This is a genomic window from Acidovorax sp. Root70 (assembly GCF_001428225.1).
Lineage (GTDB): Bacteria > Pseudomonadota > Gammaproteobacteria > Burkholderiales > Burkholderiaceae_C > Acidovorax.
In genome coordinates this window covers 1-56,268 of the sequence record NZ_LMHQ01000005.1, presented here as the reverse complement: position 1 = coordinate 56,268, position 56,268 = coordinate 1, and the positions used below count along the sequence as shown (strand labels likewise).

The window sequence follows — 56,268 nt, the reverse complement described above, 5'->3', positions numbered from 1 at the left end:
AATAGCCCTGCTATTGGCTTCGAAAAGACGCCTTGCGCCCCATCCCGATCCGCACTACCACCGCCCCGCGAGGGTTATGCAGGACATCCCTGGAGTGCTGTCGCTCAGCGGCGGAAGCGCCCGTCCGTGCCGATGATGGACAGGTCGGCAAAGTCCAGCCCGGTATGGTCCTCGGGGCTGAAGTTCACTTCCAGCCCGCCCAGGTCCAGCTTCTTGATGCTCTCCAGGGCGGTCTGGATCTTCTCGCGGCTGGGCTTGGGGCCGGCGCGCTTGAGGCCTTCGACTAGCACCTTGGCGGCGGCAAAGCCCTCGAGCATGGCAGGGCTGATTTCGGTCAGTCCCTTGGCCTTGGCCAGTTCCTGGGCTTCCTTGACCATCGGGTAGGTCACGGCCCGCTCGTTGGGGAACACCTGGGTCACGATCACGCCGCGTGCGTTGGCCCCCAGGCTCTTGATGAAGCCGCTGGACGCGTTGTTGGACAGCGTCACGATCTGCGCCGCCGAACCCGCCGTGCGCACGGCGGTAGTGGCATCCACCACCGCGGAGCCCGAGGCCACCATCAGCACCGCCTGCGCGTCGGCCTTGGCCACCTTGGCGGCGATGGGTGCGAAGTCGGGCTTGGCGCGGTCGAACTTTTCGGACACCACGGCGGTCAGCTTGGCGGCCGCCAGTCCCTTCTGCGCGCCCTGGATGCCGTCGGCACCAAAACTGTCGTCGGCATACACCAGCGCCACGCGGCTGATGCCCATCGAAGCCAGGTGGGTGATCGCCTTTTCCGCCTCGCGCTGGTAGGTGGCGCGCACGTTGAAGATGTATTTGCGCACCGGCTGGTGCAGCACCATGGCCCCGGTGGACGGCGCCACCAGCACCACGCCATGTTTGTCCAGCAGCGGGAGGATGGCCTCGGTGTGGGGTGTGCCCCGGTTGAGGAACAGTGCGGAGACGTTCTTGTCTTCGATCAGCGTGCGGGCGTTTTCCGCCGCCAGCTTGGGGTCGAACTTGTCATCCAGGGAGATCAGTTCGATCTTCTGGCCATTGACACCGCCCTTGGCATTGATGGAGTCGATGTACAGCAGCGCACCGTCGGTGGTCTCCTTCACCCCGGCCGCCACCTGGCCGCTGAATCCTGCTGTCTGGCCGACCAGAATCTGTGCGTGGCTGGCCGCACTGGCCGCAAGCGCCAGGACCATGCCCGCCGCCCGCAGTTGCCATTGTTTTGTCATGGCGGTCTCCTCTTGTTGTCTATGGAGGCCGCAGTCTAAACCGATGTGGCGGGCCCGAACCTCCGCTTTTTGCCAGCCGCTGCCCCATTCCCCTTGCTTTGTCTACGGTCAAAAGCACCGCAGCGCGCCCCGGGGGTAATTGGCGTGCGCAGGAGCAAACGCCGGTGTCTCCCTAGAATGTTTCGCCTCACACCCGAAAGACCGCCTCCATGACCCAGGGACAGATCCGCATCCGTGGCGCACGCCAGCACAACCTCAAGAACCTGGACCTGGACATCCGCACCGGCGAACTGACGGTGGTCACGGGGCCGAGCGGCTCGGGCAAATCCAGCCTGGTGTTTGACACGCTGTACGCCGAGGGTCAGCGCCGGTATGTGGAGACCTTCAGCGCCTACGCGCGCCAGTTCCTGGACCGCATGGACAAACCCGCCGTGGAAAAGGTCGAAGGCGTGCCCCCGGCCATTGCCATCGACCAGACCAACCCCGTGCGCTCCAGCCGCTCCACCGTGGGCACGATGACGGAGCTGAACGACCACCTCAAGCTGCTGTTCGCGCGTGCGGGCCAGCTCTTTGACAAGCAGACCGCGCAGCCTGTGCGCCACGACTCGCCCGAGACCATCTACGCGGAGCTGCAGCGTCGCAGTGCCGAGGCAGGCGACCCGCGCATCGTGCTGACATTCCCCGTGGAACTGCCTGGGGGCACCTCCGCCGAACAGGTCGAGCAGTGGCTGTCTGCCAGCGGCTTCACCAAGGTGCAGGCCGAGCGCGAGGTGGCCACTCCCACCGGCCCGCGCAAAGTGCTGGACGTGGTGGCCGACCGCTTCCGCCTGGGCAATGCCGAGAAGGCGCGGGTGATCGAGGCGATTGAGGTGGCCCTTAAGCGCGGCACGGGGCGCTTGAATGTGTACCGCCTGGTGGACGAGGGCGAGCCGGAACTGTGGCGCTTTTCGACAGGCCTGCACTGCCCCGACAGCGACCTGCGCTACAGCGACCCCATCCCCTCGATGTTCTCGTTCAATTCGGCCGTGGGCGCGTGCGACAGCTGCCGGGGCTTTGGCCGCGTGATCGGGGTGGACTACGGCCTGGTCATTCCCAACGACAAGCTCACGCTGCGCGCGGGCGCGATCAAGACCATCCAGACCCCTGCGTGGAAAGAGGCGCAGGACGATCTCATGCGCCATGCCGAAACGGCCGGCATCCCGCGCGACACCCCCTGGTACAAGCTGACCGAGGAACAGAAGAAGTGGGTCATCGGCGGCGCGCCCGGCTACAAGGACGGGCAGTGGAGCAAGCAGTGGTACGGCATCAAGCGCTTCTTCGAATACCTCGAAAGCAAGGCTTACAAGATGCACATCCGCGTGCTGCTGTCCAAGTACCGCAGCTACACGCCGTGCCCCACCTGCGCGGGTGCGCGCCTCAAAACCGAAAGCCTGCTCTGGCGCATCGGCCGCAAGGAAGACGCCGATGCGGTGCTGGAGCCCGGCAAACGTTTCATGCCCGAGGGCGTGCAATGGTCGCGTGAGCAACTGGAGGCCTTGCCCGGCCTGTGTCTGCACGACCTGATGCTGCTGCCCATTGACCGGCTGCGCCGTTTTTTTGACCGCATGCAATTGCCGGTGGGTGACGACGCCAAGGGCGGCGATGCCCAGGCACTGAAGCTGCTGCACGAAGAAATCACCACGCGCCTCAAATACCTGTGCGACGTGGGCATTGGCTACCTCACGCTCGACCGGCAAAGTCGCACGCTCAGTGGCGGCGAGGTGCAGCGCATCAATCTCACCACGGCCCTGGGCACCAGCCTGGTCAACACGCTGTTCGTGCTGGACGAGCCCAGCATCGGCCTGCACCCGCGCGACATGCACCGCATCACCGAGGCCATGCTGCGCCTGCGCGATGCGGGCAACACCCTGGTGGTGGTGGAGCACGACCCGGCCGTCATGCTCGCGGCCGACCGCATGATCGACATGGGCCCCGGGCCCGGTCGCCTGGGCGGACAGATTGTTTTTGATGGCACGACGGCCGACCTGCGCCAGGCCGACACGCTCACCGGCGCCTATCTGGGCGGCCGCAAGCATGTGGGCTTTGGCTTCAAGCGCATGGTCACCGAATCGACCCCGCGCCTCATCCTGGAGGGCGCGCGTGAGCACAACCTGCAGGATGTGACGGTCGAGTTTCCGCTGCAGCGCCTGGTCACGGTGACGGGGGTGAGCGGCTCAGGCAAGTCGAGTCTGATCCAGGACGTGTTGGCCCCGGCGCTGCTGCGCCACTTCGGCAAGGCCACCGACAGCCCTGGCGCGCACGACCGCATGCTGGGCGCCGACCATTTGTCAGACGTGGTGTTTGTGGACCAGTCTCCCATCGGCAAAACGGCCCGTTCCAACCCCGTGAGCTACGTGGGCGCGTGGGACAGCATCCGCGAACTGTTTGCCGTGGCGCCGCTGTCCAAGCAGCGCAGCTACACCGCTGCCAAGTTCAGCTTCAACAGCGGCGACGGGCGCTGCCCGACCTGCGGCGGCTCGGGCTTTGAGCATGTGGAGATGCAGTTCCTGAGCGACGTGTACCTGCGCTGCCCCGACTGCGACGGCAAGCGGTACCGGCCCGAGATCCTGGAGATCACCATCGAACGCGGCGGCAAGACGCTGAACGTGGCCGACGTGCTGGCGCTCACCGTGGCCGAGGCGGCCGCCGTGTTTGCCAACGACCGCGACGTGATCCGCGCGCTGCAGCCCATCGTGGATGTGGGGCTCGAATATGTGGCGCTGGGCCAGCCTGTGCCGACCTTGTCCGGCGGTGAGGCGCAGCGCCTCAAGCTGGCAGGCTTCCTGGCCGAAGCGGCGAAGACAGCTGCCAAATCCCGCCAGGCCGTGGCGCGCAAAGGCACGCTGTTCCTGTTCGACGAGCCCACCACGGGCCTGCACTTTGACGACATCGCCAAGCTCATGCGCGCGCTGCGCAAGCTCATCGATGCGGGGCACTCGCTCATCGTCATCGAGCACAACCTGGACGTGATCCGCGCCAGCGACTGGCTCATCGACCTGGGGCCGGAAGGCGGCTACGCCGGTGGTCTCATCGTGGCCGAGGGCACGCCCGAAGATGTGCGGGCCCACGCCACCTCGCACACCGGGCAGGCACTGCGCGACTACGAACTGGCGCTGGGCGTGGGCGGCCACTCGGTGCACGAAAAGGCTGCCGCGCTACGAAAATCAGAGCGCCTTGCGCATATGGATCTAGCGCCTGCGGCCAAAAACGCCATTGAAATCGTCAACGCCAAGGAGCACAACCTCAAGAACCTGAGCGTGGACATTCCGCGCGGCAAGTTCAATGTGGTGACGGGTGTGAGCGGCTCAGGCAAGTCCACGCTGGCGTTTGACATCCTGTTCAACGAAGGCCAGCGGCGCTACCTCGAATCGCTCAACGCCTATGCGCGTTCCATCGTGCAGCCCGCTGGCCGGCCCGAGGTGGATGCGGTCTACGGCATCCCGCCCACCGTGGCCATCGAGCAGCGACTGTCGCGCGGCGGGCGCAAGTCCACCGTGGGCACGACCACCGAGGTGTGGCACTTTTTGCGCCTGCTGTACGTCAAGCTCGGCACGCAGCACTGCACCAAAGACGGCGCCGCCGTGCAGCCGCAAACGCCCGAGAGCATTGCCGCGCAGCTGCTCACGCAGTTCCGTGGTCAGCACATCGGCTTGCTCGCGCCGCTGGTGATGAACCGCAAGGGCGTCTACACCGAGCTGGCCGACTGGGCCCGCCCGCGTGGCTACACGCACCTGCGCGTGGACGGCAACTTTTTGCCCACCACCAATTTCCCGCGCATCGACCGTTTCAAGGAACACACCATCGAGCTGCCCGTGGCCAGCCTCGATGTGTCGCCGGAGCACGAGGCGGCGCTGCGCATCGCGCTGGCCGATGCGCTCACGCACGGCAAGGGCGTGGTGCATGTTCTCTCAGGCATCGCAGGCCTGCGCGAGGCCATGGAGGGCGGCCAGCCCACGGCGGGCATTGGTACGCTGCAGGCGTTCTCCACCAAGCGCGCCTGCCCCGTGTGCGCGACGAGCTATGCCGAGCTGGACCCGCGCCTTTTTTCATACAACAGCAAACACGGCTGGTGCCCCGACTGCGTGGGCACGGGCGTCAAGCTCACCAAAGACCAGCGCAAGGTGTTTGACGACTCGGTGCAGGACGACAAGGAAAAAGGCCGCGAGCAGACCTTTGCCGAGCCCGAGGTGGAAGACCTGGTCGACACGGCCTGCCCCACCTGCAGCGGCACGCGCCTGAACGCCACGGCCCGCGCTGTGCGGTTTGCAGGCGTGGGTATCACCGACATCGCTGCGCTGTCCGTCTCCGACGTGCGCCGCTGGGTGGAGACCTTGCGCGTGGAAGGCGGCATGACAGCCCGCGAGGCCGACATCGCCCGCGACCTGGTGCCCGAGATCCAGAGCCGCCTTGAATTCCTGGAAGAAGTGGGCTTGGGCTACCTCACGCTCGACCGGGGCGCGCCCACGCTCAGCGGGGGCGAGGCGCAGCGCATTCGCCTGGCCGCGCAGCTGGGCAGCAACCTGCAGGGCGTGTGCTACGTGCTGGACGAGCCCACCATCGGGCTACACGCGCGCGACAACCAGATTTTGCTCAACGCCCTGCACAAGCTCGGCGACAAGGGCAACACGCTGGTGGTGGTGGAGCACGACGAAGACACTATCCGCCGCGCCGACCACATCATCGACATTGGCCCGAGCGCCGGTAAGCGCGGTGGCCGCCTGGTGGCGCAAGGCTCGGTGAACGACCTCACGGCCGCAGAAGATTCACAAACCGGCCGCTACCTGCTGCATGCGATGAAGCACCCGCTGCAACTGCGCCGCAGCATGGTGGCGGGCGAGGTGAGTGCCGAAGCCACGGCGGCCTTTGCCCAGGCCGAGGCGGCAGCGCCCACCGGCCGCCAAAGCGCCGCCGTGAAGAAGCGCGCCGCCCAGGCCGCAGCGCTGGCGGCCGATGCACTCACCGAGGCCAAGGAGCGCGCAGCCATGCGCTGGCTGACGGTGCATGGCGCGCAATTGCACAACCTGCAGAACGTGACCGCCACCGTACCACTGCACCGCCTCGTAGCGGTGACGGGCGTGAGCGGCTCGGGCAAGTCCACGCTGGCGCGCGATGTGCTGCTGGCCAATGTCCAGGCCTGGGTGCAGCAGCGCAGCACCAAGGCTGGGCGCGATGCGATGGACGCGGGCAAGGCGCCGCCCTTGGTCGGTTGCACGGGCCTGTCGGGCTTTGAGAGCATCGATCGCGTGCTCGAAGTGGACCAGACGCCCATTGGCAAAACACCGCGCAGCTGCCCCGCCACCTACATCGGCTTTTGGGACACCATCCGCAAGCTGTTTGCCGAGACGCTGGAAGCCAAGGCGCGTGGCTACGCGGCCGGGCGCTTTTCCTTCAACACCGGCGAAGGCCGCTGCCCCAGCTGCGAAGGCGCGGGCGTGCGCACCATCGAGATGAGCTTTTTGCCCGATGTGAAGGTGCCCTGCGAAACCTGCCACGGCGCGCGCTTCAACCCCGAAACGCTGGCCGTGACCTGGCGCGGCAAGAGCATTGGCGATGTGCTGCAGATGGAGGTGGACGAGGCGGTGGACCTTTTCGCCACCATGCCTAGCATCGCGCACCCGTTGCAGCTCTTGAAGGACGTGGGCCTGGGCTACCTCACGCTGGGCCAGCCCTCGCCCACGCTCAGCGGCGGCGAGGCGCAGCGCATCAAGCTGGTGACCGAGCTGACCAAGGTGCGTGACGAGGTCGGCCGCCGGGGGCAGAAGGCGCCGCACACGCTGTATGTGCTGGACGAGCCCACCGTGGGCCTGCACATGGCCGATGTGGACAAGCTCATCCGCGTGCTGCACCGCCTGGTCGATGGAGGTCACAGCGTGATCGTGATCGAGCACGACCTGGATGTGATTGCCGAGGCCGACTGGATCCTGGACCTGGGGCCGGAGGGCGGCAACGCCGGTGGCCGCATCGTGGCAGCCGCTACGCCCGAAGAGGTGGTGGCGGCTGGCACGCACACGGGCAAGGCGCTCGCGCCGGTGCTCGCCCGCTGAGGCGTGCGGGCGTTGTGATGAGGGGGCTGAGGGCAGGGTACTGGGCCCAGCCTGGTGGATGGCGCACAGCCCTGTCGGCCCCTGTCCTACACAGTGCGCTGAACATCGCGCACGCGCTGCATGGAATGGGCTTCCTACGATGGGCTGCAGGGGATCGGCTCCCCACCTTTCATCCACATATTCAAGGACGCCCTTCACCATGAACGCTTTCAAATTCCTCAAGACCTGCACGGCCCTCGCGGCCACCTCCGTGCTACTGGTGGCCTGCGGTGGCGGCAATGACGACGACCCATCGCCCAGCAACGAGCCCGGCGTGCTCACGGTGAGCAATGCGACCGTGGACGGCCTCAACGGCGTGTACGGCAACGGCGCGCTCAACCTCACCGATGTGGACAAGAAGAACCCTGTCGGTTCGGTGCCCGAGTTGTGCACCTTCCGCTTTGACGGCGCCAACAAGGTGGGCTCGTCTGCCACGGCCTTCGGCGATATCCGCTATCGTCCCGACGCCACCAGCCTGCACCAGGTGTTCCTGACGTTCGATGGCAAGGAATACGGCAGTGGCGAACCTGCCGACACGGCCGTGGTGCGCGAGAGCGACCAGGTACGCTTCACCGGCAAGACGCTCACCGCCTCGGATGGTTCCGGCGCCACGCTGCGTGTGAGCGGCATTGTGCCCATGCGTCCGAACCGTCCTTCGGGCTGCTGACGCCAGGGTTCAGACCCTTTCACTGCTTGTCTCCCTCCCTGGCCCCTGGGGCCAGTTCAGCCCCTGCTGCGAGTGCGGCGGGGGCTTTTTTATGGTGCACGGGCTGGGTGCACGCCTGCCGCGCGATCTCGGCGTGCAGAGGCTCGCTGGCGGCACAATCCACCGGTGCAAGTGCGGCGCTGTGGCCGCGTCGCACTCCCCACCCGCCGCCCATGCCCGCACAACCCCCTGTCCCACCCACCGTGGTGTGGCTCCACCCCGAAGCGCCCGCCAAGCCGGTAGAAGGTGCGCCTTGCAATGGCTGTGGTCTGTGCTGCCTGGCCGAGCCTTGCCCGTTGGGTGTACTGGTCTCGCGCCGCCGCCGGGGCGCATGCGCGGCCCTGCGCTGGGACAATGCGGACCAGCGCTATTGGTGCGGCATGGTGGCCGACCCAGCCGGGGTGACGGGCATCACCCACCCCTGGGCGGTGCGTGCGATGTCGGCACTGGCGCGGCGCTGGATTGCGTCGGGCATTGGCTGCGATGCCCGGCTGGACGCGCAGGCGATGCCGCCTGACGGTCGGTAGGAATGTATTGCTATCAATTAAGTAGCTTTCTTGGTATATCCGACTGGCGCTACCGGTCGATTTGACTGAAATTCTCATGTCCCCACGCTGCGCCGTGCCAGATGCACGCCCGCCAGCATGCAGCGCACCGATCCGCCCGCCTGTTCGATGGTGGGCACCGCCAGCGGCAGCAGGCGCGCGCTGTGCTCGATGGTGGCCCGCTGCGCCGGTGTGAGGCTGGCCGCTGCCCGTGCAGACAATGCCAGCACCCGGCCCTGGGTACCCTGCAGCTCCAGCGCGTTGCCGGCAAATTCTCCAATCTGGTGGGGGCTCAGCTCGATGAGCTCCCGCCCCGTTTCGCGCAGCCGCGCGCACACGGCGTTGCGCCGCGCCGGGTCGGTGATCAGGTGAAAACCGCCCAGCGCAAAGTCAGTGCCCACACACAGCATCACATTGGTGTGATAGCACGGGTGGCCCTGGGCATCGGCCGTGGCAAAGGCCATGGGCTCGTAGTTGAAGTGTGTGCAAAAGCGCTCCAGGGCCACGGGGTTGGCACGGTTGGATTGCGCGGTGTAGGCAATGCGACCGATGTGGTCGAGCACCATCGCCCCGGTGCCTTCCAAGAACATGCCGTCCGCCTCCAGGCCCGAGTAGTCGATCACGTCCTGCACGCGGTATTCGGCCTTGAGCAGCTCGATCACATCGCTGCGCCGCTCGCGCCGGCGGTTCGGTGCATACATCGGGTAGATGGCCACATGCCCGCCCGCATGGGTGGAGAACCAGTTGTTGGGAAACACCGCGTCGGGCGTGTCCCGCTCACCGGGGTCGTCGAACAGGTGCACGCGCACACCCGCGTCCTCAAGGCGCTCTGCCGCGGCCGTGACCTCGGCAAATGCGCGGCGTGAGGTTTCGCTCATAGCGTGCTGCGCGGTGCGCACCTGAAAGGCGTTGTCGGCGGCGGTTTCGGGGTTGAGGTGAAAGCGGTGCGGGCGCACCATCACTACGGCGCTGGGGGCTTGGACTGAGGCATGCATGGCGGAGCGGGGTGTGAAAGAGGAGGGGCGGCCTAGAATTTTCTTGGCAGCCCTCGCTATCCTCTAGCCTCAGAACTGGTCAAAATGACGCAGAAATTGCCTTTCTGCCAGTTCTGAAACTCACTATGACCAAGCTCGACGACACCGACCGCGAAATCATCAGCATCCTGCGTGCCGACGCCCGCACCCCGGTCGCCACGCTGGCGCAAAAGCTGCGCGTGTCACGCGGCACAGTGCAAAACCGCCTGCACAAGATGGAGGAGAGCGGCGTCATCACCGGCTACACCGTGCGCCTGCGGCCCGACTCCGAGCCCCAGCGCATCCGCGCCTGGATGAGCATTGCCGTGGAGGGCAACGCCGCCCCCGCCGTGATCCGCGCGCTGCGCGGCGAGCCCACGGTGGGCACGCTGCACACCACCAACGGCCGCTGGGACATCGTTGCCGAGGTGCGCGCCGAGAGCCTGGAGGCGTTTGACGCAGCCCTGGGCCGCATCCGCCTCACGCCCGGCATTGCCAACACCGAAACCAGCATCCTGCTGTCCACCTACAAGGCGTGACGCGGCGCCGGCGATGCACTGGCTCAAGGGCTGCGTGCTGGCGCCTTGGTGACGTTGGCTAGGGGGTTTCCGCATACCCTCCCCGCGCGGCCTGCAGTCCAATAGCGAGTCCGTGTTTTCGCTTTTTCAGGAGCCCCGCCATGCAACGTCGCCAGATCATCCAATGGGGAGCCGCCAGCCTGGTCGCCCCCGCATTCCTGGCACAGGCCCAGAGCTTTCCCAACAAGCCCATCAAGCTGGTCATCGCCTTCCCGGCCGGTGGCCCCACCGACATCACCATGCGGTCGCTGGCCGACAACGCCAGCAAGATCCTGGGCCAGCCCGTGATCGTGGAAAACAAGCCCGGTGCAGGCGGCACATTGCCCGCACAGCAGCTGCAAACTTCTCCAGCCGATGGCTACACGGTGGCGCAGATTCCGCTGGGCGTGTTCCGCCTGCCATACACCACCAAGATCAACTGGGACCCGGTCAAGGACATCAGCTACGTGCTCAACGTCACCGGCTACGCGTTTGGCCTGGTGGTGCCCGCCGACTCGCCGCTCAAGACCTGGACACACTTCGTGGCCTGGGCTAAGGCCAACCCGGGCAAGCTGAGCTACGGCTCCACCGGCACCATGACCAGCCCGCACCTGACCATGGAACTCATCGCGCAGCAGCTGGGCATCGAGCTGCTGCATGTGCCCTACAAGGGCAGCGCGGATCTGATGCAGTCCATCCTGGGCGGCAACATCATGGCGGCGGCCGACTCCACCGGCTTTGCGCCGCAGGTCGAGGCCGGCAAGCTGCGCGTGCTCAACACCTGGGGCGCCGAGCGCCTGGCCAAGTTCCCCGATGCGCCCACGCTCAAGGAGCTGGGCCTGAATCTGGTGCAGAACTCGCCCTTTGGCATCGGCGCGCCCAAGGGCACGCCCGATGCGGTGGTCAAGCGCCTGCATGACGCCTTCAAGCAAGCCATGGAGCAGGACAGCTACAAGACGGCCCTCGCCCGCTACGACATGGTGCCCATGTACATGAGCACCTCGGCGTACAAGAAGTTTGCGCAGGACACGTTCACGCGCGAGAAGGCGCTGGTCGAGAAACTGGGCTTGGCCAAACCCACCTGAGGCTACGCTCTTTGGAGGGGGCAATGCGTTCCGTGTGATGATCCGCAGCATTGAACGGAACTCACACACGATATGGCATCCCCCTCCGACAGCATCAGCATGGCCCTGTTCTGCGACTTTGAAAACGTCGCCCTGGGCGTGCGCGATGCGCAGTACGAAAAGTTCGACATCAAGCCCATCCTAGAGCGCCTGCTGCTCAAGGGCTCCATCGTGGTCAAGAAGGCCTATTGCGACTGGGAGCGTTACAAGGGCTTCAAGGCCACGATGCACGAGGCGAACTTCGAGCTGATCGAAATCCCGCACGTGCGGCAGTCGGGCAAAAATTCTGCCGACATCCGCCTGGTGGTGGACGCGCTGGACCTCTGCTACACCAAGTCGCACGTCAACACCTTTGTCATCATCAGCGGCGACTCGGACTTCTCACCGCTCGTGTCCAAGCTGCGCGAGAACAACAAGCAGGTGATCGGCGTGGGCGTGAAGCAGTCCACATCCGACCTGCTGATCGCCAACTGCGACGAGTTCATTTTTTATGACGACCTAGTACGCGAAAACCAGCGCGCCCAGGCCCGCCGCCAGAGCCCTGGCAGCAACCCGCCACCCGCGCCCCGCCGCAGCCCCGAAGAAGAACGCAGCCGCAAGGAAAGCCAGGATGCGCGCCGCACCCAGGGCGTGGAGCTGGCCGCTGAGACCTTTGAGGCCCTGCTGCTGGAGCGCGGTGACACGGGCAAGATCTGGGCCTCGGTGCTCAAGGAGGCCATCAAGCGCCGCAAGCCCGATTTCAGCGAAGGACGTTATGGCTTCCGCACCTTTGGCAACCTGCTGGAAGAAGCGCAGGCGCGTGGGCTGCTGGAGTTTGGGCGCGATGAAAAATCGGGAGCGTATGTGTACCGCAGCCATGGTGGGCCGAGCGCTCCAGCCGCGCCCGTACGGCCTGAAGGCACCGGTGAGCGCACCAATGACCGCACCAGCCAGGGCGGGGCGACACGGCACGATTTCCATGCGGTGGCAACGGCGCCTGACCTGCGTTCTGAGGGGGACGAAGGGCACGGCGCCTCGGGCCGCAGCCGAGGGCGTCGCGGGGAAGGTACGGACCGCGCAGACCGCGTAGACACTCGCCCCACGCAGCGCAATGAACACTTTGAGGCCGAGCAGGTCGAGGCTCCCGCTGAGCGCCCGGCCAGCCGCTATTTCAGCCAGCCTGTGGCTCCTGAGGCGGTGCTGCCAGAGCCGGTGATTGACACCACCCCCCTGCAAGAGCTGCGCGCCGAAGTGGAAGAAGGTGAGGACACGCCGGAAGGCGGAGCATCCACCGAGGCCGATGGCCCGGAAGCCTCCACCCCTCGCCGCAGCCGTGCGCGCAGTGGAGATGGCGCAAAGCCCGGCGCCAGCCCCCGCAAGGCAGCCGCGCCCCGTGCACGCGGCACGCGTGCTGGAGGGGATGCGGTAAGTGCCGAGTCCTCTAGTGCTACGCCGGAGGCCTCTGACGCCGAGGCAGAAGGTGCCTCGGCCGCCAAGGCGCCCGCTGCCCGTCCACGCAGCCGGGCCCGCAAGCCGGCTACCAAACCCGCTGAGTAAGCGTTAGCGGGCTGCGGCGGTGGCCGCGCGCCGCAACGCCAGCCTTTCGCGCACCTCTTCGTAGCGCGGCGGCGTGCAACCCGCCCGCTCCACACAGTGGCTGGCGCTGGCCAGCGCGTGGTGCAGCACGGCGCGCAGCCGGGCTTCCGTGATGGGCGCCGTGATGCCCCCCGCGCGCAGGGCCAGCGCTTCTTCTCCCCGTTCGGGTCCGGCCAACAAGGCGGTGATCAGCCCCGCCAGAAAACAATCGCCCGCCCCCACGGTGTCCACTACCGTGATTGGCGCCTCTTCGCGCGCATGCACGGCCAGCCCATTACGTTGCAGCAGCCAGGCGCCTTCTGGCCCCAGGGTCAGGGCCAGCCATTGCGCCTGTGTTTGCTGCTGCAAATAGTGGGCGCGTTCCAGCGCGGTGGCGCCCGGCACGGCCAGCGCGTCCAGGTCGTCGTCGCTCACCTTGATGAGGTGGGCGTGTTGCAGGGCGGCCATCACGTTGGCGCGGTAGGCCTCAGCATCGTCCACGGCCGACAGGCGCAGGTTGGCGTCCACCACCACCATGCGGCCCGCTGCGCGCTGTGCTGCCAGCCAGGGCTGGTAGATGGCAGCGTCTTGCGCCACCAACGCCAGGCAGCCCGTGGCCACCACCTGCAGGTCGGGTACCGCAGCGCAAGCAGCCGTCAGTGCCGCGGCCGTCACCTGGCGGTCGGCCACGCCATCGCGGTAGAAGCTGTAGCTGGCCTTGCCCTCGGCATCCAGCGCGGCCAGGGCCAGCGCACTGGGCGCACGCACTGGCGTAGGCGCTGCCAGGGCCACACCCGCTTCGTGCAGACCACGCGCCAATTGCCGCCCCAGCATGTCGCCCGATAGCGGGTTGAGGTACTGCGTGCCCACGCCCTGCAGGCCCAGCGCGCGGGTGAGGTTGTAGACCGCGCCGCCCGCGCAGGGCTTCAGGCGGCCATCGGGCTCTTCGATCAGGTCAAACAAAGCCTCCCCCGCCGTGGCCACCCGCAGCGGCGATGCGGTGGGTGCGCTAGAGGTGGGGGTAAAACCGGCGGGCTGGATAGGGAAAACCATAAGTAAATCCACTTGATTTATTAACTTGTCGGCCACTATAGTTCGATCCCATCCACCCGACAAGAGTGGTTCACCTGCCAGCCGCGCAGCACGGGGCCGACAGGAATCTGCCATCCCAAAACCCGGAGACAACGCCATGCAACGCACCCCCGCCTTCGCGCTTTCTGCCCTTGCCCTCACCGGCGCCCTGGCCTGTGGCCTGGCCCAGGCACAGACGTCCGAGCCCGTCATCGGCCTCATCACCAAGACCGAGACCAACCCTTTCTTCGTGAAGATGAAAGAGGGCGCCACGGCCGAGGCCAAGAAGCTGGGCGCCAAGCTGGTGTCGGCGGCAGGCAAGACCGATGGCGACAACGCGGGCCAGGTCACGGCCATGGAGAACCTGATCGCCGCAGGCGCCAAGACCATCCTCATCACCCCCAGCGACGCCAAGGCCATCGTGCCCGCCATCAAGAAGGCGCAGGCACGCGGCGTGATGGTGATTGCGCTCGACAGCCCCACCGAGCCCATGGATGCGACGGACGCGCTGTTTGCTACCGACAACTACAAGGCGGGCGAGCTGATCGGCCAGTACGCCAAGGCCGCTGCTGCGGGCAAGAAGCCGGTGATCGCCACGCTGGACCTGTTCCCCGGCCACCCCGTGGGTGCGCAGCGGCACAACGGCTTCTTGAAGGGCTTCGGCCTGCAGGCCAACGATGCCAAGAGCAACGAACTCTCGCGTCCCGCCGAGGTGGTGTGTATGGCCGACAGCTTTGGTGACCGCGCCAAGGGCCAGACCGGCATGGAAAACTGCCTGCAGAAGAACCCCGACATCAACATCGTCTACACCATCAACGAGCCCGCCGCCGCCGGTGCCTACAACGCGCTCAAGGCAGCAGGCAAGGAGAAGAACGTGCTCATCGTCTCGGTGGACGGCGGCTGCGCAGGCATTGCCGACGTGGGCAAGGGCGTGATCGCCGCCACCAGCCAGCAGTACCCGCTGCGCATGGCGGCCATGGGCGTGGCGGCTGGTGTGGAATACGCCAAGACCGGCAAGAAGGTCAGCGGCTACACCGACACCGGCGTGACGCTGATCGCTGCCAAGCCCATGGCGGGCGTGGACAGCAAGGATGTGAAGACCGGTACCGACCTGTGCTGGGGCGCCAAGTAAGAGCCGTTCGAAAAACTCTTCTGGCATCGTTGCTGCGTCTTGTCGTACTGCCGTACTGCTTGCGACGCAGCGCCTAGCCAGAACTGCTTCGCTGAGTTTTGCGATCGGCTCCCAACCGACAACTGCTTTTTCTGAGCGCCACCTTTGTCCACCCGCACGGAGCCGCCATGTCCTCGTCCGCTTCCAAACTACCGCCGCTGGCCACGCTGGGGCCGTTCATCGCGCTGATCCTGGCGTGCGCCTTTTTTGCCACGCAGAGCGAGCGTTTTCTGTCGGCGCAGAACTTCGCGCTCATCCTGCAGCAGGTCATGGTGGTGGCGGTCATCGCCATTGGCCAGACGCTGGTGATCCTCACGGCCGGCATTGATCTGTCGTGTGGCATGGTGATGGCGCTGGGCGGCATCGTCATGACCAAGATGGCGGCGGACTATGGCCTCTCGGCCCCGGTGGCGATTGCCTGCGGCATGGCGGTGACCATGCTGTTCGGCCTGATCAATGGCCTCTTGGTCACCAAGATCAAGCTGCCGCCTTTCATCGTGACCCTGGGCACGCTCAACATCGCGTTTGCCGCCACGCAGCTGTACTCGGGCGCGCAGACCATCACCGACATCCCTGCGGGCATGACCGCACTGGGCAACACCTTCCAGCTGGGCCAGACCGCCATCGTCTGGGGCGCGGTGCTCATGCTGGTGCTTTACCTCGTCACCTGGTTTGCGCTGCGCGAGACCGCACCGGGCCGCCACGTGTACGCCGTGGGCAACAGCCCCGAGGCAACGCGCCTCACCGGCATTGCCACCGACAAGGTGCTGCTGGGCGTGTATGTGCTGGCGGGTATGTTCTACGGCATTGCGTCGCTGCTGTCGGTGGCGCGCACCGGCGCGGGCGATCCGAACGCGGGCCAGACCGAAAACCTCGACGCCATCAGCGCCGTGGTGCTGGGCGGCACCAGCCTGTTTGGCGGGCGCGGCGTCATCCTGGGCACGCTGGTGGGGGCGCTCATCGTGGGTGTGTTCCGCAATGGGCTCACGCTGATGGGCGTGTCGTCGGTGTACCAGATCCTGGTGACCGGCATCCTCGTGATCCTGGCCGTGGCCACCGACCAACTCTCGCGCAAAGGAGTGCGTTGATCATGAGCACCTCCCCACACACAACGACCCAGGCAACGAATGCACCGCTGGTGATGCAGGCCAAGGGCCTGGTCAAGCGCTACGGGCAAGTCACCGCGCTCGACGGTGCCGACTTTGAACTGCGCGCTGGCGAGATCTTGGCGGTGATCGGCGACAACGGCGCGGGCAAATCGAGCCTGATCAAGGCGCTGTCAGGCGCCACGGTGCCCGACGAAGGCGAGATCCTGCTCGACGGCCAGCGCATCCAGTTCAAAAGCCCCATTGACGCACGCAAGGCCGGTATCGAAACCGTGTACCAGGACCTGGCCGTGGCCCCAGCCATGACGATTGCCGAAAACCTGTTCCTCGGACGCGAGCTGCGCCGCCCGGGACTTTTGGGCAGCGCGCTGCGCATGCTCGACAAGAAGAAGATGCTCGAAGAAAGCGTGGCCCGCATGGCCGAGCTGAAGGTGGGCATCCGCTCCATGACGCAGGCGGTGGAGACTCTATCGGGCGGCCAGCGCCAGTGCGTGGCCGTGGCGCGTGCGGCGGCGTTTGCACGGCATGTCGTCATCATGGACGAGCCCACCGCCGCCCTGGGCGTGAAGGAGGGCAACATGGTGCTGGAGCTGATCCGCCGCGTGCGCGACAAGGGCCTGCCCGTGATCCTCATCAGCCACAACATGCCCCATGTGTTCGAGATTGCCGACCGCATCCATATCGCCCGCCTGGGCAAGCGTGCGGCCGTGGTCAACCCCAAAAAGATCAGCATGAGCGACACCGTGGCCGTGATGACCGGGGCCAAGGCGGCCTCCGAGCTGCCCGCTGAATGCCTCGCTTGAAGACGACACGCTGCCATGCTGAAGAATATTGATCCCCTGCTGACCCCCGACCTGCTCAAGGTGCTGGCCGAGATGGGCCACGACGACGCCATCGTGCTGGTCGACGCCAACTTCACGGCCATGAGCCTGGGCGCAGGCAAGCCGGTGCTGCGCCTGCCTGGCATTGGCATGGCGCGCGCCGTGCAGGCCGTGGCCAGCGTGTTGCCCCTGGCGCAGGATGTGCCGCACCCCGTGGCTTACATGCAGGTGGGTGGCACGGAAGTGCCGTACCGCTCAGCCCTGCAGCGCGAAACCATGGACGTGTTGGCGCGCGAGGGCGTGGCCAGCACGCAGGCCGAGGGCGTGGAGCGTTTTGCGTTCTACGAGCGCGTCAAAAAAGCCTATGCCATCGTCGTCACCGGCGAGCTGCAGCCCTGGGGCAACTTCCTGCTGCGCAAGGGCGTCATCGGCGACACTCTGAACGCCTGACCGTTTCATCACCATGCTGGACACCGACGCTTCTCCCTCTGCTGTTGACAACGCTGCCGCCAGCCCCGCGCTGCTGCGCCAGCGCGGCTCCAACCACGTGGGGCTGCGCCAGTTCAATGAGCGTGTGGTGCTGCAGGCGCTGCGCACCCACGGCAGCCTGGCCAAGGCCGAGATGGCGCGCGTCACGGGCCTGACGGCCCAGACCATCGGCCTGATCACCGCGCGGCTCGATGAAGACCAGCTGCTGCGCCGCGAAGCCCCCGTGCGTGGGCGCGTGGGCCAGCCCTCGGTGCCCATTGGCCTGAACCCCGACGGCGCGTTTGCCATCGGCATCAAGATCGGCCGCCGCAGCGCCGACTGGCTGCTGGTGGACTTCACCGGCCATGTGCGCGAGCGCATCGTGCTCGACTACGCCTTCCCCGACATCGATGTGCTGCTGCCCGCGATCCGCACGCACCTCAACCAGCTGCTCGACGGCCTGGGCCTGCTGCGCTCGCGCGTGGTGGGCGTGGGTGTGGCCGCGCCATTCCAGCTGGGCGGCTGGCACCGCATGCTGGGGCTGACCGAGGCGCAGTCCGAAGCCTGGAACAACATTGACCTGGCCGAGCAAGTGCAGCAGATGACGGACCTGCCCGTGAGCTTTGCCAAGGACACCTCCGCCGCCTGCGTGGCCGAGCTGCTGCAGGGGCGCGGGCGCGACATCCCCAGCTTTCTGTACCTGTTCATGGACACCTTTGTGGGCGGTGGGCTGGTCATCAACTCGCACCTGCACCGGGGCCTGCACGGCAATGCGGGTGCGGTGGCCTCGCTGCCGCTGTCACCGGCCCAGCCGGGCCAGGCCCCCGCGCAGCTCATTAGCCAGGCATCTCTGTGGGAGCTGGAGCAGCGCTTTCGCGAGCATGGCCTGGACCCCATGGCCGCCTACGACAAGCGCGTGCTGCAGGCCCCGTGGCTGGAACACAGCCGGGGCTGGATCGCGCGCGCAGCGGCAGGCTTGGCGCATTGCATCGTCTCGGCCACCGCGTTTTTGGATCTGGACGCCGTGGTGGTTGATGGCGCCGCAGCCCCCGAACTGCTGCAGGCCTTGTGCGAAGGCGCGCGACACGCGCTGGCTGACTACAACTGGGAAGGCCTGCACCAGCCACCCCGGCTGGAGCTGGGCACCATGGGCTCGGACGCACGGGCTCTGGGTGGGGCGTTGCTACCGCTGCACGCGTGTTTTGCGCCGGATACGGACATCTTCCTCAAGGCCTGATGGTTTGCTATTGAAATAATAGCTATTGCGGCATGTTTCACAAGCGCATGCGAGCGTTTTCAATCAAAACGACTTCCTGGCAGCCGCGCGCACAGTGATCCGTCGTGGGGCGGCTGGCTTCATCGCGTCAATCAGCCAGGGGCGGTGGCGATCCCACCCTGCCGCTTGATTTGCTCGTCGTTAGCGTCCCGCCAGAATCGCCCGCGCCACTTCCGCAAACCCCGCGCCCCGCTCGCTTTGGGTTACATAACGCGGCAGGTGTGTGAGCTGCGGCACAAACCGCGCAATGTTGGCCACGCCCACGCTGTGGGTGAAGTGCTGGAACATCGCCTGGTCATTGCCCGAGTCGCCCACAAACACCCAGCGGTCCAGCTCCTGCGCCAGATCGCGACCCAGCAGCTCGCGCACGATCCAATTGGCGCCCTGCCATTTGTTGAAGTCCCCAAAGCAGCCGTGGATGTGGATGCTGCTTACCGTGGTCTGCATGCCTTCGCGCTGTAGCAGGGCCAGCACCCGCTGCACGGTCTCGGGCGCGTGCCGGTCGAACTCGGCATAGTCAAAGGCCAGGTCTGTTTCACGCCCGGCGCTGTCGCGGCTGAGAGCGACGCCTGGAACTTCGGCCGCCACCTGGGCAGCGATCTCGCGCATGCGAGCCTGATTGGAACTGCGCGTGGCGGCGTCCTGCTGGTAGCGCTTCACCAGCGTTGGTTGAGAGGCGGAGCCGCGGGTAAATGCCACAGCCCCGTTCTCCGCCACCATGGCGTCCACCGGCCAGGTTGAACCGGCAGGCCCGGCCATGAACGGTTCGCACCAGCCTATCGGCCGCCCGGTGATGGGGATAACCACCAGGCCCGCAGCCTTCAGGTCTGCCAGCGCCTGGAGTGCGTCGGACGTGATGGCGCCTTCGGTGGTGAGGGTGTCGTCGATGTCGGTGAGGATGCCTTGGAGCGGTGCCCGCGCCAAGGCGGGCCATTGGGTCAGCGGCTGCATGAAAGAGAACGAAGGTGTAGGGCGATCCAGTGCAAGGGCTTGGGCCGGAATCATTTCCTGGCGTATTCGGTAATGGCCTGGTAGAAGCGGTCGGACCCGTCCTTCGGGTTGTCGGGCCTCAGCTCCATGCGGTTCACGCCATGTTCGGCTCCGCCCTTGAAGCGATCGGGTATCACTGAGAAGTAATAGGGGCTGATGAAGCGGGCGCCCGCGTCATAGTGGGACTGCATGGCCGCCAGGTGCACGCCGTTCCCTTTCCATTGTTGCGGGTTGAATTCGGGCACGCCGTAATCGGTGACCTTGTTGCGTGTCATGAAATCGCGCAACCACGCGCTGTCGGTGGCGCCGCCGTACATGTTCAAGCCCTGTTTCCACGGCGCACTGCCGTTCAGTGTCTGTCCCGCGGCAAACAGCTGGGGGTTCCAGGAAGAGTTGACGTTGGGCACAATCTGATGGGAATAAAGCTTGTCTGCAGGCAGCCCGGCCTTGAGCGCCCACTGGTGGAAATCGCTCAGGAAGTCGTACACCTGCGATTCGCGGTAGCTGTTCCAGTCGCGCGCCACCGGGTTGTAGTACACATCCTGCAGGGGCTTGGGCAGGTCAAGCCACGAGCGCACGCCAGTAAGGGCTTTGGCATTCTTGAGGGACGGCAGTTCTGCCGTCCTGGTCGATACCACCCGCCCTTGGTCGCGGGGCACCACCACGAATTCCACCTCGGCTAGTTGGTAACGGCTGGTGCCGGATGTGGCGACGACCTGGGCACGGTGTCGGCCTGGAAGCAGGCCGCTGTAGTCGAAGTCATGGCGAAAGCCGGTATTCGGGCTGGCGATGGCGGTTTCGGCGCGGTACACGTCCAGCCGGTTCAGGCCGTAGGGAACAGGGCCGATAAGCCGGCCGTCGACGTACAGGTCCAGTTGTTGAATGGCCTTGTTGGGGTCCCAAAGCCAACCGGCAATAGGTAGCGTGCCGTCCGCGAATGCATCGTAATGCTCACCAAAGGAGGTGAGTTTTTCCTTGCGGATATTCTTTGAAGGCGCTTGGATGGCATCAAAGGACGCGTACGACAGCCCCGTCTGGGCGTTGAACCGTTCGATGGTCTGGTATCTGGCGCGCAGCCATTGGCGAAAGCCCGCCACCGAAGCGGGGCTGTAGTCCGTGACTTGGATGTCCTGGTAGGTACCCATGCCGCTCTCGAAATCAGGGAACATGTGGTGCAGTTCGCCCGCCAGGGTGTAGGCCACAACGCGGCTCTGTACTGCCTTGGGCAGTTTTCTGATGCGCTGCGCCACGTAGTGCAGGGCATCACGCCGGTATTTGTTGACGGGGATGGTCACATCCGTCGACAAGGTGTAGGGCATGATTCGGTAGCCGAAATAGTTCAGCTCGAGTGGTTTGCCGTCGCGCAACTGCATGAGGTTGCGGGGATCGCGCCGCAGTTCTTCGGTGATGGGGCCGATGGAGTCGAAGTGGTCGGCCGAGAAGTAGATGACCACCGGGCGCTGCACCTTGCTGATGACGCCCAGAAATTCATCCACACGCGCCGGATCAATGGCCCATCCCTTGGGGGTGGAACGGTACAGCCCCAGCAGTTGGAGTGTGGCGGTGTAACCCACCTGCACCGCGCCCTGGGGCCCGCCAGGCTCTAGCTTGTCCAGCAGCCGGGAAATGGCGGGAGCGCCGTCGAGCTTGCGTTCCCGGCAATAGGCGTAGGCTTCGTCGATGGAGCGCAGCTGAGGCTGCGCGACGGCTTCGTCGCAGAGAAACATGCCCTCGACGGTCGGTGCAATGACGAAGGGCGGGCGGGAGCCCTGCGCACTCGCGTTGAGGGCCATGGCAGCCATCAGCGCCAGACTGGCGCATCTCACGTTCTTGAACAGGAAGAGATGCATGAACGGCGCGTGGCGCAGGGATGATGGGAGGGGATTGTGCAACCCGTCGTCGCATGATCGACGCCGGTACGGCGGGGTTGTCAACGGGGGGGCGTGGAGACGTCTTCCAGCGACAGGCTCAATGGATCGGTCGGTAAGTTGCTCACGTCGTAGTGCAAAAAAGCAATCAGGCACTGTATGCCGATAAAAACGGGCAGTGCGGCAAGCATGACGGTGCCGCTGGTTGCTGGATGGCTGGTGCTGGCGCTGGCAATCCAATGCCATGCGCCAAAAGCAGAACCCGCCAGCACAAGCAGCGTTCCAAAGATGCTGTAAAGCGTGCCGACGTTGAAGTCCCGCACCAAGTAGCTATAGACATATCGTCGCCACAGCCGTGACGCATGTTTGCGCAAGAATTCGGGGAGAACCTTGCCAACCTGAAGATGAGACTGCTCGTCGGCATACACCGCGTCCATGGGCACGTCCTTGACCACGGCACGCACCGTGTTCAGGCGAAACAGCATGTCTGTTTCGAAGAAATAGCGCTGTTCCAGCTTGTCCAGTGGCAGCTCCGACAGCACGCAGGTGCGCGCGGCTGTGTATCCGTTGGTCGGATCCATGATGTTCCAGTAGCCGCAGCTGAGCTTGGTCAGAAAGGACAGCACCGCATTGCCGAACAGCCGCACCGGCGGCATACCTTGTATCGATTCTGGCCGGAAGAAACGGTTGCCCTTGGTGTAGTCGGCCTCTCCTCGCAGCAGTGGGCGCACGAAATGCGGCAGAAGCGCAGGGTTCATCTGGCCATCGCCGTCGATCTTCACCACGATGTCCATGCCATCAGCAATGGCTGCCTTGTAGGCGGTGACGATGGCTCCACCCACACCGCGGTTTTGCGGGTTGTAGAGCACACGTACCCGTGGATCGCGGTTGTGCTCTTCGATGAAGCGGCCGCTACCATCGGGGCAGGCGTCGTCCACAGCGTAGATGGCTTCCACCTCCGGGCCGATGGCGTTGATCACATCCAGTACGTGCTGGGTGACCTTGTAGCAGGGGATGGCGACCGCGATCTGTCCCGCCTGGGGTGTTATGAGCGGCATCATGCAGATTTCGCTGCGAGCGCCACGCCCAAGAGAATCAGTGCGCCGCCTGCCAGGGTCTGCAACGTGACGGCCTCACCTAACCACAAGCGCGCAAGCAGTGGCACGACTATAAAGGCCAGACCCATGAAAGGATAGGCCAGCGATAGCGGTGCAATGCGTAAGACCCAGACCCAGCCGAACGTTGTTAATGCATATAGAGCTAGGGCAACTAAGAGCCAGACATTCGACGCCCAGTCATACCAGCTAGGCGAAGCGGGGAGGCTCAAGGCGGCTTTTTTAAACAGCAATTGCCCCAACGATATACCGAGGACACAGGTGAGGGTCGCAAAAATAGTAGTGAGCTGCATTGTTGGGCAGCAAGCCAGCACGCTGCTGCCTTGCGCTAAGAGTCAGTATTTGAGCCTATCCCGAGAAACGCTGGAATCAGCACAAGCGGCATTGTAAAAAAAGGTAGCAAGTACCGATATTCCCCTGCAATCGAGAACAGCGTGATGGCGCCAAGCTGGATACCCATGGGGACGCCAACGAGCAATAGGGCGCGTTCACGCCGACGCCAGCCTGCAACCAGTGCCCACAGGGTCAGCGCTATGCCCACGAAAGGCGTCCACAAAAGCCACCTCCATTCGTAAGAGCACTCATATGCACGAAAAAGCCAAGTCTCGGCAGTCCCCCAGTCGTGCAGCCTGAAAAGGGACTTAGCTTTGAGTTGCGCCAGTACATGCACTGCATAGCTATGCGCAGGGAGGCCGCCTTGCGCAAAGGCCGACGTCAACATCACATTCAGCCGACTGCCCGCAAACCTTGGAATGTTGTGCCAAATGTTGTAGGTCAGGAACTGCCGGACCAGTGCCTTGCGGTCCTCCTTGGGCAGGCCCATCACGCGTGGACCCTGTGGGTTGAAAACGAGCGGGTCCCAATAGTCGGGGTCGTAGTACCGCACTACTTGGTCATAAATCCCTCGCCGTTGCAGCAGTTGTACCGTATCGGGGAGCACGCGGGGCTTGCTCGTCCAAAGATTCATGGGACGGGGTTGAAGGAAATTGGCTGTCTCGAAGATGGCCAATGGAAAGAGCACCCCGTGGCTGGGGATGTCGCGGCGCGTTTGGGTAGCCACAATGTTCAGGCCGATGGATGTCAGTAGGATGACTGCAATCCACACTCGGCTGCGTCGGTCGACCCACAGCAGTGCAATCGCTACCGGGGCCAAGAAGATGATGCCGTTGGGCCTTGCGAACGCGGCAAACGGCAGGGTGGCCGCGGTGACCAGCAGTCCTGCCGTGCTCATTCGGCCTGTCTTCACGGCCAGCCACAACTCGAACAGCAAGCCGGCGACTGCTATGGCGTAGTATCCGTCCGGGTACAGGGTGCCTGCGAAATACACCATATGCGGAGTGGCACAGACGAGTAACAGAAGCGCTACACAGCTCTTGCGTAAGCCCTGCTGCCAGTACCAAGCCAGAATCCGTGAAAACACAAGCACCGCCAGTCCCATCAGGATGGCAATCGGTACCTCAACCCGGCGCGTGCCTTCATAGCAAAGCCTTACAAACCAATACCACAGTGCTGGTTTGCCGGAATGCTGGTTCGCTGGATGTTCGATCTCGAGCAGGACAGCAAGGCTGTCTTCGCCGAGCACTCCAGGCCAGAATGCCAGTAGCCAGCTGCCATATATTAACGCCAGCATGCTGGCGAACGAGACGAATGGTCGCCAAGGGAAGGGCAATTGCGAGCCCCAGGTTGTGTTATCGCCGCTCATTGGCTCAATTGGCATTGCCGAGCGCCAACCCCGCATGCTCCCGCAGCGGATGGAAATGGATCTTGGGAAACCGCTCCTGCGCCAGCCGCACGTCATACGGTGACGTGCACAGATACGCCAGCGTGTCCGCCGCATCGTGCGCCAGGCGCAGCGGGTAGGCGTCGGTGAAGGCGCGCAGGTCGGCAGCGTTGTCCGCAGTGATCCAGCGCGCGCCGGTGTACTGGCAGCCTTCCAGGCGCACGTCGGCGTCGTACTCGGCCTTCAGGCGGTGCTGTACCACTTCAAACTGCAGCTGGCCCACGGCGCCCAGCAGCATATTGCCGCCGGCATCGGGCTTGAAGACCTGGATCGCGCCTTCCTCGCCCAGCTGGGCCAGGCCCTGCTGGAGCTGCTTGGTGCGCAGCGGGTTCTTGAGAACCACGGTCATGAACATTTCGGGCGCGAAGAAGGGCAGGCCGGTGAACTGCAGGCTGGCGCCGTCGGTGATGGTGTCGCCCAGCTGCACACCGCCGTGGGTGGTAAAGCCGATGATGTCGCCCGCGTAGGCTTCTTCGACCGCCTCGCGGCGCTGGGACATGAAGGTGACGACCGAGGTGGGGCGCAGCTCCTTGGCGGTGCGTTGCACCTTGAGTTTCATCCCCGGCATGTACTTGCCCGAAGCCACGCGCACGAAGGCGATGCGGTCGCGGTGGTTGGCGTCCATGTTGGCCTGCACCTTGAACACCACGCCGGAGAAACCTTCGTCCTCGGGCTGGATGGTCTTGACCACGGGCTGCTTGTTCACTTCCAGCGTGCTCACGCGCGGGCCGGGCGGCGGGGCCATGTCCACCAGGGCGTCCAGCACTTCCATCACCCCGAAGTTGTTCACGCCGGAGCCGAAAAACACGGGGGTTAGCTTGCCAGCCAGGAAGGCCTCGTGGTCCCAGGCGGGGGAGGCGCCGGTGGCCAGCTCCATGCTGTCCATGGCTGCGTCGAACTCGGCGCCGAAGCGCGCGCGCAGTGTGTCTACGTCAGACAGCGGGATGGCCTCGAAGTCCTGCGGGCGGCGCTCGCTGCCGGACTCGAACACCGTCATGGTCTTGGTGCGCAGGTTGATGATGCCGCCGAAGCTCTTGCCCTGGCCCACGGGCCAGGTCATGGGGCAGCAGGGCATGCCCAGCTCGCGCTCGACCTCGTCCATGATGTCCAGCGGGTCGCGCACTTCGCGGTCCATCTTGTTGACGAAGGTGATGATGGGTGTATCGCGCTGGCGGCAGACCTCGATCAGGCGGCGCGTCTGCGCTTCCACGCCATTGGCCGCGTCGATCACCATCAGGGCGGAATCGACGGCGGTGAGCACGCGGTAGGTGTCTTCCGAGAAGTCCTTGTGGCCGGGTGTGTCGAGCAGGTTGATCACGTGGTCACGGTACAGCATCTGCATGACCGAACTGGCGACCGAGATGCCGCGCTGCTTTTCGATTTCCATCCAGTCGGACGTGGCATGGCGGCTGGCCTTGCGGCCCTTGACGGCGCCGGCGATCTGGATGGCGCCCGAGAACAGCAGCAGCTTTTCCGTCAGCGTCGTTTTACCGGCGTCGGGGTGGGAAATGATGGCAAAGGTGCGGCGGCGCCGGGTTTCTGGGGCGTAGGACACAGGGGTTCCTGAATGGGATGGGGCGGGGCAGCGTGCCCTGCACAAGAATCTTCGGGCCGGGGCCTGCGGGAGGCCGCTAGATCGGCAGTCGCGGGATTTTACTGTTCCGTATAAGGTCGGGGATAGATTCCCCCGGTGGCGTAGCGTCGGGCGAGCACTTGCTTTTATAATCCACCGATCCGAGGAGCGTTGCAGCGTCCCCAGCAAAGGCGGGGCGTGAGGCTCGGAGTCATCTAGCAACGACGCTCATCCACTTCGCGTGCGATGAGTCGTATCGACCATCCCCTGCGCGCAGTGGCTTTTCAAACATGCTTTGGAGCACACCATCATGAACGCACGCGTCAACGCCCCGGTCAACACCGACTGCATCATTGCCGACATCGGCCTGGCCGAATGGGGCCGCAAGGAAATCCGCATCGCCGAGACCGAAATGCCCGGTCTCATGGCCATCCGCGAAGAATTCGCGCCCAAACAGTCGCTCAAGGGTGCGCGCATCACCGGTTCGCTGCACATGACGATCCAGACCGCCGTGCTGATCGAGACCCTGCAGGCGCTGGGTGCCGACGTGCGGTGGGCATCGTGCAACATCTTCTCCACTCAGGATCACGCCGCGGCCGCGATTGCTGCTGCTGGCACGCCCGTGTTCGCCATCAAGGGCGAGACACTGGCCGAATACTGGGACTACACGCACCGCATCTTTGACTTTGGCCCCGCAGGCACTGAAGGCGAAGGCCCCAACCTGATCCTGGACGACGGCGGTGACGCCACGCTGCTGATGCACCTGGGCAAGCGCGCCGAGAAGGACGCCTCGCTGATCGCCAACCCCACCAGCGAAGAAGAAACCTGCCTGTTCGCCTCCATCAAGGCCAAGCTGGCGGTGGACCCGACGTGGTACAGCCGCAAGATCGCGCAGATCATCGGCGTGACCGAAGAAACCACCACCGGCGTGCACCGCCTGAAGGAAATGTCGGCCAAGGGTTCGCTGATGTTCCGTGCGATCAACGTGAACGACTCGGTGACCAAGTCCAAGTTCGACAACCTATACGGCTGCCGTGAGTCGCTGGTGGACGGCATCAAGCGCGCCACCGACGTGATGATCGCTGGCAAGGTGGCTGTGGTCGCTGGCTACGGCGACGTGGGCAAGGGCAGCGCCCAGGCCCTGCGCGCCCTGAGCGCCCAGGTGTGGGTGACCGAGATCGACCCCATCAACGCCCTGCAGGCCGCAATGGAAGGCTACAAGGTCGTGACCATGGAATATGCCGCCGACAAGGCCGACATCTTTGTGACCACCACCGGTAACAAGGACGTGATCCGCCACGAGCACATGCTGGCCATGAAGGACCAGGCCATCGTCTGCAACATCGGCCACTTCGACAACGAAATCCAGGTCGCTACGTTGGAGCAGTACCAGTGGGAAGAGATCAAGCCCCAGGTGGACCACGTGATCTTCCCGGACGGCAAGCGCATCATCCTGCTGGCCAAGGGCCGCCTGGTGAACCTGGGCTGTGGCACGGGCCACCCCAGCTTCGTGATGTCGTCCAGCTTTGCCAATCAGACCATTGCCCAGATCGAACTGTTCACCCACAGCGACTACTACGAAAACGGCAAGGTCTATGTGCTGCCCAAGCACCTCGACGAAAAGGTGGCGCGCCTGCACCTCAAGAAGGTGGGCGCCATGCTGACCGAACTGACCGACGAGCAAGCCGCCTACATCGGCGTGCCCAAGCAAGGCCCTTACAAGCCTGACACCTACCGCTACTGATCCCGGTGCTGCGCGCCCTGGCGATGGGGCGCGCGCAGGGTGGTCTGGCGCCGTGATGCTGAGCAATGTCTGATTGCTCATAAATTGATAGCTGTTGGCGCTTGATTCAATAGCGCTACCAGCCGATTTGACTCAAAAAGGATGGGCGCGATGCGCGCAGATGTGTTTTTGGTGGAACGTGGCCACGCTGCCACGCGCTCGCAGGCGCAGCGCCTGATTGCCTCGGGGGTGCAGTGGCGCCTGTCGCCGCTGGCGACGTGGCAGAAGGTGGTGAAGAACGGCGACGACATCCCGTCGGTGGCCGAGGTGCAGCTGCTGGACGATGCAGAAGCCAAGTACATCTCGCGCGGCGGGCTCAAGCTCGAAGGCGCGCTCAAGGCACTGGGTCTGCCGGTGGCCGGCCTGCGTTGCCTGGATGTGGGGCAGAGCACGGGCGGCTTTACCGACTGCCTGCTGCAGCAGGGCGCCGCCCAGGTGATTGGCGTGGATGTAGGCCACGCCCAGTTGCACGACCGGCTGCGCAACGACCTGCGCGTGGTGTGTGTGGAGGGCGTGAACGCCCGCTCGCTCACGGCCGACGCCTTGGTGCAGGCCTGTGAGTTGGCCCTGTCCGAAGTCATCGTGCCCGAAGAAGACAACGAGACCCAGCCCGAGGCGCCCTACAGCTGGATGCGCAACGGCGGCCTGGTGGACGAGGCGTACGACGACAGCGACGATGCCAAGGACCAGGACATTGAGGCCTTCAAGACCGAGCGCGCGCAGCGCGCCCAGGGCACGCTGCCCGTGGAACGCCGCCGCCGGCCCGAGTGCGCCGACGTGGACATCACGCCCAGCTTTGCGCTGGTGACGGGCGATCTGTCGTTCATCTCGCTCACCCTGGTGCTGCCTGCGCTGGTGCCTTTGCTGGCGCCCCAGGGTGACCTGGTCATGCTGGTCAAGCCCCAGTTCGAGCTGCAGCCGGGGCAGGTGGGCAAGGGCGGCATCGTGCGCGACGAGTCCTTGTATGCGGTGGTGGAGCAGCGCATCCGCGACTGCTGCGCCACGCTGGGCCTGGAGGTGCAGGCGTGGATCGACAGCCCGATCCAGGGTGGCGACGGCAACCGGGAATTTTTTGTACACGCAAGGAGAGCCGCATGAATGCAGCCCACACGCAAGGCACCGGGTTCCCGGTGAGTTTCGAGTTTTTCCCGCCCAAGACGCCCGAAGGGGTCGACAAGCTGCGCGTGGCGCGCCAGCAGCTGTATGCACTGCATCCGGACTTCTGTTCGGTGACCTATGGCGCAGGGGGCTCCACGCAAGAAGGCACGTTCGGCACGGTGCGTGAGATCCTGTCCGAAGGCGTGGGCGCTGCATCGCATTTTTCGTGCATCGGGGCCACGCGCCAGTCGGTGCACGAGCAGTTGGCCACCCTCAAGGCCATGGGCGTCAAGCGCCTGGTGGCACTGCGCGGCGACCTGCCCAGCGGCTACGGTGTGGGCGGGGAGTTCCAGTACGCCAGCGACCTGGTAGCCTTCATCCGGGCCGAAACGGGCCGGGACTTCCACATCGAGGTGGCGGCCTACCCTGAGGTGCATCCTCAGGCCAAGTCGCCCGAGGCGGACCTGCAGGCCTACGTGACCAAGGTGCGGGCGGGGGCGGACTCTGCAATCACCCAGTATTTTTACAACAGCGACGCGTATTTTCGCTTTGTGGAGGACGCGCATCGCCTGGGCGCTGACGTGCCGGTGGTGCCGGGCATCATGCCCATTTCCAGCTCCACGCAGCTGATGCGGTTCTCGGACGCCTGCGGCGCCGAGATCCCGCGCTGGATCCGCCTGCGGCTGCAGTCGTTTGGGGACGACACCGCCAGCATCAAGGCGTTTGGCCTGGATGTGGTGACCGACCTGTGCGACCAGCTGCGCAGTGCTGGGGTGCCCGCGCTGCACTTCTACACGATGAACCAAAGCGCCGCGACGCTGGAGATCTGTCGCCGGCTGGGGATCTGATGGCAGGGGGCGCCCGGCCTCCCGCCGCCCTGCGCGTGCTGGCCCGGGGGCTGTTTGTGCGCACGGCGCTCGGCCTGTGGCTGTTGTGCAGCGCCCTCGCGGCTGCGCACGCCCAAGGGCTGCAGGCAGAGCCGGACGCGCTGGCCCCCAACCTGCTGTCCGTGCCGGGGGAGGCGATGCTGATCGATCCTCCCGCCAAACCGGAGCCCAGCACTCCTGGCGGGTCGCCGCTCAGCCTGGAGGCGGATGAGGTGGGGCTGGCCTCGTGGTACGGGGCGCAGTTCCACCGGCGGCGTACCGCCAGTGGAGAGTTGTTTGACATGCGTGCGCTCACAGCCGCGCACCCCACGCTGCCCTTTGGCTCACGCGTATGCGTGCGCAGTCAGGCCACGGGGCGCACGGTGATCGTGCGCATCAACGACCGCGGGCCGCACACCCGCAACCGGGTGATCGACCTGAGCCGGGGCGCTGCGGAGGCATTGGGCATGGTCGGCTTGGGGCTCAAGCCGGTGGAGCTGTTTGCCCTTCAGGACGACGACAAGGATTGCCCGGCGCCTTGACGCCCGGCAGAAGGAGGGTCTACAGGGCCGCTCAGCCGCCCGATTCGAGCGTGTGGGTCGCGTGTTTGTCCTGCGCCAGCAGCTCGGCCATCTGGGGCAGGGCGTCTTTGAGTGCAGCCTTCAGCGTGTAGGGCGGGTTGATCAGGAACATGCCGCTGGCCGGCAGGCCGGGGCGCTTGGTATCGCCCGTGACGGTTTCCGTGATCTTGCTCGACTTGACGGTGAGCGTGGCGTGCAGCCAGCTCTTGCCCGCCTTGGTGGCCAGCGTCTTCAGGCGGCGGGGCAGGTCGTGGGCTTCGGGGCGCGGAATGATGGGGTACCAGAACGCATAGGTGCCGGTGGCAAAGCGCTTGAGCGAGTCGGCCGCCATGTCGAGCACCTTGGCGTAGTCGCTCTTGATTTCATAGCTGGGATCGCACAGCACCAGGGCACGTCGGGCAGGTGGGGGCAAAAATTTCTTGATGCCCTCAAAACCGTCTTCGTGCAGCACAGCGACCTGGCGGCCAGCCTCTAGCTGGGCCACGTTGCCGGCCAGCGCGCGCAGGTCGGTGGGGTGCAACTCGAACAGCTTGAGCTTGTCGTGGTCGCGCAGCAGGCGCTGGGTGATGAAGGGCGAGCCGGGGTACACGCGCAGCGCCTTGCCCTGGTTGAAGTCGCCCACCATGTCCACGTAGGCCTGCAGGGCTGGGGTGAGGGCAGGCGTGGTTGGAGCAAACAGCCGGGCCACGCCGTCGGCGGCTTCGCCGCTGGTGCTGGCATAGTCCCCGTCCAGCCGGTACAGCCCCGCGCCTGCATGGGTGTCCAGCACGGTCAGCGCCGCGTCTTTCTCGGTAAGGTGTTGCAAGGCGGCAATCAGGACGGTGTGCTTGAGCACATCGGCATGGTTGCCTGCGTGGAAGGCGTGGCGATAACTGAACATGGCCCAATGGTAACGACTGTGTTGTGCAAAGGGTCGGCGCCCCTGTCCCGGCGCGGCACAATCGGGGGGTGCACGCGGTGGCGGGGGACGTGATGTTTTTGGCAGACAGGCGGCCCTTTGTTAGCCATTTGTTGCCATATCCGGGGCGGCCATGCTTCATGATCGCGCCTGCACTGTGCCCGCTTTCCGCCGTCGCCCTTCTTGATTATTTGCTTTTGACATTGCCAGCCCGCCCCGTCTCCTGCCCATGACCGCAAGCTCCAGCACAGCCCCCGCCAGTGGTGTCAGCCATGTCGATGCGCTGCCGCCCGGCACCCGCCTGGCGGAGTTCGAGATCCTCGCGTTGCTGGGGGTGGGCGGTTTTGGCATGGTCTACAAGGCGTTTGACCACTCCCTGCACCGGGCGGTGGCCATCAAGGAATACATGCCCTCGGCACTGGCCGGGCGGGCCGAGGGGCAATCGCTGTGGGTGCGGTCCTCGTCCGACCAGCAGACCTTCCAGGCTGGTTTGGTGTCGTTTGTGGGTGAGGCCCGCCTGCTGGCGCAGTTTGACCATCCGTCGCTGGTCAAGGTTTTCCGCTTCTGGGAGGCCAACAACACGGCCTATATGGTCATGCCGCTCTATTCGGGCATGACGTTCAAGCAGGCGCGTGCCCAGATGCGCACACCCCCGCCAGAGATCTGGCTGCGCAAGCTGCTGTGGTCGGTGCTGGACGCGCTGCGCGTGCTGCACGACGGCAACACGCTGCACCGCGACATCTCGCCCGACAACATCTTCCTGCAGGACAACGGCCCGCCGGTGCTGCTGGACCTGGGTGCCGCCCGGCACGCCATCAACGACCAGGACCGCAAGCACACGGCCGTGCTCAAGGTGAACTACGCCCCCATCGAGCAGTATTCCGATGGCGACGAGGAACTGCGCCAGGGGCCTTGGAGCGACCTGTATTCGCTGGCGGCCGTCATGCACGGCTGCCTTGCCAACGACACGCCCCTGCCTGCCACGCTGCGTTCCATCCGCGACCGCATGGTGTCGTTCTCCCGCATTGCCAAAACCGTCAAGCGGCAGTTTGGCGTGGAATATTCGGCACCTTTTGTGGCGGCGATTGCCCAGTCGCTGGCCCTGCGGCCCGAGGACCGGCCGCAGAGCATCGATGCCTTTCTCCAGACCATGGAGATGACCTCGGCACCCGAAGACGTGCAGCATTTCGACTTCCGCGCGGAATTGGGCGATATCTGGGTGGAGCCTGCCGACCAGCCCGGACCCGGCGTGCCCACACCCACCGTGGACGTGACTTCGTCCCCGAAGATCGGGGGCGAGGTGCCGGCCAGGCATGCGGATGTGGCTGCGGCGGTTGCGCCATCGGATGCCAGTCGCCCCGGCGACGACTTTGGCGCGGACACGGTCATGCTTGCCGGCCCGGATACGGTGGCGGCCGATGGCGGAGACACGGTGTTCATCGATGCCGGCGACACCGTGGCGGCCGACGACGATTCGCGTTTTGAAGACCTGCCGCACCACCGGTCCCCGGGTGTGGGCGGGCCGCGCGCTGCCGACAGACGGTCTGAGCCTTTGGCGCGTGACGCAGTGCGCGGCAGTGGCAAGGCTGCTCCATCGTCACGGCGGTCGTCCTTGGTGGCGGGCATTGTGGTGGCGGCGCTGGTCGCCGTAGTGGCCGGAGCGGGCTGGCGCTGGAGCCAAGGCCGCCAGCCGCCCCGCGACGACATCATCACCGAGATGGCGGAGCGGCCTGCAGCCGCTGCCCCCGCTGATACGCCGCTGACGGAGGCCTCTGCACCTGTCGTCGGCGGGAGCGATGTGCAAGCCGCGGCCCAGCTGAGCGCGGTTGCCACCGCCAGCACAGCCTCTGCCGCCTTGCCTGCCCCCGCCTTTGTAGCGGCCTCTGCACCCAAGGTGACGCCGCGAGCCGCCAAGCGCACCGGTGCGGAGCCTGCGCCCGCGCCCATCGTGGTGCATGAAGAGCCCGTGCCTGCGCCGCCGCCTGTGGTGGCCGAGCCCAAGCCCCGCCCTGCGCCGCCGCCCCGGCAACCCTCCCCGCAAGAGGTCTGCGCCGACGCCAACTTCCTGGCCCGCCCGATGTGTATCCACCAGGAATGCCAGAAGCCGTCACAGGCCAATCAAACCGTCTGCGTGGAAAACCGCCGCCGCTACGAGGCCGAGGAGCAGCGCCGCCGCCAGACGCCGAATTAACGGGGGTGTTGCGCGCCATCCGGCGCCGAAGCCCGCGTCTTTTCGGCACAGGCTGCGTTCCCAATTGGCCCGATACCTGCAGGTGTCGCTGGGCTTGGCGGCTTGCAGTAGCCAAAAATCCCACGGATTTCAACCAGCCGTCGGCACGGAACACTGCCCCAGCCGCACCGGGCACCCGAGGGCAGTCGCAGGGGGCTCTTGCGTGAAAGTATGGCTCGTTCGTATAATGGAAGGCTTCGCAGCGCTTATGTGGTCCCGCGGCGAAGACTTCTTGCCACCTAAGAGGCTTCCTTCAGAGAAGCACCGACCGTGGAAAAGGACCCGCCAAACCCTCTTTTGAAGAGAAAACTCATGACAACTACTTTCAGCGCAAAGCCCGCTGAGGTCGTGCACGAGTGGTTTGTGGTTGACGCGACCAACAAGGTCCTCGGACGAGTAGCCAGCGAAGTTGCTCTCCGTTTGCGCGGCAAACACAAGGCCATTTACACGCCTCACGTCGATACCGGTGACTTCATCGTCGTTATCAACGCAGCCCAACTCAAGGTCACCGGCACCAAGTCCCTGGACAAGGTGTACTACCGTCACTCGGGTTATCCCGGCGGTATCACGGCCACGAACTTCCGCGACATGCAAGCCAAGCACCCCGGCCGCGCGCTGGAAAAGGCTGTTAAGGGCATGCTGCCCAAGGGCCCCCTTGGCTACGCGATGATCAAGAAACTCAAGGTGTACGGTGGTGCTGAGCATCCCCACACCGCCCAGCAGCCCAAAGTGCTGGAAATCTAAGGAGCCTTGAGATGATTGGTGAATGGAACAATGGCACCGGCCGTCGCAAGTCCAGCGTCGCCCGCGTGTTTCTGAAAAAAGGCTCTGGCAAGATCACGGTGAACGGCAAGGACATCCAGTCCTACTTCGGCCGCGAAACCTCGATCATGATTGCCAAGCAACCCCTGGCGTTGACCAACCATGTCGAAACCTTCGACATCCAGATCAACGTGCACGGTGGTGGTGAATCCGGCCAAGCTGGCGCTGCCCGCCACGGCATCACCCGCGCCCTGATCGATTACGACGCATCCCTCAAGCCCGTCCTGAGCCAAGCCGGCTTCGTGACCCGCGATGCGCGTGAAGTCGAACGTAAGAAGGTCGGTCTGCACTCCGCACGCCGCGCCAAGCAGTTCTCCAAGCGTTAAGCTATGGCCCTGCCGGATGCTGCCCTGGGCAGCATCCCCTGCAAGGCACTCCCAGTGGGTGCTTTACAGAGAAAAACCGCCTTCGGGCGGTTTTTTCGTTTATGGTGCGCTCTTTTCTTTGGGGAGAGGCCTTCCATGGCCCGCCTGTCGAGCCTATGCGCTTTCGCCTGCTTCGCCGTCGGTTGACCATCAGCGCCCCCCGGGTGGCCATCCGCAGCGCCTTGCCGTGGCCCTTTCGGTGGCTGGCCCTGGCCGTGGTGACGGGTTTTTGCGCCGCCGTGGCGTTGTGGGCCTTTGAGTTTGGCAAGTCGATTGCGGGGCTCGATACTGTCTCGCGCGACGAAGTGGTACAGATGAAGGCGGAGATCAGCCGCCTGCGCGAAGAAGGCCAGGAGCGCCAGACCGTTGCCTTGACCGCCGAGAGCCTGCTGGCGACGGAGCGCGCGGCCAAGGAGAGCCTGATGGCCCAGGTGCGCCAGCTCGAAACCGACAACCGCACGCTCCGAGAGGACCTGGGCTTCTTTGAAAAGCTGATCCCTGCGGCCAAGACCGATGGGCTGGCCATTCGCGCGCTGCAGGCCGAGGTGCTGGGCGGGATGCAACTGCGCTGGCAGGTGCTGGTGATCCAGGCGGCCCGCAATGCGCCGGAATTCAACGGGCGACTGGAGCTGGTGCTGGCGGGCACGCTGGATGGCAAGCCTTGGTCGCAGACCCAGCCGCCCCAAGGGCAACCGTTGCAGGTCAGGCAGTACCGCCGCATCGAGGGCGTGCTCGATCTGCCCCCCCAGGCCGTGGTAAAAACCGTGACCGCCCGCGTGCTGGAGGGCACCACCGTTCGCACCAGCCAGACCATGGCCATCGAATAGCGTGGCGGTGGTGATAACGCCTCCGCAAGGCCCTGACGCACTCGCCAAGGCAGCCTGCGCCGCCCATCGCCACTGCACGATCTGGCGACCCTTCAATCCGCAAGTGGGCCTGAAGGCCTGCTTGCTCTTCCAGGAGTCCTCCCCATGTTTTCGCGTAAAAAGCAGCCGCCCATCAAAAGCCTGGTGGCGCAGGGCACCAAGATCGAGGGCCATGTGCATTTTGCCGAGGGCATGCGCATTGACGGTGATGTGGTCGGCGATATCCGGGCTGTGGCGGACCAGCCCAGCATCCTGGTGATCTCCGAAACCGCGCGGGTCGAGGGGGCGGTGCACGCCGACCATGTGATCATCAACGGCCAGGTGCTGGGCCCCGTGCATGCGCGCGAACTGCTCGAGTTGCAGCCCAAGGCGCAGATCACGGGCAATGTGCACTACAAGGCCCTGGAGATGCACCAGGGCGCCGTGATCGCCGGGCAATTGATTCCCATGGCCGTGCTGATCGAGGAAAAGCCCCCACTGAAGTTAGCGTCAAACAGCCAGTGACCTGAATTCCCGAGAGCTTTGCAGTAGTATTCCCTGCAAACCCTGAACCCGGAGTACCCCATGAGCGCAGTTGCCGAAAACATCCAGTCCGAAATGCCCGCCCCCATCCTGTTCACTGACAGTGCGGCGGCCAAGGTGGCGGACCTGATTGCCGAAGAGGGCAACCCCGACCTGAAGCTGCGGGTGTTTGTGCAGGGTGGCGGTTGCTCTGGCTTCCAGTATGGCTTCACCTTTGATGAAATCACCAACGAAGACGACACCACCATGACCAAGAACGGTGTGTCGCTGCTCATCGATGCCATGAGCTACCAGTACCTGGTCGGCGCCGAGATCGACTACAAGGAAGACCTCCAAGGCGCTCAGTTCGTCATCAAGAACCCGAACGCCAGCACCACCTGCGGTTGCGGATCGAGCTTCTCGGCTTGAGGGGCGCCGTGCCAGGCAAAGACCTGCACCCTGAATGAAACAACCGCCTTCGGGCGGTTTTTTCATGCCAATGGTTCTGTTGTTTCCCCTTGAAAGCCTTGCAACCCATGCACCAGGAACCCTCTCAGAAAGTGCTGCTGTGGCTGGTGGCCGTCGGCTTCTTCATGCAGACGCTGGATGCCACCATCGTCAACACCGCGTTGCCTGCCATGGCGCTGAGCCTGGGCGAAAGCCCGCTGCGCATGCAGTCGGTGGTGGTCGCGTATTCGCTGGCCATGGCGATGCTCATCCCGGCGTCGGGCTGGGTGGCTGACCGGTTTGGCGCGCGCCGGGTGTACTTTCTGGCCATTGTCTTTTTTGTGGCGGGCTCAGTGTTCTGTGCGCTGTCGCACAGCCTCACCCAGCTGGTGGCCGCGCGCGTGGTGCAGGGTTTGGGCGGAGCGCTGCTGCTCCCGGTGGGGCGGCTGGTGGTGCTGCGCACGTTCCCGCGCGAGAAGTTCTTGCAGGCCATGAGTTTTGTGGCCATTCCCGGGCTCATCGGCCCGCTGATTGGTCCTACCCTGGGGGGCTGGCTGGTCGAAGTGGCCTCCTGGCACTGGATCTTTCTGATCAATGTTCCGGTGGGCCTGCTGGGCTGTGCTGCCACTATGCGCTACATGCCGGGGGTGCCCGTGCCGACGGTGGCGCGGTTTGACCTGGCGGGCTATCTGATGCTCGCCTTTGGCATGGTGGCGCTGTCGTTGGCACTGGATGGGCTGGCCAGCCTGGGGCTGCGGCAGGCGAGTGTGCTGGTGCTCATGATCTTCGGGCTGGCCAGCCTGGTGGCCTACTGGCTGCACGCGGCGCGGCGGCCCGACCCGCTGTTTTCGCCCCGGTTGTTCTCGGTGGATACCTTGCGCATCGGGCTGCTGGGCAACCTGTTTGCCCGGCTGGGCAGCTCGTGCATGCCGTTCCTGATTCCGCTGCTGCTGCAGGTCACCATGGGCTATTCGCCGCTGCAGGCGGGCATGATGATGCTGCCCGTGGCGGTGGCGGGTATGTCGATGAAGCGGTTCACTACCACGCTGATCACCCGCTTTGGCTACCGCCAGGTGCTGGTGGGTAACACGCTGCTGGTGGGCCTGACCATGGCCAGCTTCGGGCTGGCTGCGCCCTCGCAGCCGCTGTGGCTGCATGTGCTGCAGCTGGCGGTGTTTGGCGCGGTGAACTCGCTGCAGTTCACAGCCATGAACACCGTGACCCTCAAGGACCTGGGGCACGACATGGCCAGCAGCGGCAACAGCCTGCTGTCGATGGTGCAGATGGTGGCCATGGGCATGGGAGTGGCTGCGGCGGGTGCGGTGCTGGCGGCGTTCACCGATTTCTTCCAGCCCACGGGCACTGCCCAGACCCTGCAAGCCTTTCAGGCCACATTCGCCTGCATGGGACTGATCACGGTGGCTTCAGCCGGAATCTTCTGGCAACTGTCGCCACAAGACCGGTCCGGCACCCAGGCTGGCGCCTCGGTCGATGCCGGGGACCACGGCTGATCGCCCTGCCCAAGGCTTGTAGACCCGACGAATCAGGCCGGGTACACCGCGCCCAGGACGCGAGGGCCCACGGCGCCCGTCACGCTGGGCAGGTTGCCTGGGGCACCTTCCAGCGCTTGGCGCGCCAGCCAGGCAAACGCGGCGGCCTCCACCTGCAGGGCGGGCAGGCCCAGCGCATCGGTGGCCACCACCTGCAGGGACGGGCAGGCGGCCTGCAGCCGCCGCATGAGCTGGTCGTTGAGCGCGCCACCGCCGCATACTGCCAGGGTTCTGCTATTGTTTGGATAGCTATTGGCGCATATTGCACTAGCGCTTGCGGTGAATTCGGTCAAAGTGGCCTGCACATCGGCCGCAGCGGCCTGCGCAAAGGGCTCCAGGTGCGCGGCCAGCCAGGTGGGGTTGAACAGGTCGCGCCCTGTGCTCTTGGGGGGCGCCTTGTGTAGATACGGCTCCTGCAGCAACGCGGCCAGCAGGTCCGGCAGCACCCGGCCCGTGGCGGCCCAGGCCCCGTCCTTGTCAAATGGCTGGCCCGTGTGCTGCTGGCACCAGTGGTCCATGAGGGCGTTGCCGGGGCCGCAGTCGAATCCCAGGACGCTGCCGTCCGCCCCCAGCACGCTGAGGTTGGAGATGCCGCCAATGTTCAGCACCAGCACCGTCTCGTCCGGCCGGCCGAACACGCCCTGGTGGAAGGCGGGCACCAGCGGCGCACCCTGGCCACCCGCGGCCACGTCGCGGCTGCGCAGGTCGGCCACCACGGTGATGCCCGTCAGCTCGGCCAGCAGGGCGGGGCTGCCCAGTTGCAGCGTGTAGCCTGTGCCGTCGAACTCCTGAGGGCGGTGCCGCACGGTCTGGCCGTGGGCGCCTATCGCACGGATCGCACGGGTCGGGTGGCCGCTGCGCTGCAAAAGGGTGTGCACCACCTCGGCGTAGGCCCGGGATAGCGCATTGCCTGCGAGGGCTGCGCGGTGCAGTTCGTTGTCGCCGGGGGTGTTGAGGGCCAGCAGCTCGGCCCGCAGTGCGGAGGCAAAGGCGGCGCTGGCATGGTGCGTGACGCGCAGGCGAGGGCCCGAGAAGTCGGCCAGCACCCCGTCGATCCCGTCGAGCGAGGTGCCCGACATCAGGCCGATGTACAGATCGGACATGGCCTGCCGGGTGGGGTGCGTCGTTGGTAAGTCGGGATCAGTCTGCGCTGGCTTGCTCGATGAGCGCCGCGGCATTCAGCTGAACACGCATGTTGGCAGCGAGGCGGTCAAACGCGGGCCGTCCAGCCGCCGACACAGGGGCAGCGGCTTCGCTCTGGGCCACGATGGTCATCGGGTCCTGGTGCACGCCGTTGACGCGGAACTCGAAGTGCAGATGGGGGCCGGTGGCCCAGCCGGTGGCACCCACGGCGCCCAGTGTCTGGCCTTGTTCGACCGACTGGCCCTGGCGCACGTCAATGCGGCTCAGGTGGGCATACACCGTGACGTGCTGGTTGCGGTGCTTGATGAACACCACGTTGCCGTAGCCGTTTTGCACGCCCGCAAACTCCACAACGCCATCACCCACCGTGCGCACGGCGGTGCCCGTGGGGGCCGCAAAATCGGTGCCCAGGTGGGCGCGCCAGGTTTGCAGGATGGGGTGCAGGCGCATCTTGAAGCCGCTGGTCACGCGCGAGAACTCGACGGGCGAGGTCAGGTAGGCGCGGCGCATGCTTTCGCCGTCCAGTGTGTAGTAGGCGCCCTTGGTGGCGTTGGGTTCCTGGAACCAGATGGCTTGGTGGGTCTTGCCGTTATTGACGAACTCGGCGCTCAGCACGCGGCCGCTTGACAGCGGTTCGCCATCGGCTTCCAGGGTTTCGTACACCACCGAAAAGCGGTCGCCCTTGCGCAGCGAACGGCGGAAGTCGATGTTGCCCGAGAACAGTTCCGCCACCTGCACGGCCACCGAGTCGGGGATGTTCGACGCGTCGGTGGCAGCGAACAGCGAACTGTGGATGATGCCGCCCGCCAGACGGCTGTTGGTCGTCATCTTGGCGGTTTCGATGCGCGTCGCAAACTTGTTGTCGCTGGTGCGCTCGACGATCAGGCGGCGGAAGTTGCCGCTGTCGTCCGGCACCCAGCGCACCGTCAGGCGGATCAGGCGGTGGTCGTCGGTAGTCTCTGCCGACACGCTGCGGCCGGTGCGGCCCAGCACGTACTGGCGCACCGGCGTGTCGCTGCGCATGAAGGCAGCAGCGGCCGGGTCGGCCACGCCCATGCGCTGCAGCAGCGACTCGGGGGTGTCGCTGCTGCGCACCTGTTCGGAGCGGAACAGCGAAAAACTGGGAGCGTCGAGCTGGCCCAGCACGAGGTTTTCGGCCAGCGACTCCACCGGGTAGTTCACCACGCGCACCGGCAGTTCGGCCGGGTCGGGCGCGAAGGACGCCACGGCAAACGCGCCGCCGCCGCCCGTCAGCAAGAGGGCTGCGATAGCGGCGGTGATGCGTTTGGGGTGTTGTTGGATCGTGCGGGACAGCCGGTCAAGCAAAGCGATGCTGGCGGTGCGGACCGTAGTGAGGCCGTGAATCAAAGGTCTATCCCCAGGGTGATTGCGGTTCCGTGGCACACCCCCGGTGTGAATGCGGGGCGGGGCCAGGAGCACAGACTGTCAGGCTGCAGCCATTCGACAGGTTGATGAAAAACAGGTCGAAACGGCGGGCCCACTAGAATCCGCCTCTGCAATGTGGGCTGAAGTATAGCGGTGCATGCTGTCTAGACATCCCAAAAAACCCTTATGAATCAATCTGCTGTTACAACAACCCCGGTCTCTGATGGTGTAAGACAAGCCCTCGAAATCTCGCTGCGCGGTGTGCAAGAGCTGCTGCCACAGGACGAATGGGTCAAGAAGCTGGCGCGCTCGGAGGCCACCGGCCAGCCGCTGCGCATCAAGCTGGGCCTGGACCCCACGGCCCCCGACATCCACATCGGCCACACGGTGGTGCTGAACAAGATGCGGCAATTGCAAGATCTGGGCCACCAGGTCATCTTTCTGATCGGCGACTTCACCAGCCTGATTGGTGACCCCTCGGGCCGCAACAGCACGCGCCCGCCGCTCACGCCCGAGCAGATCAAGGTGAACGCCGAGACTTACTACAAGCAGGCCAGCATGGTGCTGGACCCGGCCAAAACCGAGATTCGCTACAACAGCGAGTGGAGCGAGCCCCTGGGCGCGAGCGGCATGATCCAGCTGGCTTCCCGCTACACCGTGGCACGCATGATGGAGCGCGACGACTTCCACAAGCGTTTCTCCACCGGCCAGTCAATCGCGGTGCACGAATTTTTGTACCCGCTGATGCAGGGCTACGACTCGGTGGCGCTCAAGAGCGACCTGGAGCTGGGCGGCACGGACCAGAAGTTCAACCTGCTCATGGGCCGCCACCTGCAGCAGGAATATGGCCAGGAGCCGCAGTGTGTGCTCACCATGCCATTGCTGGTGGGCCTGGACGGCGTGGACAAGATGTCCAAGTCCAAAAACAACTACATCGGCATTGCCGAGGATGCCAACACCATGTTCGCCAAGGTGCTGTCGATCAGCGACACCCTGATGTGGGACTGGTTCACCCTGCTGTCGTTCAAGAGCCTGGCCGACATCGCTGCGCTCAAGGCCGAGATCGCTGGCGGGCGCAACCCCAAGGACGCCAAGGTGATGCTGGCCAAGGAGATCACCACGCGCTTCCACAGCGCTGCCGCCGCCGATGCGGCAGAGCAGGACTTCATCAACCGCAGCAAGGGCGGCGTGCCCGATGAGATCCCTGAGGTGAGCCTGTCGGGCGCGCCGCTGGGCATTGGTGCGCTGCTCAAGCAAGCCAACCTGGCCCCCTCGACCAGCGAGGCCAACCGCCTGATCGACGGCGGCGGTGTGCGTGTGGAAGGCAGCGTGGTCAGCGACAAGGGGCTGAAGCTGGCCGCCGGCACCTACGTGGTGCAGGTGGGCAAGCGCAAGTTTGCACGGGTGACTTTGGCCTGATTTGGGGTTAAAACAGCCGCAAGCGCTAGAAGAATATGCGCTGGCAGCTATCAAAATGAAAGCGCTGAGGCCGTAAGGCCCAGCGCTTTTTTCATGAGCCGTCCAGGTTGTCGTTCAGGTCCGGGTCGGGCACATCGCCAATCGCCTGGCGTGTGGCCTCGGCCTGCACCTGCAGCCAGGCGCAGAAGGCCTTGATCTCTGGCCGCTGCGCGCTGCGCGGCCCCACCATGAGCCAGTAGGCCAGGGGCGAGTCGATGCGGTGGCCGGGCAGCACCTCCACCAGGTCGCCCGCAGCCAGGGCATCGGCAATCAGCGGCATGCGGGCCAATGCCAGGCCCTGCCCGGCCAGCGCGGCCTGCACGATCTGGTGGGCGTAGTTGAAGTACAGCCAGCGCTGGGGCTGCAGCTTGGTCAGGTCGCGGGTGTCGAACCAGCGGCGCCAGCTCAGGTATTCCAGGTAGTGCGTGCGGTGGGCGTCGCCCGCCTCGATCAGGGTGAACTGCGCCACATCGGCGGGGGTGCGCAGCGGCTTGCCGCTCTTGAGCAACCAGGGGCTGGCCACCACGGCAAGTTGCTCGCCAAACAGGCGGATGCCGCCCTGCGTGGCCCCGGCGGGCATGGCATAGCGCAGGGCCAGGTCCACGTCCGACGTCTCCAGGTCCACCTGCACATCGCTTGCATCAATGCGGATGTCGATACCCGGGTTGTCGCGCTGGAACTCCTCCATGCGCGGGATCAGCCACATCGACGCAAAGCTGGCCCAGGTAGTGATGGCCACGCTGCGGCGCCCGGCCGTCTGGCGCACCAGGCGCACGGCGGCGTCCATGCGCTCCAGCGCGGGGCCCACGGCGCGCTGCAACTGCGCGCCCGCGCTGGTCAGCTCCACCGCGCGCGTGTGGCGCAGGAACAGGGGCACGCCCACTTCTTCTTCCAGCGCCTGGATCTGGCGGCTCACGGCCGACTGGGTGAGGGCCAGCTCGTCGGCCGCCGCGCGGAAGTTGAGGTGCTTGGCCACGGCCAGAAACGCGCGCCAGTGCCCTGTGGCCACGGGCCGGGTGCGCAAGACGGCGGGGGAGTATTCGGCGGTGGTCATGGCGGCATTCCTGCAAACAGCGATTCATGCGTCGATGGAATGAATAGCGTACCGCGTTTTCATTGGACTGTGTGCGGTGCAAGGCGCACCATTCAGGCTCCTCATCACGTTTTACCGAATCCAAGGAGCCTGTCATGTCCGCCCGCAACGTTCTGGAATCGCAACAATCCGTCCACGCCGCCACGGCTGGCCGTCGCGCGGCCGGTTGCTGGAAACTGGCCACCGGCCAGGCCCTGTCCTTGCGCCCGGACACCCATGGCGTGCTGCAGATCGCCCAGGGGCGGGCGTGGGTCACCTTGCGCGGTGCACGGGCAGACCTGCCAGGCGCCGTGGTGGACCATGTGCTGCAGCCGGGCGAACAGCTGACCGTTGCGCCGGGGCAGCATGTGGTGATGGAGGCCTGGAGCGGTTCCGGCTACGCGGAGCCGGTGGCTTTCCGCTGGGACGTCCTGGCAGCCCCCGCTCTGGCGCAGCCCGCCAGCATGGCCGCCAGGGATTGGGAATGTGGCGTCGTGCAGCCGCTGCGCGATCTGGGCCAGTCGCTAGGGCAGGGCGGACGGGCCTTGGGCACGGCGCTGGCGGGCGTGGCGGGCGCGGGCGGCCGGTTTGCCGTCGGCCTCGCCCGGTTTGCTCTGTTTCGGATAGCAGCGCCGCTACAGCGCAGGCCTGTGTGAACAGCTCATGCAGGAAAAGCATCAATCCGTGCCGTGCTTTTCATTGGACGTTGTTCTGCAACCGGCGCACCATACGGTCATATTAGGGTTAACCCGGAGAAAGCCATGACAACCTCTCACGTTCTTCATCTGTTTGCATCTTCCCGCGCCATGGGCGCTGCCGCCGGTGAGGCGGGGCAGGTGGCCGCAGGCGCCGCCGTCACCCTGGCCCCCAAGGCCGCGATGACCCTGCGCATCGCCGAAGGCCAGGCTTGGGTCACGCTGGGCCAGGGCCTGGGCGGTGGCAGCGACCTGGTCCTGTGCGCGGGGCAGTCGCTGCCCGTGGCAGTAGGCCAGTCGGTGGTGGTCGAACCGCTGAACGGCCGCCGCCTGCAATACCGCTGGGTGCGTGGCGATGCCGCCGATGCACGTCCTGCCGCCTGGTGGCGCCGTGCGTCCGTGGGCAACGGGGCTCCCGCCTGGGACGACGCCTGCTGCGCCTGACCTGATCCGACCGAGGCTCGCCCGCCTCGGTCGGGGCATGAATGGGAACTCCAAAGAGCTGCTGGTGCTTAATCAATAAGCGCCAGTGGCTCTTTTTTTAATAGCGTTTGGCATGGACGTGCGCTGGCGGCACGCGCGGCTCAACCCCCGGGTTCCTCGCGCGGCGCTTCGCCCAACAGCCCGATCAACTGGGACTGCAGCGTCGTCAGCAGTTCATTTGACAACGCCGGCTGCGCCGCTGCGGTGGCCCGGGCCAGCACCAGCCCGCCGACCATGGTAGCCAGGATTTGCATGGCGCGTGCGCGGTCTGTGGGTTGCTCGGCCGTGCCACCTTCCTCGGCGCCGTTGTCTGCCAGCAACTGCGCAAACCGCCCGATGTTGCGCTCGATGCCCTGGGCAAACACTTCCGACAGCGCGCTGCCGGCCCGCGCGGCGTCCACCGCCAGCGCAGCCGCCGGGCAGCCTGTGCCCGGCGAGTCGCGGTGCTGGGGCGAGAGGTAGCTCTGGATGCGCTCGCTGATGGTGGTGTTCGGGGTGGCGCCGTCCAGCGGGGCGATCGACCAGTCGAACGCCCGCGCGCACGCCTCTTGCACCAGCGCGTCCTTGGAGGCGAAATGCCGGTACAGCCCGCCATGCGTGAGACCGGCGTCGCGCGTGATGTCGGCCACGCCCACGCCGGTCAGCCCCCGCTCGCGGTACAGGCGGGAGGCCGCGTCCAGAATGCCTTGCCGGTTTTCAGCGGCCTGTGCTTTGGAAACCTTCATGCTGCCTCGTAATGATGGTGGTCGTACGCAAAATGAAGTCATGCCTTTATGATGACGATTGCAATCATAAAGGCGCTACCCCTTCAGGGTGGCGCATCTGCTGAACCATCCTGTGGAGCTGAATCATGAAGATAACCAATGTGACCCGTTGCGCGCTGAAGCGTGCCTTGTATGGTGAGGGGGTCGCGTAATGCGCCGGGTTGTGGTCACCGGCATGGGCCTGGTGTCGCCGCTGGGCTGCGGTGTGGAGCTGGTCTGGCAGCGCCTGCTGGCTGGGCGCTCGGGCCTGTCGCGCCTGCCGGACGCGGTCACGGACGGCATTGCCGCCAAGGTCGCGGGGCAGGTGCCGGATGTGGTGCAAGACCCTGAAGGCGGTTGGGACGTGGACGCCGTTGTCTCGTCCAAGGACCAGCGCAAGATGGACCGCTTCATCCCCTTTGCCCTGGGCGCCGCGCAGCAGGCGCTGGCCCAGGCGGGCTGGCCGCCCGTTGACGAGCGGGGGCGTGAGCGCACGGCCACGGTCATCGCCTCGGGCATCGGTGGCTTCGGTGCGATTGCCGAGGCGGTGCGCACCACCGACACGCGCGGGCCGCAGCGCCTGTCGCCGTTCACGGTGCCGTCGTTCCTGGTCAACCTGGCGGCGGGGCAGGTGTCGATCCGCCACGGGCTCAAGGGGCCGCTGGGGGCTCCGGTCACCGCGTGCGCTGCCAGCGTGCAGGCCATTGGCGACGCCGTGCGCCTGATCCGCAGCGGTGAGGCCGATGTGGCCGTGTGTGGCGGCAGCGAGGCCGCCATCGACCGCGTGAGCCTGGGCGGTTTTGCGGCGGCCAAGGCCCTGGGTACGGCGTTCAACGACACACCCGAGCAGGCATCGCGCCCGTTCGATGCGCAGCGCGACGGCTTTGTGATGGGCGAGGGCGCAGGCATGCTGGTGATCGAGGCGCTGGACCACGCCCTGGCGCGCGGCGCGCAGCCGCTGGCCGAGCTGGTGGGATACGGCACATCGGCCGACGCGTACCACATCACCTCCGGCCCCGAAGACGGTGACGGCGCCGCGCGCAGCATGTGGGCCGCGCTGGCGCAGGCGGGCCTGACGGCGCAGGACGTGCAGCACCTGAACGCCCATGCCACCTCCACCGGCGTGGGCGATCGGGGCGAGCTGGCCGCCATCCGCCGGGTGTTCGGCGCGGGGGCGCCGGTAGCCATCAGCTCCACCAAGTCGGCCACCGGGCACCTGCTGGGCGCGGCCGGTGCGGTGGCGGCCATCTTCACCACGTTGGCGCTGCGCGATCAGGTGGTGCCGGGCACGCTGAACCTGCACACACCCGATGCCTTGGCCGAAGGGCTGGACCTGGTGGCGCTGCAGCCCCGGCCCATGGCGCTCACGCACGCCATGCTCAACGGCTTTGGCTTTGGCGGCGTCAATGCCACGCTGATCCTGCGGCGCTGGACCGAAGCTGCGTGATCGGCGGAGCGCAGCGCGCGAGGCGGCGGGTCAGAGCACCAGCTCGCCCCGTACAACCTCGAACGCAGCGATGGCCGCGTCCCCGTCCAGCGACTCCATGCGGGCCAGTGCATCCACATCTTCCACGGTGCTGAAGGCCAGGCTGAAGTGCTGAAACCGCCGACCCGCCAGCGGGCCGTGGTGCAGCACTTCGATGTTGATGTGGCGGGGGTCGTTGCGGATGCGCTCGATGAGTTTGAGCACCGCCTTTTGCGGACCTTCCAGTTGCTGGCAAAAGCGCTGCCCGTCAAAGATCAGCAAGCCCGTGATGTCCAGCTCCGCGTTGACCTGGCGCGCGCGCCCGGCAATCTCGGCCACCACGCTCAGCGGTTGCTCGGGGGCGATGGTGCTCACGTAGAGGACCTCGTACAGGGCAGGGGATAGGTTCATATGTGAGGCCCAATGTAGGTGGCACATGGTGCCTGCGCAATGTCAAAAGACATAGAGGCGACAGCGGAACCACTTGGTTTGCGGCGCATTTGCAACGCGATGTGTTTCGGTGGATTCCGTACCTAAAATCGCACCCTCATGAACGTCACCTTGCCCGCCAAAGTTTGCCCTCCGGCCTGCCGCGATTGCCGATTGCGCAAGACGGGCGCCTTCACCGCCGTGACGCCCGAGGTCTTGGCGTTCATTGAAGGCTTTCGCAGTGACACCCTGGCGGTGGAAGCCGGCGGTGCGCTGGTGCGCGAGAACCAGACCAACGCCAAGCTGTTCACGCTGTATTCGGGCTGGGCGTTTCGCTACAAGACGCTGAGCGATGGGCGCCGCCAGATTCTCAACTTCTTGCTGCCCGGCGACCTGGTGGGGCTGCAGCAGGAGTTTGGCGAGGTATCGGCCCACGGCATCGAGGCGCTGACCGACTGCTCACTGTGCGTGTTCCAGAACGACAGCCTGTGGGCCGTGTTCCGCGAGCATCCGCGGCTGGGCTACGACATCACCTGGCTGTCGGCACATGAAGAGGGCCATGTGGACGACAACCTGCTCACAGCCGGCCGCCGCAACGCCACCGAGCGCGTGGCCATGCTGCTGATGCACCTGTACCGGCGGCTGGACCGCATCGGGCTGGTGGAGGAGGGGTCGGTGGGCTTTCCGCTCAACCAGCAGCACATTGCCGACGCCCTCGGGCTGTCGCTGGTGCACACGAACAAGACGCTGCGGCGCCTGGCCCAGCTGGGCCTGCACGAGCTGAAAAACGGGCGCCTGCGCCTGCTCAACACGCGCGCGCTGGCGCGCATTGCCGAGTACTACGACACACCGCCCCGGCTGATGCCGCTGCTATAGCGCCTTGGTTGCGACAGGTTTGGGGTCAAACAGGCCGCAAGCGCCAGTCAATCATGCGCAGGCAGCTATGGTTTACGTAGCATATTGCGTCCCGTGGGCCGCAGTCGATAATCCACGCAATGCCCGCGCGCCGGGCTTGTGCTGCGCAACCCCCTTCCATTTTCATGACCCCAATCGACATCCTCATCATGGCGGCCGGCAAAGGCACGCGCATGAAAAGCCGCATCCCCAAAGTGCTGCAGCGCCTGGCCGGGCGCCCGCTGCTGCACCACGTGCTGGACCAGGCCGCGCACCTGCAGGCACGCAGCGCCATCGTCATCACCGGCCATGGCGCTACAGAAGTAGAAGCAGCCACCGCAAGCGCGACTGGCGCTACCAGCTCTTTTGACTTGAAATTCGTGCGGCAGGAGCCGCAGCTGGGTACTGGCCATGCCGTGCAGCAAGCCGTGTCCCACCTGCGTGACGATGGCACGGCCGTGGTGCTGTCGGGTGATGTGCCGCTGACGCAGGCCGACACCCTGCGCGCGCTGGTGGCCGCGAGCGAAGGCGACAAGCTGGCCCTGCTGACGGTGACCCTGCCCGACCCCACGGGGTACGGCCGCATCGTGCGCAACGCCGACGGCGCCGTGCAAGGCATCGTCGAGCACAAGGACGCCACCGACACCCAACGCGCCATCGCCGAGGTCTACAGCGGCATCATGGCCGTGCCCGCGCGGCGGCTCACGCCCTGGCTGGCACGGCTGACGAACCACAACGCCCAGGGCGAGTACTACCTCACCGACATCGTCGCCATGGCCGTGGCCGACGGCGTGCCCGTGGTGGCCCACCGCATCACCGACGCGCTGCAGGTGGCAGGCGTCAACAGCCCGCTGCAACTGGCCGAGCTGGAGCGCGCCCACCAATTGCGCCAAGCCCGTGCGCTGATGGAGCAGGGTGTGCGCCTGGCTGACCCGGCCCGCTTCGACCTGCGCGACGACACCCGCACCGGGGTGCGCGGTGAACTGGTCTGCGGGCAGGACGTGGAGATTGATGTGAACTGCGTCTTTACCGGCCGCGTGGAGCTGGGCGAGGGCGTGAGCGTTGGCGCCAACTGCTGCATTGCCAACGCGCGCATCGCAGCGGGCGCAGTGATCCACCCTTACACCCACATCGACGGCGAAAAGGCTGGTGCCACGGTGGGCGAGGGCGCGCTGATTGGCCCCTTTGCCCGCCTGCGCCCCGGCGCGCAACTGGGCCGCGAGGTGCACATCGGCAACTTTGTGGAAGTGAAGAACAGCACACTGGCCGACGGCGCCAAGGCCAATCACCTGGCCTACCTGGGCGACGCCACTGTGGGCGAGCGCGTCAACTACGGCGCGGGCAGCATCACCGCCAACTACGACGGTGCCAACAAGCACCGCACGGTGATCGAGGCCGATGTGCACATTGGCAGCAACTGCGTGCTGGTGGCGCCCGTGACCATTGGCGCAGGCGGTACCGTGGGCGGCGGCAGCACCATTACCAAGAGCACGGCGCCCGGCGCGCTGAGCGTGGCACGTGGCAAGCAGGTGAGCATTGCCAACTGGTCACGCCCGAAAAAATGAAGCACCCCCTGAGTCGCTTCGCGCCTTCCCCCTCCAGGGGGGCGACAGCCTTTGCTGCGGGGCGGCCCTTGCTGGCTGTCCTCGCCTGGGTTTTCGTCTTCGTGCATAGCGCGTTGGCGCCTCGTTGTGCCGTGCACGCTTCTGTAGCCTGCAGCGGGAGATGAAAGTGGCTGGTGCAGACATGACCCCCGAACAGCTGCGCGCCGAACTGGCCCGCAGCCAGCAGCAGGTGGCCGACATGGCGGCTGCGCAAGAGGAGTTCTTGCGCGCCGTCTCGCACGACCTGCGCGCGCCGCTGCGGCATGTGACGTCATACGGCACGCTGGTGCGCGAGGTGCTGGGCGACTTGCCGCCCGAAGTGGTGCAGGGCGCCGAGGTGCAAGAGGCCCTGGGCTTCCTCGCCACCATGGACCAGTCTGCGCGCCGCATGGGGTTCATGATCGACGGCCTGCAAGCCCTGGTGCGCACCAGCCGGGTCCCGCTGCGCCTGCAGCCTGTGCCGCTGGCCGATGCCGTGGCCCAGGCGCGCGCCACGCTGGCCCCGGCCGAGGCCGGGCGCGCTGTGCAATGGCGCGCGGGCGCCGACCTGCCCACGCTGCAAGCCGACCCCGCGCTGCTGCAGGATCTGCTGGTGCAGCTGCTGGGCAATGCCCTCAAATTCACCCGCCCCGTGGCGCACGCTTGCATCACGGTGTCGGCGGATGCAGCACCGGCGGGCCAGGTCGCCTTCACGGTGCAGGACAACGGCGTGGGCTTTGACCTGGCGCGCGCGGGCAGCTTGTTCGGCGTGTTCCAGCGCCTGCACCGCGAGACGGAGTTCGAGGGTGTGGGCGCGGGGCTCGCACTGTGCCGCGCCATTGCGCAGCGCCACGGCGCAGAGGTCAGCGCGACGGCGGCGCCCGGTGCAGGGTGCAGGGTGCGGGTGGCCTGGCCCATTGGCGCACCAAGCTCCGCGCAGGAACCGTTGCCGGGCTAACGCCTGTTGTCAGCGACGGGCGACCGGCCATGAAGGCCACACACAGGGTGTGGCCCCTGCCGGCCCACCCTACCGTTCGGTTACGAAGCGGCTCCGTACAACCCTGTGGCGCGCAGCGTGGCGCGTTGGTCGCCTGCCCTGATCCGTAGCGTGACCTGCAGCGTGTCTCCGGCATCCCATCCCCAGGGCGGGCAGCCTGTGAGAGCGCCCCGCAGGGTGCGTTCAGGGAACCAGCGGGGCGGCGCGAATCCGGCGGCCGTCACGGCGCGGTTGCTGCTCCAGTCCTTGACGCTGTTCAGGGTCTCCATGAAATAGGCTTCTCGCAGCTTTGCCTCCACCACGTACCCGGAGAAGCGGGTCGAAGCCCAGTGCGGAGGGAACTGAACGTCCCACATCGATACGCTATCGCCCAGCAATTCCCTTGGTCCCATGCCAGCGGGGCCCCGCTTGGTGAGCGTTGCCGACTCGACCTCCAGCCCTGGCGGAAAGCCATCCGCCCCAGCACGAATGGAGATAAGCACGATCAGGTCGGCGCAGGGGGGCTCTTCCAGTCCCAGCATGACCCGAGGCATCGTGTCCACGTACGGATTGACTTGGAGTTGCAGCTTGTACCGCTGCGCAAAGTCCAAGGGCGGCGCAGCGGGCACCTGGGGGGATGGTGCTGAAGCGCATCCGGTCAACGCGCTCAGTGCGCTCAGCATGGCAGTGAAGGCTACGAGTCTGCGCAGGCAAGCCATGGTCAGTGTCTTTCCCGGGTTTTCGCGTTCCTATGCCTGCCAATGCCATTGCATGCCAGATCGGCGCGGGGACCTCTGCCTGCTTGAGCCTTCTGGCATGGCAAGCACTTTCGGTCCGGGTGGTTGTGCCTGGATAGGCGGCTACACCGCCGGCGCAAGCTCGTGCTCCATGTGCCCCGCCACCTGATTGCGCCCGCCGTTCTTGGCGACGTACAGCGCTGCGTCGGCGGCGTCGATCCACGCACGCAGGCTGCTGTGGCGGTGGTCAGCCGGGGCCACGCCGATGCTGCTGGTGATGCGCAGTTCGGGCAGGCTGCGCAGGCGCACGCCTTCGGTCTGCTCGCGAATGCGCTGGGCAACAGCCAGGGCGTCGCGCGCATGCATGCCGGGCAGCACGATGGCGAATTCGTCCCCGCCGTAGCGCCCTGCGCAGTCGCCAGCGCGTACGTTGCCCCGCACCACATGCGCCAGCGCGCGAATGACCTCGTCGCCCACGGTGTGGCCGTAGGCGTCGTTGATCTCCTTGAAATGGTCGATGTCCAGCATCAGCATGCAGGCCGGTTCGTCGGTGGTGTGGTGGCGGCGCAGTGCGGCCTCTGCCTGTTCTTGCCAGTGGCCACGCCCGAACAGGCCGGTCAGGGCGTCCACGCGGCGCAGTTCGTCCAGCATCTGGTTCTGGCGCGCGGACTGCCGGATGAGCTGGTAGCTCACGGCGCTGACCGAAAGCGTGTGCAACGACATCACCGGCAGGCAGGCTACCATCACGCGCATGGAGGTCTCGGGCGCCCAGTGCAGTCCCATGACCGCAGTGCTGGCCACACCGGCCGCCAGCATCACCCACAGGGCGCGCACCCACAGCCCCCGGATGCCGGTGGTGATCTTGTCCACCATGGTCAGGGTGAGCAGCATCACGCTGGGCAGCAGGTTGAAGTGCATCAGCGGCACCAGTGCGGCGACCAGCGCCGAGTCGATGAGCAGGTTGCGCACCTCGGCAGCGTACGGGTCAGCCGCGCGGCGTGTGAGCAGGTAGGCCACATGCGGCCACACCAGCGTGGCCAGCAGCAGGGACGTCCAGGCCATGGTGGATGCCTGGCGCTCCCACAGCACCGTCGCCACCACCATGCCGCCCAGCCCCATGCCCAGGATGCGCAAGGGGTAGATGCGGCGGGGCATCTGGCGGCGGGGCGTCGGCATGGGTGTGCAGGAGAAGGGCGGTGCTGCCACGCGGGCATCCACCGGCCGGGTAGGTAGAAAGTGCGGCGGAGCTTACAACGCACGGCCAGGCGATACCAGCAAGAAATGACCGTGGCCCGTTCCCCTCAGTCGCATGGATGACGTGGATGGAGGGTGGGGGCTGTGCTGCCGGGCCTGGAGGGGCGGTCTGTTTGGCGCGGTGGTGAGAGGGCGCGAGTGCGGGTTGGATGTGGTTTGCTAATAAATTAATAGCACTCAGGGCATATCACACTAGCGCTACTGGCACTTTTGTCTCGAACTTTGCCCGCCGTGTCGCAAAGAACGCCTTCACATTGCGCACGTTGGCGTCGCCGGTGAACAGTCGCTGCGACAGCGCCAGGTAGCCCGGCATGTCCCGTGTGTGCACCACCAGCACAAAGTCGGGCCCCGGCGACACGCGCCAGCACTGCTGCACGGCGGCCTCCTGCACGGCGCGGGCTTCGAAGGCGTCGAGCTGTTCGGCTCCCTGGCGGTCCAGCGACACCTCCACGATGCACGCCAGCCCGTGGCCTTGCAGGGTGGCCAGCCGGTCGGGCTGCAGGATGGCCACCTGCCGCTCGATCAGCCCCGCATCGTGCAGGCGCTTGACGCGGCGCAGGCAGGTGGGCGGCGACACATGCACCTGTTCGGCCAGGGCCTGGTTGCTTTGCGCGGCATCGGTCTGCAACAGGTTGAGCAGTTGCAGGTCAATGGCGTCGAGTGATATGGATTCCATTAAAAGTCAAAAATTGAACAAAAATTTCACCATTGGAGATGGGTGAAATTAAAGTTCATATTTTTGTAAATATCAATCAATAATTTTTTGAAGCGCTGCCTACCATCGCCGCATCTGATCACATTCCTTCCAAGGGCAACCACCATGTGCGGTATCGTCGGCGCAGTCTCCACGCGCAACATCGTTCCCATCCTCGTGCAGGGCCTGCAGCGGCTTGAATACCGGGGCTATGACTCGTGCGGCGTGGCCGTGCATGCGTCCAGCCTGGACGCTACGCGCCCTGCCGGCCTCCAGCGCGCCCGCAGCACCGCCCGCGTGGCCGAGCTGCTGGAACAGGTGAGCACCGAGCACATCGACGGCGCCACCGGTATTGCCCACACCCGCTGGGCTACGCACGGCGCGCCCGCCGTGCACAACGCCCATCCGCATTTCAGCCATGGAACGGGCGCGGACGCCCATGCCCAGGCCGCAGGCCGGGTGGCGCTGGTGCACAACGGCATCATCGAGAACCACGAAGAGCTGCGCGCCCGCCTGCAGGCACGCGGCTATGAGTTTGCGAGCCAGACCGACACCGAGGTCATCGCCCACTTGGTGGACAGCCACTACAGCGGCGACCTGTTCGACGCCGTGCGGGCCACCGTGGCCGAACTGCATGGCGCCTACGCCATCGCCGTCATGCACAAAGACGAACCCCACCGCGTGGTGGGCGCACGTGCAGGGTCCCCGTTGATCCTGGGCGTGGGCAAGGACGCCACCGGCGCCTCGTCATCGCGTGAGCACTTTCTGGCCAGCGACGCCATGGCCCTGGCGGGCGTCACCGACCAGATCGTCTATCTGGAAGAGGGCGATCTGGTGGACCTGCAGCTGGGCCGCTACTGGATCGTGGGCAAGGACGGCAACGCGCTGACCACCGGGCAGCGCCCCGTGCGCACCGTGCAGGCCCACAGCGGCGCCGCCGAGCTGGGGCCGTATCGCCACTACATGCAAAAGGAAATCTTCGAGCAGCCCCGCGCGATTGCCGACACGCTGGAAGGCCTTGCCGGCATCGTGCCCGAGCTGTTTGATGGAGCGGGCCAGCATGGCGAGCCCGGAGCAGCCGCCTGGCGCGTGTTCAAGGAAATCGACAACGTCTTGATCCTGGCCTGCGGCACCAGCTACTACAGCGGCTGCACCGCCAAATACTGGCTCGAAGAAATCGCGGGCATTCCCACCCAGGTCGAGGTGGCCAGCGAATACCGCTACCGCACCAGCGTGCCCAACCCGCGCACACTGGTTGTCACCATCAGCCAAAGCGGCGAAACCGCCGACACCCTGGCGGCATTGCGCCACGCGCAGTCTTTGGGCATGCAGCACACGCTGACCATCTGCAACGTGGCCACCAGCGCCATGGTGCGCGAGTGCAAGCTCGCCTACATCACACGTGCGGGTGTCGAGATTGGCGTGGCCAGCACCAAGGCCTTCACCACGCAGCTGGCAGGCCTCTTCTTGCTGACGCTGGCGCTGGCGCAAAGCAAGGGCCGCCTGAGTGAAGAGCAGGAGGCCGCCCACCTCAAAGCCATGCGCCACCTGCCCGTGGCCCTGCAGGCCGTGCTGGCGCTCGAACCCCAGCTCATCAGCTGGGCCGAGGACTTTGCGCGCATGGAAAACGCCCTCTTCCTGGGCCGGGGCCTGCACTACCCCATCGCGCTGGAAGGCGCGCTCAAGCTCAAGGAAATCAGCTACATCCACGCCGAAGCCTACCCGGCCGGCGAACTCAAGCACGGCCCCCTGGCCCTGGTGACCAGCGCCATGCCGGTGGTGACCGTGGCGCCTAACGACGCCCTCTTGGAAAAGCTCAAGAGCAACATGCAGGAAGTCCGCGCCCGCGCGGGCGTGCTGTATGTGCTGGCCGATGGCGACACCCACATCGAAAGCAGTGAAGGCATCCACGTGATCCGCATGCCCGAGCACTACGGCGCACTGAGCCCGCTGCTGCACGTGGTGCCGCTGCAGCTGCTGGCGTACCACACGGCCTGCGCGCGGGGGACGGATGTGGACAAGCCCCGTAACCTCGCGAAATCTGTGACCGTGGAGTAAGGGTCACAGGGTGGCTGGCATTCTGCCTTAATTGACTAAAGTTATGGACTTTTTCATGTATAAAAATTAGATTTCAACAATTATTTTTCGATTGTGGGAATTTTCTACAAATTTGACTCATGCACTGTGGGTCGTAAAGATAGCTCTGCAGCCTGTAGATAAAGCCCCAAGGGTACCTGTCACCGGAAGCGGTTCGGACGGACGCATGAACGACAAGGAGTCGTGAATCCACGCACTACCTCGGGCTCAACAGGCTGGACGTCAAACCACACGTTCCTGAATTTGGCAAGCGTTCGCGCACCGCCATGAAGTCGGCCGAGGTCTTCACCCCCGAAGCAAAGAAGTCAGACCAATCGGTTGGACGCGGGGTCAACACCAGCCTCTCGCCATCGCGGCGGATGAACACCTCACGGACGGAATCGGCAAACCTGAATCCGGGCGGCAACACTACCGTCTGGGAGCCATTGCTCCAGCCGACGCGGGCTATCAGCAAAGGGTTGGTGGTGTGCTTTTTCGGCATGTCATCCTCCAGCAAAAAGACTGCTTATGCGAACAACTGCCCCCTTCGGCAGATCCTCATTGGCCACTGCCTGAAGCACCGATATCTGCGCAGGAGATAGCGGCCCATCGTCGGTATTCTGGGTAATTAAAGTCGTAAACACGCAATTAAAGTCGTAAACAAGCATCTAGGGAAATCCTGCAAAACCCCCCGCAGTGTTTGGTACATGTCAGCATGCAATGGCATCCTCACAGGCCATGAAGCAAAGCAGCCTTGACCTGAATCTGAGCACCAAGAAGACCCGCAAACAGGAACTGCTGGTCCAGATGGATCGGGTGGTTCCCTGGGCTGCATTGATCGATGTCATTGCCCCGTACTACCCCGAGGGCAAGAACGGCCGCCCACCCTTTGCCCTGGAGACCATGCTGCGCATCCACTGCATGCAGCAGTGGTTTACCTTGTCGGATCTGGCGATGGAAGAAGCCCTCTTTGACACCCCGATCTGTTGACGCCGACCGAAAACTGAGCCACTTTTTGGTGTGATGCCGACCTAAAACTGAGCCAGGTGTTTTACCTACCCTGCTGTTTTGTGCAGCAAGGGAATGAAGA

At 65.4% G+C, this 56,268-nt stretch carries 49 protein-coding genes, 1 pseudogene and 1 riboswitch; of the genes and pseudogenes, 31 read left to right on the top strand and 19 right to left on the bottom strand.

The window, feature by feature from the left end:
• Positions 1 to 104: 104 nt before the first annotated feature.
• Complete coding sequence (locus tag ASD94_RS03970; RefSeq protein WP_056639074.1) at positions 105 to 1,190, bottom strand: ABC transporter substrate-binding protein; 1,086 nt, start codon at positions 1,188 to 1,190, stop codon at positions 105 to 107.
• 242 nt (positions 1,191 to 1,432) lie between these two features.
• Here ASD94_RS03970 and uvrA point away from each other — a divergent pair, with 242 nt between their 5' ends.
• From uvrA to ASD94_RS03955, 3 genes are all read left to right on the top strand, one after another.
• Positions 1,433 to 7,306 (top strand): excinuclease ABC subunit UvrA, encoded by a 5,874-nt coding sequence (uvrA, locus tag ASD94_RS03965; protein ID WP_056638956.1) that lies wholly within the window; start codon positions 1,433 to 1,435, stop codon positions 7,304 to 7,306.
• A gap of 199 nt (positions 7,307 to 7,505) precedes the next feature.
• Positions 7,506 to 8,012 (top strand): hypothetical protein, encoded by a 507-nt coding sequence (locus tag ASD94_RS03960; protein WP_056638953.1) that lies wholly within the window; start codon positions 7,506 to 7,508, stop codon positions 8,010 to 8,012.
• A gap of 212 nt (positions 8,013 to 8,224) precedes the next feature.
• Complete coding sequence (locus tag ASD94_RS03955) at positions 8,225 to 8,578, top strand: hypothetical protein (RefSeq protein WP_056638951.1); 354 nt, start codon at positions 8,225 to 8,227, stop codon at positions 8,576 to 8,578.
• A 74-nt stretch (positions 8,579 to 8,652) separates the two neighbouring features.
• Here the strand turns inward: ASD94_RS03955 and ctlX are convergent, their stop codons facing one another.
• On the bottom strand, positions 8,653 to 9,591 hold the full coding sequence (gene ctlX / locus ASD94_RS03950; RefSeq protein ID WP_056638948.1) for a citrulline utilization hydrolase CtlX: 939 nt from the start codon (positions 9,589 to 9,591) through the stop codon (positions 8,653 to 8,655).
• A 125-nt stretch (positions 9,592 to 9,716) separates the two neighbouring features.
• Between ctlX and ASD94_RS03945 the strand changes: the two genes are divergently transcribed.
• The 3 genes from ASD94_RS03945 to ASD94_RS03935 all read left to right on the top strand — a co-directional run bounded on the left by ASD94_RS03945 (position 9,717) and on the right by ASD94_RS03935 (position 12,826).
• Positions 9,717 to 10,148 (top strand): Lrp/AsnC family transcriptional regulator, encoded by a 432-nt coding sequence (locus ASD94_RS03945; RefSeq protein ID WP_015015737.1) that lies wholly within the window; start codon positions 9,717 to 9,719, stop codon positions 10,146 to 10,148.
• Positions 10,149 to 10,288: 140 nt separating this feature from the next.
• Positions 10,289 to 11,251 (top strand): tripartite tricarboxylate transporter substrate binding protein, encoded by a 963-nt coding sequence (locus ASD94_RS03940; protein WP_056638944.1) that lies wholly within the window; start codon positions 10,289 to 10,291, stop codon positions 11,249 to 11,251.
• A gap of 72 nt (positions 11,252 to 11,323) precedes the next feature.
• Positions 11,324 to 12,826, top strand: a complete 1,503-nt coding sequence (locus ASD94_RS03935; protein ID WP_056638941.1) for an NYN domain-containing protein — start codon at positions 11,324 to 11,326, stop codon at positions 12,824 to 12,826.
• A 3-nt stretch (positions 12,827 to 12,829) separates the two neighbouring features.
• Here the strand turns inward: ASD94_RS03935 and ASD94_RS03930 are convergent, their stop codons facing one another.
• On the bottom strand, positions 12,830 to 13,897 hold the full coding sequence (locus tag ASD94_RS03930; protein ID WP_056638938.1) for a PfkB family carbohydrate kinase: 1,068 nt from the start codon (positions 13,895 to 13,897) through the stop codon (positions 12,830 to 12,832).
• A gap of 136 nt (positions 13,898 to 14,033) precedes the next feature.
• On the opposite strand from ASD94_RS03930, the gene ASD94_RS03925 reads away from it, so the two are divergent.
• The 5 genes from ASD94_RS03925 (at position 14,034) to ASD94_RS03905 (ending at position 18,718) form a co-directional block, all read left to right on the top strand.
• Positions 14,034 to 15,047, top strand: a complete 1,014-nt coding sequence (locus ASD94_RS03925; RefSeq protein WP_056638934.1) for a sugar ABC transporter substrate-binding protein — start codon at positions 14,034 to 14,036, stop codon at positions 15,045 to 15,047.
• Between the two features lie 167 nt (positions 15,048 to 15,214).
• Positions 15,215 to 16,174 (top strand): ABC transporter permease, encoded by a 960-nt coding sequence (locus ASD94_RS03920; protein WP_056638933.1) that lies wholly within the window; start codon positions 15,215 to 15,217, stop codon positions 16,172 to 16,174.
• 2 nt (positions 16,175 to 16,176) lie between these two features.
• Positions 16,177 to 16,995, top strand: coding sequence for an ATP-binding cassette domain-containing protein (locus tag ASD94_RS03915; RefSeq protein WP_056638930.1), 819 nt, complete (start codon positions 16,177 to 16,179; stop codon positions 16,993 to 16,995).
• Between the two features lie 15 nt (positions 16,996 to 17,010).
• Complete coding sequence (locus ASD94_RS03910; RefSeq protein WP_056638928.1) at positions 17,011 to 17,463, top strand: RbsD/FucU family protein; 453 nt, start codon at positions 17,011 to 17,013, stop codon at positions 17,461 to 17,463.
• Between the two features lie 13 nt (positions 17,464 to 17,476).
• Positions 17,477 to 18,718 carry an ROK family transcriptional regulator gene (locus ASD94_RS03905; protein WP_056638926.1) on the top strand — a complete coding sequence of 414 codons (1,242 nt, stop codon included), beginning with the start codon at positions 17,477 to 17,479 and terminating at the stop codon, positions 18,716 to 18,718.
• Positions 18,719 to 18,898: 180 nt separating this feature from the next.
• On the opposite strand, the gene ASD94_RS03900 is transcribed toward ASD94_RS03905, so the two are convergent.
• The 6 genes from ASD94_RS03900 to ASD94_RS03875 all read right to left on the bottom strand — a co-directional run bounded on the left by ASD94_RS03900 (position 18,899) and on the right by ASD94_RS03875 (position 26,065).
• Entirely contained in the window at positions 18,899 to 19,708 is an 810-nt protein-coding gene (locus tag ASD94_RS03900; RefSeq protein WP_056638923.1) for an HAD-IIB family hydrolase, read from the bottom strand.
• A gap of 50 nt (positions 19,709 to 19,758) precedes the next feature.
• The gene (locus tag ASD94_RS03895; RefSeq protein WP_056638920.1) at positions 19,759 to 21,597 is read right to left on the bottom strand and encodes a beta-galactosidase; all 1,839 of its coding nucleotides are present in this window, start codon (positions 21,595 to 21,597) and stop codon (positions 19,759 to 19,761) included.
• Positions 21,598 to 21,677: 80 nt separating this feature from the next.
• Positions 21,678 to 22,676, bottom strand: a complete 999-nt coding sequence (locus ASD94_RS03890) for a glycosyltransferase family 2 protein (protein ID WP_056638915.1) — start codon at positions 22,674 to 22,676, stop codon at positions 21,678 to 21,680.
• Positions 22,673 to 23,023: a hypothetical protein gene (locus tag ASD94_RS03885; RefSeq protein WP_056638912.1), complete on the bottom strand. Its 351-nt coding sequence runs from the start codon at positions 23,021 to 23,023 to the stop codon at positions 22,673 to 22,675. Before ASD94_RS03885 ends, ASD94_RS03890 begins: the two co-directional genes overlap by 4 nt.
• Before the next feature lie 35 nt (positions 23,024 to 23,058).
• Positions 23,059 to 24,432, bottom strand: a complete 1,374-nt coding sequence (locus tag ASD94_RS03880; protein WP_108624588.1) for a hypothetical protein — start codon at positions 24,430 to 24,432, stop codon at positions 23,059 to 23,061.
• Positions 24,433 to 24,436: 4 nt separating this feature from the next.
• Positions 24,437 to 26,065, bottom strand: coding sequence for a peptide chain release factor 3 (locus tag ASD94_RS03875; protein ID WP_056638905.1), 1,629 nt, complete (start codon positions 26,063 to 26,065; stop codon positions 24,437 to 24,439).
• Positions 26,066 to 26,240: 175 nt separating this feature from the next.
• Positions 26,241 to 26,320, top strand: a riboswitch (S-adenosyl-L-homocysteine riboswitch).
• 73 nt (positions 26,321 to 26,393) lie between these two features.
• On the opposite strand from ASD94_RS03875, the gene ahcY reads away from it, so the two are divergent.
• The 4 genes from ahcY to ASD94_RS03855 all read left to right on the top strand — a co-directional run bounded on the left by ahcY (position 26,394) and on the right by ASD94_RS03855 (position 30,372).
• Positions 26,394 to 27,827 (top strand): adenosylhomocysteinase, encoded by a 1,434-nt coding sequence (gene ahcY / locus ASD94_RS03870; RefSeq protein WP_056639071.1) that lies wholly within the window; start codon positions 26,394 to 26,396, stop codon positions 27,825 to 27,827.
• A gap of 150 nt (positions 27,828 to 27,977) precedes the next feature.
• A complete protein-coding gene (locus ASD94_RS03865) occupies positions 27,978 to 28,964 on the top strand; it encodes a TlyA family RNA methyltransferase (RefSeq protein WP_056639068.1) in 987 nt (328 codons plus the stop codon).
• Positions 28,961 to 29,812 (top strand): methylenetetrahydrofolate reductase [NAD(P)H], encoded by an 852-nt coding sequence (metF, locus tag ASD94_RS03860; RefSeq protein WP_056638901.1) that lies wholly within the window; start codon positions 28,961 to 28,963, stop codon positions 29,810 to 29,812. Before ASD94_RS03865 ends, metF begins: the two co-directional genes overlap by 4 nt.
• Positions 29,812 to 30,372 carry a septal ring lytic transglycosylase RlpA family protein gene (locus tag ASD94_RS03855; RefSeq protein ID WP_056638899.1) on the top strand — a complete coding sequence of 187 codons (561 nt, stop codon included), beginning with the start codon at positions 29,812 to 29,814 and terminating at the stop codon, positions 30,370 to 30,372. The genes metF and ASD94_RS03855 overlap by 1 nt, the downstream gene beginning before the upstream one ends.
• Positions 30,373 to 30,403: 31 nt before the next feature.
• On the opposite strand, the gene ASD94_RS03850 is transcribed toward ASD94_RS03855, so the two are convergent.
• Positions 30,404 to 31,291 (bottom strand): 23S rRNA (adenine(2030)-N(6))-methyltransferase RlmJ, encoded by an 888-nt coding sequence (locus tag ASD94_RS03850; protein ID WP_056638896.1) that lies wholly within the window; start codon positions 31,289 to 31,291, stop codon positions 30,404 to 30,406.
• Between the two features lie 247 nt (positions 31,292 to 31,538).
• Between ASD94_RS03850 and ASD94_RS03845 the strand changes: the two genes are divergently transcribed.
• From ASD94_RS03845 to mdtD, 7 genes are all read left to right on the top strand, one after another.
• Positions 31,539 to 33,500 (top strand): serine/threonine-protein kinase, encoded by a 1,962-nt coding sequence (locus tag ASD94_RS03845; protein WP_056638893.1) that lies wholly within the window; start codon positions 31,539 to 31,541, stop codon positions 33,498 to 33,500.
• Between the two features lie 351 nt (positions 33,501 to 33,851).
• Positions 33,852 to 34,283 (top strand): 50S ribosomal protein L13, encoded by a 432-nt coding sequence (rplM, locus tag ASD94_RS03840; protein ID WP_056638890.1) that lies wholly within the window; start codon positions 33,852 to 33,854, stop codon positions 34,281 to 34,283.
• Positions 34,284 to 34,294: 11 nt separating this feature from the next.
• Positions 34,295 to 34,687: a 30S ribosomal protein S9 gene (gene rpsI / locus ASD94_RS03835; RefSeq protein ID WP_005798582.1), complete on the top strand. Its 393-nt coding sequence runs from the start codon at positions 34,295 to 34,297 to the stop codon at positions 34,685 to 34,687.
• A 155-nt stretch (positions 34,688 to 34,842) separates the two neighbouring features.
• Positions 34,843 to 35,553, top strand: coding sequence for a DUF6776 family protein (locus ASD94_RS03830; protein ID WP_056638887.1), 711 nt, complete (start codon positions 34,843 to 34,845; stop codon positions 35,551 to 35,553).
• 144 nt (positions 35,554 to 35,697) lie between these two features.
• Positions 35,698 to 36,096, top strand: a complete 399-nt coding sequence (locus ASD94_RS03825; RefSeq protein ID WP_056638884.1) for a polymer-forming cytoskeletal protein — start codon at positions 35,698 to 35,700, stop codon at positions 36,094 to 36,096.
• Between the two features lie 60 nt (positions 36,097 to 36,156).
• Entirely contained in the window at positions 36,157 to 36,522 is a 366-nt protein-coding gene (gene erpA / locus ASD94_RS03820; RefSeq protein WP_056638881.1) for an iron-sulfur cluster insertion protein ErpA, read from the top strand.
• Positions 36,523 to 36,629: 107 nt separating this feature from the next.
• Positions 36,630 to 38,051: a multidrug transporter subunit MdtD gene (gene mdtD, locus ASD94_RS03815; protein WP_056638877.1), complete on the top strand. Its 1,422-nt coding sequence runs from the start codon at positions 36,630 to 36,632 to the stop codon at positions 38,049 to 38,051.
• 32 nt (positions 38,052 to 38,083) lie between these two features.
• Here the strand turns inward: mdtD and ASD94_RS03810 are convergent, their stop codons facing one another.
• Positions 38,084 to 39,193 (bottom strand): anhydro-N-acetylmuramic acid kinase, encoded by a 1,110-nt coding sequence (locus ASD94_RS03810; protein WP_056638874.1) that lies wholly within the window; start codon positions 39,191 to 39,193, stop codon positions 38,084 to 38,086.
• 37 nt (positions 39,194 to 39,230) lie between these two features.
• Positions 39,231 to 40,601, bottom strand: coding sequence for a M23 family metallopeptidase (locus ASD94_RS03805; RefSeq protein WP_056638869.1), 1,371 nt, complete (start codon positions 40,599 to 40,601; stop codon positions 39,231 to 39,233).
• A 204-nt stretch (positions 40,602 to 40,805) separates the two neighbouring features.
• Here ASD94_RS03805 and tyrS point away from each other — a divergent pair, with 204 nt between their 5' ends.
• A complete protein-coding gene (gene tyrS, locus ASD94_RS03800) occupies positions 40,806 to 42,038 on the top strand; it encodes a tyrosine--tRNA ligase (RefSeq protein WP_056638867.1) in 1,233 nt (410 codons plus the stop codon).
• A gap of 91 nt (positions 42,039 to 42,129) precedes the next feature.
• Here tyrS and ASD94_RS03795 read toward each other — a convergent pair whose 3' ends face one another.
• Positions 42,130 to 43,131 carry a LysR substrate-binding domain-containing protein gene (locus tag ASD94_RS03795; protein WP_056638865.1) on the bottom strand — a complete coding sequence of 334 codons (1,002 nt, stop codon included), beginning with the start codon at positions 43,129 to 43,131 and terminating at the stop codon, positions 42,130 to 42,132.
• A gap of 134 nt (positions 43,132 to 43,265) precedes the next feature.
• Here ASD94_RS03795 and ASD94_RS03790 point away from each other — a divergent pair, with 134 nt between their 5' ends.
• Positions 43,266 to 43,805 carry a DUF2917 domain-containing protein gene (locus ASD94_RS03790; protein ID WP_056638862.1) on the top strand — a complete coding sequence of 180 codons (540 nt, stop codon included), beginning with the start codon at positions 43,266 to 43,268 and terminating at the stop codon, positions 43,803 to 43,805.
• A 105-nt stretch (positions 43,806 to 43,910) separates the two neighbouring features.
• Positions 43,911 to 44,288 carry a DUF2917 domain-containing protein gene (locus tag ASD94_RS03785; protein ID WP_056638859.1) on the top strand — a complete coding sequence of 126 codons (378 nt, stop codon included), beginning with the start codon at positions 43,911 to 43,913 and terminating at the stop codon, positions 44,286 to 44,288.
• Between the two features lie 140 nt (positions 44,289 to 44,428).
• On the opposite strand, the gene ASD94_RS03780 is transcribed toward ASD94_RS03785, so the two are convergent.
• Positions 44,429 to 45,052 (bottom strand): TetR/AcrR family transcriptional regulator, encoded by a 624-nt coding sequence (locus ASD94_RS03780; RefSeq protein WP_056638856.1) that lies wholly within the window; start codon positions 45,050 to 45,052, stop codon positions 44,429 to 44,431.
• 190 nt (positions 45,053 to 45,242) lie between these two features.
• Between ASD94_RS03780 and fabF the strand changes: the two genes are divergently transcribed.
• Positions 45,243 to 46,517, top strand: a complete 1,275-nt coding sequence (gene fabF / locus ASD94_RS03775) for a beta-ketoacyl-ACP synthase II (RefSeq protein WP_056638855.1) — start codon at positions 45,243 to 45,245, stop codon at positions 46,515 to 46,517.
• Positions 46,518 to 46,547: 30 nt separating this feature from the next.
• On the opposite strand, the gene ASD94_RS03770 is transcribed toward fabF, so the two are convergent.
• Complete coding sequence (locus ASD94_RS03770) at positions 46,548 to 46,946, bottom strand: BLUF domain-containing protein (protein ID WP_056638854.1); 399 nt, start codon at positions 46,944 to 46,946, stop codon at positions 46,548 to 46,550.
• A gap of 138 nt (positions 46,947 to 47,084) precedes the next feature.
• Between ASD94_RS03770 and ASD94_RS03765 the strand changes: the two genes are divergently transcribed.
• From ASD94_RS03765 to ASD94_RS03755, 3 genes are all read left to right on the top strand, one after another.
• Positions 47,085 to 47,840 carry a Crp/Fnr family transcriptional regulator gene (locus ASD94_RS03765; RefSeq protein ID WP_056638851.1) on the top strand — a complete coding sequence of 252 codons (756 nt, stop codon included), beginning with the start codon at positions 47,085 to 47,087 and terminating at the stop codon, positions 47,838 to 47,840.
• Between the two features lie 164 nt (positions 47,841 to 48,004).
• Positions 48,005 to 49,423, top strand: a complete 1,419-nt coding sequence (gene glmU / locus ASD94_RS03760) for a bifunctional UDP-N-acetylglucosamine diphosphorylase/glucosamine-1-phosphate N-acetyltransferase GlmU (protein ID WP_056638848.1) — start codon at positions 48,005 to 48,007, stop codon at positions 49,421 to 49,423.
• Positions 49,424 to 49,604: 181 nt separating this feature from the next.
• On the top strand, positions 49,605 to 50,399 hold the full coding sequence (locus tag ASD94_RS03755) for an ATP-binding protein (protein ID WP_200954179.1): 795 nt from the start codon (positions 49,605 to 49,607) through the stop codon (positions 50,397 to 50,399).
• Positions 50,400 to 50,479: 80 nt separating this feature from the next.
• On the opposite strand, the gene ASD94_RS03750 is transcribed toward ASD94_RS03755, so the two are convergent.
• The 3 genes from ASD94_RS03750 to ASD94_RS03740 form a co-directional block, all read right to left on the bottom strand.
• Positions 50,480 to 50,980: a hypothetical protein gene (locus tag ASD94_RS03750; protein ID WP_156391328.1), complete on the bottom strand. Its 501-nt coding sequence runs from the start codon at positions 50,978 to 50,980 to the stop codon at positions 50,480 to 50,482.
• 297 nt (positions 50,981 to 51,277) lie between these two features.
• The gene (locus tag ASD94_RS03745) at positions 51,278 to 52,330 is read right to left on the bottom strand and encodes a diguanylate cyclase (protein ID WP_056638841.1); all 1,053 of its coding nucleotides are present in this window, start codon (positions 52,328 to 52,330) and stop codon (positions 51,278 to 51,280) included.
• A gap of 265 nt (positions 52,331 to 52,595) precedes the next feature.
• Positions 52,596 to 53,084 (bottom strand): Lrp/AsnC family transcriptional regulator, encoded by a 489-nt coding sequence (locus ASD94_RS03740; RefSeq protein WP_056638838.1) that lies wholly within the window; start codon positions 53,082 to 53,084, stop codon positions 52,596 to 52,598.
• A 144-nt stretch (positions 53,085 to 53,228) separates the two neighbouring features.
• Here ASD94_RS03740 and glmS point away from each other — a divergent pair, with 144 nt between their 5' ends.
• Complete coding sequence (glmS, locus tag ASD94_RS03735) at positions 53,229 to 55,160, top strand: glutamine--fructose-6-phosphate transaminase (isomerizing) (protein WP_056638834.1); 1,932 nt, start codon at positions 53,229 to 53,231, stop codon at positions 55,158 to 55,160.
• A gap of 235 nt (positions 55,161 to 55,395) precedes the next feature.
• On the opposite strand, the gene ASD94_RS03730 is transcribed toward glmS, so the two are convergent.
• A complete protein-coding gene (locus tag ASD94_RS03730; protein ID WP_056638830.1) occupies positions 55,396 to 55,680 on the bottom strand; it encodes an antitoxin in 285 nt (94 codons plus the stop codon).
• A 236-nt stretch (positions 55,681 to 55,916) separates the two neighbouring features.
• Between ASD94_RS03730 and ASD94_RS03725 the strand changes: the two are divergent.
• A pseudogene (locus ASD94_RS03725) lies at positions 55,917 to 56,162 on the top strand (transposase); the annotation flags it as partial.
• Between the last annotated feature and the right edge of the window lie 106 nt (positions 56,163 to 56,268).

Bases quoted from the DNA above. Each gene is read 5' to 3' on its own strand.
- ASD94_RS03865 (WP_056639068.1), top strand. From the start codon at position 27,978: ATGCGCGCAGATGTGTTTTTGGTGGAACGTGGCCACGCTGCCACGCGC.
- tyrS (WP_056638867.1), top strand. From the start codon at position 40,806: ATGAATCAATCTGCTGTTACAACAACCCCGGTCTCTGATGGTGTAAGA.
- ASD94_RS03830 (WP_056638887.1), top strand. From the start codon at position 34,843: ATGCGCTTTCGCCTGCTTCGCCGTCGGTTGACCATCAGCGCCCCCCGG.
- ASD94_RS03895 (WP_056638920.1), bottom strand. From the start codon at position 21,597: ATGCATCTCTTCCTGTTCAAGAACGTGAGATGCGCCAGTCTGGCGCTG.
- ASD94_RS03745 (WP_056638841.1), bottom strand. From the start codon at position 52,330: ATGCCGACGCCCCGCCGCCAGATGCCCCGCCGCATCTACCCCTTGCGC.
- ASD94_RS03785 (WP_056638859.1), top strand. From the start codon at position 43,911: ATGACAACCTCTCACGTTCTTCATCTGTTTGCATCTTCCCGCGCCATG.
- ASD94_RS03845 (WP_056638893.1), top strand. From the start codon at position 31,539: ATGACCGCAAGCTCCAGCACAGCCCCCGCCAGTGGTGTCAGCCATGTC.
- ASD94_RS03955 (WP_056638951.1), top strand. From the start codon at position 8,225: ATGCCCGCACAACCCCCTGTCCCACCCACCGTGGTGTGGCTCCACCCC.
- ASD94_RS03825 (WP_056638884.1), top strand. From the start codon at position 35,698: ATGTTTTCGCGTAAAAAGCAGCCGCCCATCAAAAGCCTGGTGGCGCAG.
- ASD94_RS03920 (WP_056638933.1), top strand. From the start codon at position 15,215: ATGTCCTCGTCCGCTTCCAAACTACCGCCGCTGGCCACGCTGGGGCCG.
- mdtD (WP_056638877.1), top strand. From the start codon at position 36,630: ATGCACCAGGAACCCTCTCAGAAAGTGCTGCTGTGGCTGGTGGCCGTC.
- ASD94_RS03890 (WP_056638915.1), bottom strand. From the start codon at position 22,676: ATGATGCCGCTCATAACACCCCAGGCGGGACAGATCGCGGTCGCCATC.
- ctlX (WP_056638948.1), bottom strand. From the start codon at position 9,591: ATGCATGCCTCAGTCCAAGCCCCCAGCGCCGTAGTGATGGTGCGCCCG.
- ahcY (WP_056639071.1), top strand. From the start codon at position 26,394: ATGAACGCACGCGTCAACGCCCCGGTCAACACCGACTGCATCATTGCC.
- ASD94_RS03755 (WP_200954179.1), top strand. From the start codon at position 49,605: ATGACCCCCGAACAGCTGCGCGCCGAACTGGCCCGCAGCCAGCAGCAG.
- ASD94_RS03790 (WP_056638862.1), top strand. From the start codon at position 43,266: ATGTCCGCCCGCAACGTTCTGGAATCGCAACAATCCGTCCACGCCGCC.
- ASD94_RS03740 (WP_056638838.1), bottom strand. From the start codon at position 53,084: ATGGAATCCATATCACTCGACGCCATTGACCTGCAACTGCTCAACCTG.
- glmU (WP_056638848.1), top strand. From the start codon at position 48,005: ATGACCCCAATCGACATCCTCATCATGGCGGCCGGCAAAGGCACGCGC.
- rplM (WP_056638890.1), top strand. From the start codon at position 33,852: ATGACAACTACTTTCAGCGCAAAGCCCGCTGAGGTCGTGCACGAGTGG.
- ASD94_RS03885 (WP_056638912.1), bottom strand. From the start codon at position 23,023: ATGCAGCTCACTACTATTTTTGCGACCCTCACCTGTGTCCTCGGTATA.
- rpsI (WP_005798582.1), top strand. From the start codon at position 34,295: ATGATTGGTGAATGGAACAATGGCACCGGCCGTCGCAAGTCCAGCGTC.
- ASD94_RS03940 (WP_056638944.1), top strand. From the start codon at position 10,289: ATGCAACGTCGCCAGATCATCCAATGGGGAGCCGCCAGCCTGGTCGCC.
- ASD94_RS03880 (WP_108624588.1), bottom strand. From the start codon at position 24,432: ATGAGCGGCGATAACACAACCTGGGGCTCGCAATTGCCCTTCCCTTGG.
- ASD94_RS03925 (WP_056638934.1), top strand. From the start codon at position 14,034: ATGCAACGCACCCCCGCCTTCGCGCTTTCTGCCCTTGCCCTCACCGGC.
- ASD94_RS03770 (WP_056638854.1), bottom strand. From the start codon at position 46,946: ATGAACCTATCCCCTGCCCTGTACGAGGTCCTCTACGTGAGCACCATC.
- ASD94_RS03910 (WP_056638928.1), top strand. From the start codon at position 17,011: ATGCTGAAGAATATTGATCCCCTGCTGACCCCCGACCTGCTCAAGGTG.
- ASD94_RS03810 (WP_056638874.1), bottom strand. From the start codon at position 39,193: ATGTCCGATCTGTACATCGGCCTGATGTCGGGCACCTCGCTCGACGGG.
- ASD94_RS03905 (WP_056638926.1), top strand. From the start codon at position 17,477: ATGCTGGACACCGACGCTTCTCCCTCTGCTGTTGACAACGCTGCCGCC.
- ASD94_RS03945 (WP_015015737.1), top strand. From the start codon at position 9,717: ATGACCAAGCTCGACGACACCGACCGCGAAATCATCAGCATCCTGCGT.
- ASD94_RS03930 (WP_056638938.1), bottom strand. From the start codon at position 13,897: ATGGTTTTCCCTATCCAGCCCGCCGGTTTTACCCCCACCTCTAGCGCA.
- ASD94_RS03850 (WP_056638896.1), bottom strand. From the start codon at position 31,291: ATGTTCAGTTATCGCCACGCCTTCCACGCAGGCAACCATGCCGATGTG.
- ASD94_RS03730 (WP_056638830.1), bottom strand. From the start codon at position 55,680: ATGCCGAAAAAGCACACCACCAACCCTTTGCTGATAGCCCGCGTCGGC.
- erpA (WP_056638881.1), top strand. From the start codon at position 36,157: ATGAGCGCAGTTGCCGAAAACATCCAGTCCGAAATGCCCGCCCCCATC.
- ASD94_RS03795 (WP_056638865.1), bottom strand. From the start codon at position 43,131: ATGACCACCGCCGAATACTCCCCCGCCGTCTTGCGCACCCGGCCCGTG.
- metF (WP_056638901.1), top strand. From the start codon at position 28,961: ATGAATGCAGCCCACACGCAAGGCACCGGGTTCCCGGTGAGTTTCGAG.
- ASD94_RS03935 (WP_056638941.1), top strand. From the start codon at position 11,324: ATGGCATCCCCCTCCGACAGCATCAGCATGGCCCTGTTCTGCGACTTT.
- ASD94_RS03900 (WP_056638923.1), bottom strand. From the start codon at position 19,708: ATGCAGCCGCTGACCCAATGGCCCGCCTTGGCGCGGGCACCGCTCCAA.
- uvrA (WP_056638956.1), top strand. From the start codon at position 1,433: ATGACCCAGGGACAGATCCGCATCCGTGGCGCACGCCAGCACAACCTC.
- ASD94_RS03780 (WP_056638856.1), bottom strand. From the start codon at position 45,052: ATGAAGGTTTCCAAAGCACAGGCCGCTGAAAACCGGCAAGGCATTCTG.
- ASD94_RS03970 (WP_056639074.1), bottom strand. From the start codon at position 1,190: ATGGTCCTGGCGCTTGCGGCCAGTGCGGCCAGCCACGCACAGATTCTG.
- ASD94_RS03855 (WP_056638899.1), top strand. From the start codon at position 29,812: ATGGCAGGGGGCGCCCGGCCTCCCGCCGCCCTGCGCGTGCTGGCCCGG.
- glmS (WP_056638834.1), top strand. From the start codon at position 53,229: ATGTGCGGTATCGTCGGCGCAGTCTCCACGCGCAACATCGTTCCCATC.
- ASD94_RS03915 (WP_056638930.1), top strand. From the start codon at position 16,177: ATGAGCACCTCCCCACACACAACGACCCAGGCAACGAATGCACCGCTG.
- ASD94_RS03765 (WP_056638851.1), top strand. From the start codon at position 47,085: ATGAACGTCACCTTGCCCGCCAAAGTTTGCCCTCCGGCCTGCCGCGAT.
- fabF (WP_056638855.1), top strand. From the start codon at position 45,243: ATGCGCCGGGTTGTGGTCACCGGCATGGGCCTGGTGTCGCCGCTGGGC.
- ASD94_RS03960 (WP_056638953.1), top strand. From the start codon at position 7,506: ATGAACGCTTTCAAATTCCTCAAGACCTGCACGGCCCTCGCGGCCACC.